The sequence below is a fragment of the Streptococcus parasanguinis genome, from assembly GCF_031582885.1.
GTDB lineage: Bacteria > Bacillota > Bacilli > Lactobacillales > Streptococcaceae > Streptococcus > Streptococcus parasanguinis_M.
In genome coordinates, this window is record NZ_CP133988.1 from 951,887 (window position 1) to 1,009,557 (window position 57,671).

Below are 57,671 nucleotides of genomic sequence, written 5' to 3' on the forward strand. Positions count from 1 at the left end.
GCTGACGTATTGAAATCTGATATCCAAGACGTTCTTGATTCGGGTGAAGTTATTCCTGAAACACTTCCTAGCCAAATGACAGCAGTTCAAAAAGCTGAAGCAACCTTTAAAGGGGTAACTGATGAAGTGCATTCCGTTGCAGATGGTGAAGTGATCAACATCGAAGATGTGAAAGATCCTGTATTCTCACAAAAAATGATGGGTGACGGATTTGCAGTTGAGCCTGAAAATGGCCACATCGTTTCACCAGTTGCTGGTAAAGTTACTAGCGTCTTCCCAACCAAACATGCCCTTGGTTTGGTAACAGATAATGGTTTGGAAGTCTTGGTTCACATCGGTCTAGATACTGTTAGTCTTGAAGGAAAACCATTTGAGGTTAAAGTTTCTGAAGGTCAAACAGTGGCTGCTGGAGACCTCTTGGTAGAAGCAGACCTTGATGCAATCCGTGCAGCTGGTCGTGAAACTTCAACAATTGTTGTCTTCACAAATGCAGATGCGATTAAATCCGTTAAGGTCGAACATACTGGTAAATTGGCAGCAAATGCACCAGTTGCAACAGTAGAATTATAAGAGATGTCGGCAAAGAAAACGAGGTTGGGGCAGTGTACCCGGCCTCTTGCCGTTTCTTGATTTGAAAAGAAGGAGAAATCAGGGGATGAAATTTTTAACATTAAATTCCCATAGTTGGATGGAAGAGAATGCCCAGCAAAAATTTGAGACCCTCAAGGAGCAAATTTTAGAAGCACAATATGATGTGATCTGTTTCCAAGAGGTCAATCAAGAAATGGCCTCAGAAGTAGTCAAAACGGATGAGTATTATCAAGCTTTGCCATCAGCTGTAGCCATTCACAAGGATCACTTTGTTCGCGTATTGGTTGAGGAGTTGGCTGCTCAAGGTCTTCACTATTACTGGACTTGGGCTTACAACCATATTGGCTATGATCACCTCAATGAGGGGGTAGCCGTTCTTTCGCGTCAACCTTTGAAGGCGGATGAGATTTTGGTCTCCAATATGGATGATCCAACGGACTACCATACGCGTCGGGTGGCCGTTGCCCATACCAGTGTCGATGGAAAAGAGATTGCTGTTGCCAGCGTCCATCTTTCTTGGTGGGACAAAGGTTTCCAATTTGAGTGGCCACGCATTGAGAAGTACTTCAGCCAAGTAGGCAAACCTTTTATTCTAGCTGGTGATTTCAATAATCCTGCTGGTCAAGAAGGGTATGAAACGATTCTATCCAGTTCGCTAAAACTTCAAGATAGTTTTATCGAAGCCAAAGAAACAAAGGGGACTTATACTGTAGGACCTGGAATCGATGGCTGGACGGATAATCAAGTTCCATTGCGAATCGATTACGTCTTTGCAAGTCCAGAATGGGACATCCAGCGTCTACATGTCATTTTTGATGATCAAAACAAACCCCATGTCAGTGATCACTATGGCTTAGAAGCTGAATTATCACTTTAATATAAATGGAGAGTCGAAAGGAAAACGATTTTATTCAATCGTCCTTCGACTCTTTTTTATGGATCAATGAGGAGCAAGCATAGGGGATTCTCCTGTTCTTCTGCTTTCTTTACGATTCAATTTATGGTAAAATGAAGTGTTAAAACAGTTTAAGGAGGTAGCAAATGCGTTGTCCAAAATGTGGTGGAAGTAAGTCTAGTGTGGTGGATAGTCGACAAGCTGAAGATGGGAACACCATCCGTCGTCGCAGGGAATGCGAAGAATGCCATTATCGCTTTACTACCTACGAACGAGTGGAAGAGCGGACCCTAGTGGTTGTCAAAAAGGATGGGACACGCGAGCAATTTTCTCGTGATAAAATCTTTAATGGTATTATCCGCTCAGCTCAAAAACGGCCTGTTTCTAGTGACGAAATCGAAGAAATTGTAAACCGGATCGAGCAAAAGGTTCGCAGCCAAAGTGATAATGAAATCAACAGTGAATATATTGGTTCGTTGGTCATGGATGAGTTAGCAGATCTAGATGAGATCACCTATGTCCGTTTTGCTAGTGTTTACCGGAGTTTCAAGGATGTCGGTGAGTTAGAAACCCTCTTGAAACAAATTACGAAGGGAACCAAGAAGAAAAAGGAAAAATAGATGAAGCCCAATACGCCTTTCGCATTTTTAAAAAATAATCTTCTTCCACCGGCAGGGGCTGCATTGGAGCAGTATTACCTGCCTATTTTGGAGGTGGAAACGGTAACGGTTTATCGTTATCTGCTGGCCTCTTATGATCAGGGTGAAAAACAATATTTACTGGCTCAAATCCTCAATCATTTGAATATAGGATTTCCACAGTTGCTACTGGCTTTTGACCGGTTAATTGCCATGGGGTTGATCGATCTCTATGAGGAAGAAGTTGGGATCACCATTCAGTTACATGCTCCTCTTGAGGCAGGAGAATTTTTTTCGAATGCTGTTTTCAAACGCTTGCTTGAAAAAAAGATTGGGGAAAAGGCCGTGGAAGATCTGCTCCCAGTACGCTCTTTAGGGACTAGACGGCAAGTTTCCTTCTCGCAAGTCTTTGGAATAGATGCTGGGGAGACGACCGTTCTTCCAAGTAAGAAACAGCAGTTTGATATGGAGATGTTTAAGCGAATGATGGGGCGTGATGGACTTCGTTTTGCGGATGAAGGAGAAGCAACCCTAGCTCTCTTTGCCATCGCAGAAGAGCAACAATGGACCTGGTATGAAACCTATCTCCTAGCAAAAGAAACGGCTGTAGACCGGATTGTCTCTCCAAAGAGAATGAAGCAAAAGTTGGCTCAGGCCAACCAAGAGCAACCCCGCATGTCCTATAGCCGTCAGGAAGAAACCATTCTGAGAGAAGCTAAGGCAAAATCCAGCCTACAATTTCTAGCGGAGATTAAGAAGGCACGCAATGCGACCATTACGCAGAGCGAACGCAAGACTTTATCCAAGTTAGCTGATCTAGGCTTACTAGATGAGGTGATCAATATTATCTTATTGTTGACCTTTAACAAGACCCAGTCTGCTAATCTCAATGAAAAGTATGCTTTGAAGGTAGGAAATGATTTTTCTTATCAAGGGGTCAACAGTGCAGAACTAGCGATTTTAAAAGTTCGAGAACGCCAGGAACAAGCTAAGTCTCAAGGAAACAAGGGGACGAGTCCTGCATCAGCCAAGAGCAAGCACAGTAATGTTCCCAAGTGGAGCCAACCAAACTATCAAAATCAAACCAGTCAAGCAGAAAAGGTGGATCTTGCTAAAGAGAAACAACGTCTGTTAGAAAAACTGAATCAAGGAGGTGAGTAGATGGAAAGTGTAGGTCAAACCATGTCTCACATGAACCGTGCGCGTCAATTTAACTATGAGGATTTGGTCGCACAGATCTTGGCAGACCAAGAAGTGGCTGCCTTTATCAAGGACCAGTCTTTGTCTGAACAAGAAATTCGACGTAGTATTTCAAAATTTAATCAATACATTAGTGAACGCAACCGTTTCTTATTGGGAGATCCAGATTATATTGCCAAAGGTTATAAGCCCATCCTCACCATGAATGAAGGCTATGCGGATGTCGCTTATGAGGAAACGCCAGAGTTAATCGAAGCCCAAAAACGAGCTGCGATCAACCAACGTCTCAACTTGATCAATCTCCCTTCAACCTTGAAAGAAGCGAGTCTAGCCAAGGTAGAACTCGATGATAAGGGGCGATTTGAGGCCTTTGAGGAATTAGCCAATTTTGTGGCCAACTATCCAGAATATCAAAAGGGGATCTACCTCTATGGTGATTTTGGAGTAGGAAAGAGCTACATGATGGCAGCCTTGGCTCATGATTTATCCGAAAAACGCCAGGCCTCTACTACCCTACTTCATTTTCCAAGTTTTGCGATCGATGTTAAAAATGCCATCAGTTCAGGCTTGGTCAAAGAAACCGTCGATCAGGTGAAAAAAGCCGAAATTTTAATTCTCGATGATATCGGTGCGGAACAGATGTCAGCCTGGGTGCGAGATGAAATCTTACAAGTGATTTTGCAGCACCGAATGCAGGAAAATCTCCCAACCTTCTTTACTTCTAACTTTAATTTTGAAGAGTTGGAACGTCATTTTGCAGCTTCGCGTAATGGAGATGAAACCTGGCAGGCCAAACGGGTCATGGAGCGCGTGAAATTTTTAGCCAAGGAAATCCATCTGGAAGGAGTCAATCGCCGATGAATGAAACCATCCGTTTAATGAAATCTCATTTTTCTGTTCGCCGTTTTAAGGAAGAAGCCATCAAAGAAGCTGACCTCAAGGAAATTTTATCAGCTGGGCAGATGGCATCAAGTTGGAAAAACTTTCAGTCTTATTCTGTGATTGTGGTCAAAAGCAAGGAAAAGAAAGAAGCTCTATACGACTTGCTTCCTCAAGAAGCAATTCGCCAATCAGCCGTCTTTCTCCTCTTTGTTGGGGATTTAAACCGTGCTGAAAAAGCTGTCAAACTTCATGAGCAGGATTTCCATCCTGAAGGGGTGGACAACTTACTGATCACCTCAGTGGATGCGGCTCTAGCAGCTCAAAATACGCTATTGGCAGCTGAAAGTCTCGGCTATGGTGGAGTGATGATCGGCATGTTGCGCTACTGTTCAGAAGAAGTCGCAGAACTCTTCCGTCTGCCAGACTATACCTATCCTGTTTTTGGGATTGCTCTCGGAGTACCCAACCAGCAACATGCAGTGAAACCACGCTTGCCATTGGAGCAGGTTGCTTTTGAAGAAGAATACCAAGAACAAGACCTATCAGTTGTGACTGCCTATGACAAGGTTCAGGCAGATTATGCTGGAGCGCGTGCAACCGACAGCTGGAGCGAGCGTCTTGCAGCTCAATTTGGTCAACCTGAACAAGAAGAGACCAAAAAACTACTAGAAAAACACAAACTATTATGAAATGAAGAGAGGCGTTCTTGAACCGAGGTCTCGCCTTTCATTAGAAAAGAGGAAATCATGGCCCTACCAACTATTGCGATTGTAGGCCGTCCCAATGTCGGAAAATCGACGCTCTTTAACCGGATTGCCGGTGAGCGGATTTCCATCGTTGAGGATGTAGAAGGAGTCACTCGTGACCGCATTTATGCAACAGCTGAGTGGTTGAATCGAAAATTTAGTATCATCGATACGGGGGGAATTGATGACGTAGATGCCCCATTTATGGAGCAAATCAAGCATCAGGCAGAAATTGCCATGGACGAAGCAGATGTGATCGTCTTTGTTGTTTCTGGAAAAGAAGGGATCACGGATGCGGATGAATATGTCACTCGTATCTTGTATAAGACCCATAAACCGGTGATTCTTGCAGTCAACAAGGTGGATAACCCAGAGATGCGCAATGATATCTATGACTTTTATGCCTTAGGACTGGGTGAGCCACTACCGGTATCCTCTGTCCACGGGATCGGAACTGGGGATGTGCTTGATGCCATTATTGAAAATCTTCCGAATGAAACAGAAGAAGAAAATCCAGATATCATTAAATTTAGCTTGATTGGTCGTCCAAATGTTGGAAAATCTAGCTTGATCAATGCGATCCTTGGAGAAGACCGGGTCATCGCAAGCCCTGTTGCCGGAACTACACGTGATGCCATCGATACCCATTTTACCGATGCAGATGGCCAAGAATTTACCATGATCGATACAGCCGGTATGCGCAAATCTGGTAAAATCTATGAAAACACTGAGAAATATTCTGTCATGCGTGCCATGCGTGCCATCGACCGTTCAGATGTGGTTTTGATGGTTATTAATGCCGAAGAAGGAATTCGGGAGTATGACAAGCGGATCGCTGGCTTTGCTCATGAAGCTGGTAAAGGTATGATCATTGTTGTCAATAAATGGGATACTATTGAAAAAGACAACCATACCATGAAGCAGTGGGAAGATGACATTCGCGATCAATTCCAATACCTTTCTTATGCGCCGATTGTTTTTGTCTCTGCCTTAACCAAACAACGCTTGCACAAGTTGCCAGAGATGATCAAACAGATCAGTGAGAGTCAAAATACACGGATTCCTTCAGCTGTCTTGAACGATGTGATTATGGATGCCATTGCCATTAATCCAACGCCGACCGATAAAGGAAAACGCCTCAAGATCTTCTATGCGACACAAGTGGCAACCAAGCCGCCAACTTTTGTGGTCTTTGTTAACGAAGAAGAACTGATGCACTTCTCATACCTCCGTTTCTTGGAGAACCAAATTCGCAAGGCCTTTGTTTTTGAAGGAACTCCAATCCATTTGATTGCGCGAAAACGGAAGTAGGGAATACGAGACAAATGGATCAAAGTGGAGAAGTATATTTCAAATGATAAAATGCTCATTCTTCCAACTATGAAAACAACTAAAAGTAGCGCATAAGCGTTGCTTTTTTTAATAAGCTGGTAAAATGAAGTGGAGGATAGTCAGATGCGTAGTATCATAGTCCGGATATGCTTTATTCCTTAGCTTTTTTTAAGGTTGAGAAGAGTAAACTCATGAAGATCATGAGAGCTTTAGGTTCGTGTACTTATTATTTAAAATCTATCTGTATCTCTTGTTTCTCGGTTCGATCGTAAGCTTGGAGCTCTTGATCCTATTGCTGGGGATTTTATTAAACAATAGGTCGTGTTTTTTGTCTTTTTCTGTGGGCTATCGGGATCTTTCTCCTCTCTATTTACCTATTCTGTCTAATGTTCGCTCAAACAGTTAAAAGAGAAAAATCATGGATAGCTGATTGAGGTAACTCTGTTACGAAATCAGGTGAAAAGCTGGGACAAGACTGTCTCAGTTTTTTTCTAAAAGTAAGTTAAAATCCTTTTAATAGTAAAATTATCTTTTCTAATTTTATCTTAAATATGGTATAATAAAGGGATTAATCTAAGGTGGTAAACATGGCAAAATTAATTCCTGGGAAGGTTCGTTCACAAGGGAGCCTTCTCTATGAAGCTGGGAAAGTTTCCCTTCAGGAAGTAAAAGAAAAATACCTGTATTTTCGGGTGGAAGAAGAAAGCTTGCGGTACAGTTTAGACGACGATGCCGTTTTTTGTAGCTGTGCTTTCTTTCAAAAGAAAAAATTCTGTACGCATCTGGCAGCTGTAGAAGCTTTCTTGAAGAATGATGACAGTGGGAAAGCAGCTCTTGCAAGTCTTGAAGAAGACGCCACGGCGACTGAAGAAACGCAGGAGAAGGTTTCTTTTGGAAGTTTGTTTTTAGACCAGGTCCTTCCAAAAATCGAAAAAAAAGAAACACGCTATGTCTTATCGGCAGTTGGGCAGGAGGATGAATACTCTGGTCAATTCTTGTGGACCCTTCGCATTCGTCGCTTGCCAGACGAGCGTTCTTATGTGATCAGAGATGTGCTAGCTTTTTTGCAGACCCTTCAGAAAGAAGGCCATTTTGCAATTGGCAAAAGTTACTATGAACCTATTTCTTACTTAGAATTTGATGGACCTAGTCAGGATGTGATCAATTTCCTACAAGGCTTGGTCACAGATAGTGGATCAAAAGAGCAAGATTTCTTTCCCAATGCTGGGCGCCATCTTTATTTTCCACCGACTCTATTTGAAGAAGCTGTAGAATTACTGATGAATTTGGATTCCTTCCTCTTGCAATATAGCTTGTATGATTTTTCTGAAGTCTATTTTCAGGATGTCCATGGGGAGGAAGATCTCTTTCATTTTCAGGTGGAAGACCATGGTGATTTTTACGAATTGATCATTACGGAGCCACAAGTGAAGGTTGTCGAGTCTGCTGTTTACCTGTTTCGAAATGGTGTCTTCTATCACCTGACGCCCCAACAGCGGACCTTATGGAAGGCGATCCAAGATCTTCCAATGGATCAGGATCGCAAAAAACGCCTGCATTTTGATCCAACGGATCAGACCAAACTTTCCTATAGTTTAAAAGAGTTCAAAAAACTGGGACAAATAACAGCCCCGACCAGCTTTTTAATCCACGATTTCACTCCGGAATTTCATTTTGATCTAGCACAGGATCAGACTGTATTACTGGATGTTGTCTTTCAATACCAGGATCGTGTGGTGACCACGCGTGAGGAACTTCTCAATCTTCCTTATTCTAGTGATTTCGATAAGGAGCAAGAAGTCTTTTCAACCATGCTAGCAGCAGGTTTTACGGATGATTTTTCTTCCCAAAGAAGTCCTTTATCAAGTGAGCAAATCTATCCATTCTTTCACCAACAGATCCCGACTTTTGAAGCCTTAGGAGAGGTTACCCTCTCTGATAGCCTTTTAGATCTTTATCAAGTGGAGCGTCCAAAAATTGATGTTAAAACCAATGGCAGTCTACTGGAGATCGGTTTTGACTTTGAAAGTGTGGATCCAGCCGAAGTGGACCAGGTCCTCAAAGCTCTAGTAGGGCAAAAAGACTATTTTGTCAGCCATACAGGGAAAGTTCTTGTCTTTGATGAAGAAACCAAGAAGATCAGTCGAGCCTTAGCAGATCTGCGGGCGAAAATGAGCAAGGGTGGGAAACTACAAGCCCGCCGGATTGCCGCTTATCAGCTATCTGATTTGTTGGCAGATCAAGACAATGTTCATTTTTCAGAAGACTTTCGAAATTTAGCTCATGATTTGACTCATCCAGAAGACTTCCAACTCCCTCAGATGACAATCCAAGCGACCCTAAGGGATTACCAAGAAACAGGGGTCAAATGGTTCTCCATGTTAAATCATTATGGTTTTGGTGGTATTTTAGCGGATGATATGGGGCTTGGGAAAACCCTGCAGACTATTTCCTTCTTGACCAGTGTCGCAAAAAAAGAAACTAAAATCTTGATTCTAGCTCCATCTAGTCTCATCTACAATTGGAAACAAGAATTTTCAAAATTCGCTCCTCAGATGGAAGTGGCAGTCGTCTATGGTCTCAAGCAGCACCGAGATGAACTCATCGCAACCAATCCACAGGTAGTTATCACTAGTTACGCGTCTTTCCGTCAAGATGTGGAGGAATACCAGAAGAATCAGTATGAGTACTTGATTCTAGATGAAGCCCAGGTTATGAAAAATGCCCAAACCAAGATTGCCCAACACTTACGTGGCTTTGAGGTTCCGCATGTGTTTGCCTTATCTGGGACACCGATTGAAAATCATGTGGGTGAACTCTGGTCTATTTTCCAAATTGTTCTTCCAGGGCTCTTCCCAGCTAAAAGAGAATTTCAAAAATTGAGTCCTGAGACCATTGCACGATTTGTCAAACCTTTTGTCATGAGACGGAAAAAAGATGAAGTGCTCCAAGAATTACCGGACTTGATTGAAACAACCTACCACAATGAGTTGGATGAAAGCCAAAAAACGATCTATTTGGCTCAATTAAAACAAATTCAAGATCGGGTTCGAAGCTCTAGCGAGGAAGAACTAAATCGGAGTAAGGTGGAAATTCTCTCGGGTCTCATGCGCCTTCGCCAAATCTGTGATACCCCCGCCCTCTTTATGGAAGACTATCAGGGAGATAGTGGGAAATTGGAGAGCCTTCGAGATCTTTTGGGTCAAATCAAGGATGGCGAACACCGGGTTTTGATCTTCTCTCAATTTAGAGGCATGCTGGATATCCTAGAGCAGGAAATTGACCAGCTTGGCATGACCTCCTTTAAAATCACAGGTTCTACTCCCGCTAAAGATCGACAAGAAATGACCAATGCTTTTAATGCAGGTGAGCGCCATGCTTTTCTCATTTCTCTGAAGGCTGGAGGGGTTGGATTGAACCTCACTGGTGCCGATACGGTCATCTTAGTCGATTTGTGGTGGAATCCTGCAGTGGAAGACCAAGCTATTGGACGTGCCCATCGAATGGGACAGGAACAAAATGTTGAAGTTTATCGCATGATTACTCGTGGTACGATTGAAGAAAAAATCCAAGAACTGCAAGCTTCCAAAAGACACTTGGTCTCAACGATTTTAGATGGAACGGAAACACGATCTAGTTTATCGGTTGAGGAAATTCGTGAGATTCTTGGAATTCAGTCAGAATAGCTTGAAAAATTCTGTGAATAGTTTATAATTAATGGAGTGTCGAAAGGAAGAAAGCATGACAGAAAAATATTTTCCTCAAGTAGGGGATAATGAGTTGATGTTAACAGAGATGCCTCACATGAACCTGTATGATGAAACAGATTTGATTAGTAACATTACAGGCGACTATGTGGATAAAAATTATTTGGAATGGCAACCGATTGCTGAAAATACCAAACCTAAGCATCCTTACCACCAACCACTAGAAGAGCCCCTACCGAAAAGACGGCCAGTAAGAAAACCTGATTTTAAAGAGCCGATTGATAAAAAAAGCCCTGCCAATCGTTATGCAGAGGAAGCTAGAGAGCGTGCGCGTGAAGATCTGAAAAAGAAACGTACAGCCCCCTATCTGACAACGGATCCAACAGCTACTACAAGTAAGCGGAAAAAACCATTTATTTCAGAACGAAAACCTGGCCAGCCAACGGCTCCCTTCCAAAAGGAAAACCCAGGCGAGTTATTGAAATATAGCAAACGATTGCGGCAAGATCAGTTGATCCTTGCAGAGTTCGAATCTGCAGGAGAACCAGAAGTGGCAGAACCGACTGAAAAGAAAAACAATTATGATTTCTTAAAGACTAGCCAAATATACAATAAAGATCAGCACAAGTTGAAACCACAGCCAATTAAACAGGAATTGGATTTAACCCATCTAGATCAAGAATAAGGAGAAAACATGTCTAATACATACCATTTTATTGGAATTAAAGGAGCAGGGATGAGTGCTTTAGCCCTCATGCTTCACCAAATGGGACATACGGTTCAAGGGTCAGATGTTGAGAAGTATTACTTTACGCAACGTGGCTTGGAACAAGCAGGAATTCAAATTTATCCATTTGATGTGAAAAATTTGGAAGGCGACAAGATCCTCATTGCTGGGAATGCTTTCCGTCCAGATAACAATGTGGAAATTGCTTATGCAGATGAGCATGGCCTAACCTATAAACGCTACCATGAATTCCTTGGTGAATTTATGCGTGACTTCGTCAGCATGGGGGTTGCCGGAGCACACGGAAAAACCTCAACAACAGGGATGCTTTCTCACGTCTTATCAAATATCACTGATACCAGTTATTTGATTGGTGACGGGACAGGTCGTGGCTCTGCAGCAGCCAAATACTTTGTCTTTGAATCAGATGAGTATGAACGCCACTTTATGCCTTACCATCCTGAATACAGCATCATCACCAATATTGACTTTGACCATCCAGACTATTTCACGAGCTTGGAAGATGTCTTTAATGCCTTTAACGATTATGCCAAACAAATCAGCAAAGGCCTCTTCATCTACGGAGAAGACAAAGAATTGCGTCGGATTACCTCATCAGCACCAATTTATTACTATGGTTTTGATAAGGAGACGAACGATTTTGTGGCAAGCAACTTGCTTCGTTCAACGACTGGTTCAACCTTCAACGTTCATTTCCGTGGAGAAGATTTGGGGCAATTCCATATCCCAACTTTTGGTCGCCACAATATCATGAATGCTACAGCAGTCATTGGTTTGCTTTACATTGCAGGATTTGATTTAGATTTAGTCCGCGAGCAATTGAAGACCTTTGCTGGCGTGAAACGTCGCTTTACTGAAAAAGTAGTCAATGGAACAGTGATCATCGATGACTTTGCGCACCATCCAACGGAAATTATTGCAACCTTGGATGCTGCCCGTCAAAAATACCCAAGTAAAGAGATTGTGGCTATTTTCCAACCACATACCTTTACACGGACCATTGCCTTGTTGGATGAATTTGCTGAAGCCTTGAATCAAGCAGATGCTGTTTACTTGGCACAGATCTATGGTTCTGCACGGGAAGTCGATCACGGCGATGTGAAAGTTGAAGATTTGGAAGCAAAAATTGTCAAACGTTCAGCGATTATTACAGCTGAGAATGTTTCTCCTCTTCTTGACCATGAAAATGCGGTCTATGTCTTTATGGGAGCAGGAGATATTCAAACCTATGAATACTCATTTGAGCGTTTATTATCTAGTTTGACACATAGTGTACAATAAGAGATGATTGAGTCTGGAATCGATTGGTTCCAGACTTAAATTTATCTGTCCACTGAAGGAGTATGAGATGAGGAAAGCAGGATGATGATTCGATCAATCACCCCAGCTGATCAAGAACAGTTGCTGTTGCTAGAAGAAGAACTTCATGACAATGAAGAAAAGAAGCACAAGGCCACTCTTGAGGAAGCGCTAGGTTCGAAGGAAGCCATTTCTTTGCTTGCAGAGCAGGCGGGGGATGCTGTGGCTTACTTGTTGGCGACAGAAGACCAGCCTTTAAAAGGAGACCTAATTGTATTGCGACTAGCAGTGAGACCAGCCTTTCAAGGTCAAGGCTATGGTTCTATTTTGATCGCTGCTTTAAAGGATCTAGCTGTTCAAAAGGAAAAGGAAGCCATTTGGATCGATTGCCCAGAAGACTTACTATCTTATTTTTCCCAGCAAGGATTTCGAGATGAAGCTGAGTCTGATCGAGGTGTCCATATGGTTTGGGAACGATAGAAGGGGTAAATGATGAAAGAAAAGATTCACATTAGACAGGCAGAGCTGGAGGATTTGGATGCCATCGAGCGCATTGAGCTTGAAAATTTCTCAGAAGAAGAAGCGATTGCGCGTGAGATTTTAAAAGATCACATCGAAAAGATTCAAACGACATTTCTTGTAGCAGAGTGCCAAGGTCAGATATTAGGCTATTTAGAAGGACCTGTTAGACCGGAGCGCTATTTGATCGATTCCTCTTTTTCAGAGGTTGAAGATCTAAGCCAGTTAGAAAAAGGCTTTATTTCCATTACGAGTCTATCCATTGCTAAAGAAGCCCAAGGGCTAGGGGTTGGAACCCTCTTGCTTGAGGCAATGAAAGAAATTGCGATTAAGGATGGCCGTCAAGGGATCAATTTGACCTGTCATGATTATTTGATCCCTTATTACGAAAAGCAAGGATTTACCAATGAAGGTCTTTCAGAATCCCAATATGCGGGTGAAGTTTGGTACAATCTGGTCTGGGAAAATGAAAACCTTGATTAAATAGGTATTTTGAAGAAGAAGGGCGATTTGTATTGCTTTTCTAAATCTTTTAAGATATAATATTAAGGATTATGATGAGGGAGGTCAATTATTTGACTGATAAATCACAAGACAGTGAGAAGTTATTAAGCTTCAAAGAGCAGATCCTCAGAGACTTAGAAGAGGCCAATGAGCAACTTCTAAAGATCGAAAAAGAGTATGATCTACCTGATCGAAGCATTGAAACCCCTTCTTCACTGAAAGAGGAGGAAGAAGCAACACCACCTCCAAAAGTAGAAGAATCTGCGTCGGCTCCCAAAGAAGAACCAGTGGAGCCGGTAAAGGCGACTCCTGCTGTGGAAGAAAAGAGTGAGCTTACAAAGCCTGCTAAAAAAGAACCAAGTCAGGAACCGGTAGAGGAAAGCTTATCGCGCTCTTCTCGTAACCAGCGCCAACAAAAACAAAAGAAACAAAATAAAATCGCTAAACGAATTGTGCGGACAGTGGTCAGCCTTTTGCTGATTGTGATCGTGGCTACAGGGATCTTTGCTGTGACCTATATCCATTCAGCTGTCAAGCCGATGGATAAAAATGCAACAGAATTCGTAACGGTTGAGATTCCAGCAGGTTCAAGTAATCGTGAGATTGGCGCGATCCTTGAGAAAAAAGGACTCGTGAAAAATGGCCAGTTCTTTAACTACTATACCAAGTTCAAGAACTATAGCAATTTCAAATCCGGTTATTTCAACCTGCAAAAGAGCATGGATCTAGAAACCATCATCCAAAAACTGCAAGAAGAGGGAACCAAAACTCCTCAGGCTCCAGTTCTTGGAAAGGTCACGATTCCAGAAGGTTATACGATCGATCAGATTGCGACGGCTATCACCACCGATGTCTCCACTAAGAAGGCAGGCAAGACTCCATTTAAGAAAGAAGATTTCTTGAAGGCTGTCCAAGACGATGCCTTTATTGAGAAGATGGTGGCCAAATATCCTAAGCTCTTGGCGAATCTGCCAAGTAAGGATTCTGGTGTTCGTTACCGTTTAGAAGGTTATCTCTTCCCAGCAACTTATAACTATGGGAAAGATACCACAGTGAAAGAAATGATCGATCAGATGCTTGCGGCAATGGATCAAAACTTAAGCCCATACTATGAAACACTTGAGAGCAAGAACATCAATGTAAACGAAGTATTGACTCTTGCTTCCTTGGTTGAAAAAGAAGGGGCGACGGATCAGGACCGCAAAGATATCGCGAGTGTCTTCTATAACCGTTTGAACCAAGACATGCCTTTGCAAAGTAATATTGCAATTCTTTATGCCGAAGGGAAACTTGGTCAAAAGACGACCTTAAAAGAAGATGCAACGATCGATACAGAGCTGGATTCACCTTATAATATTTATAAGAATACCGGCTTGATGCCTGGCCCAGTGGATAACCCTGGAGTATCAGCGATCGAAGCGGCGGTGAACCCAAGTAAGACCGATTACTTGTATTTTGTCGCAAATGTCGAAAATGGTGAAGTTTTCTTCGCTAAGACATACGAAGAACACAATAAAAATGTAGAAGAACACGTCAATAGTAAATTGACACAAGCAAGTTCAAACTAGAAAAAGCATGTGGCGCGTCCACAGCTTTTTCATTCAAATAATAGAAAGAGAAGAATAATGGCAGAAAAAACATACCCAATGACCCTAGCAGAAAAAGAAAAATTGGAACAAGAATTAGAAGAATTGAAATTGGTCCGTCGACCTGAAGTGGTGGAACGGATTAAGATCGCTCGTTCATATGGTGACCTCTCAGAAAACTCTGAGTATGAAGCGGCAAAAGATGAACAAGCTTTTGTTGAAGGTCAAATCTCTAGCTTGGAAACAAAAATCCGTTATGCAGAAATCGTCGATAGTGACGCTGTTGCAGTAGACGAAGTAGCGATCGGAAAAACCGTTACAGTTCAAGAAGTTGGCGAAACAGATGAAGAAGTATACAGCATCGTTGGTTCAGCAGGGGCAGATGCCTTTGCAGGAAAGATCTCTAACGAAAGCCCAATCGGTCACGCTTTGATTGGTAAGAAGACAGGTGACGTTGTCACGGTTGAGACACCAGCTGGAAGCTACCAAGTGAAAATTTTGAACGTAGAAAAAACAGCGTAACTATAAAACGCAAGCCCTCCAAGAGGGCTTGTTTTTTTGTGCTCTTAATCTTTTTGTGAGAGTGAAAATTTTTCGTTGACTGACTGAATGGTATCAAAAAAGCACTTGAACCTTGGGTTCAAGTGCTACTGTATACCGCTAGAATTAGTAGTTTGTACTACTTTCTATTGCGTTGTTTTCCTGCATTGCGGTTGTTTTTTGGTTTGTGTTGGATTTGTGTCGTTGCAGTAGGTGTGACATCTTTTTTCACGCGGTGACTAGTCGCTTTTGGAGGATTGTTTTTGTATTCCTCAGCGACGCGCTTGCGAAGATTTGGACGAATCAAGTAGTTGATGACAAATTGTTGGATAATTTGGATCACCCCACCGACTACCCAGTAAAGAGTCACTCCGGCTGAAGAGATCAATGAGAAGACACCGATCATAATCGGACTCATCAGTGATGCTTTGCGCATGCTTTCCTTTTGGGTTTCATCTTCAATTCCATGAAGAGAGAGCATACTTTGGATATAGTAAAGAACTGCTACGATTGCTGTCAAGAGCAAGCTTGGTTTACCAAGAGCAATGCCAAGGAAGCTACTATCTGCTACCCCTTTGGTGTGCTGAGCTGCAAAGAAGAGAGCAGAGAAGAATGGCATTTGGATCAAGAGTGGCAAACACCCAACTCCACCAAACATGCTAACTCCATTTTCACGTTGAGCAGCCATTAATTCTTGTTGCGCCAATAGCTTTTCTTCTTGTGTGCTAGCGTTCTTCATGCGCTCTTGGATTGGCCCAAGGATAGGTTTTAAGTAGTTCATCTTTTCAGATTGGTAGGTTGCCTTCCATGATTGGTACAAACCAAGTGGCAAGATGATTAACCGCACGATCAAGGTGACGATAATAATCCCGATCCCAAAGCCCAAGCCAAGGTTGTTGGCAAAGAATTTGATGGCTTCGCCCATTGGACGGCCAAGAAGATTCCAGATCAATCCAGTCGGATTTCCAGTTTTCCGATCGACACTCACGCATCCTGATAAGAAGACAAGCGAAGCTAGTCCCATCGATGCAAGTAATGCAAGTTTATTTTTTTTCACAAATAGTTCCTTCTTTTTTAAAATGTTACCTTTCTATTCTACTGTTTTTTTTAAAAATACACAATAGTTCTCTAGTCTTAATTTGCAATTTTAAAGTCTGTATAGTTTTCAAAGTTTGCGAGCGTAACATCTAAATAAGTTACAAGTGCAAAAGGTGTAGGACCTTTGCGAATTTCTTGAATGAATTTGGCCATTTGGCTACTAGACTCTGCCTGGGCCAGAATGCCAACCGTTCCGTCGTCATTATTCCAGACACGGCCAGTAATCCCACCGATCTCTAAAGCAAGACTGTACACTCCCCAGCGAAAGCCAACCCCTTGAACCCGTCCTTGGGCAATCATTTTTACCTTTTGCATGTGCGACCTCCTTGACTCGAAGAAATCTATCTGAGGCATGATTTCTTCTTTTTCTTTGTGCTATAATAGTTCTATGAATATTATAACGTCTAAATCCAATAATGTAATCAAAAATGCTAAAAAATTACATCAAAAAAAATACCGGACAGATTCTTATCTCATTGAAGGCTGGCATCTGTTTGAAGAGGCAGTAGAAAATCAAGCGAAGATTCAACAGGTCTTTGTTTTAGAAGCCTATTTAGACCGGGTAGAGAACATCCAAAAAGTCACCGTCGTGACCCCGGAGATCTTAAGTCTCTTGGCAGATTCGAAGACTCCGCAAGGGATTGTCGCAGAGATCGCTCTGGAGCAACCAGTCCTTCCAGATCAGTTACAAGGTCGCTACCTTTATTTGGAGGATGTACAGGATCCCGGCAATGTAGGGACTATGATTCGAACAGCAGATGCAGCAGGTTTTGATGGCGTCATGCTTTCGAAAGCCTCCGCAGATCTATACAGTCTCAAGACCCTTCGATCCATGCAGGGCAGTCATTTCCATATCCCTATCTGGAAACTGGATCGAGAAGAACTGTTGGAGCGAGCTACGCAATCACATCTAGCAGTTCTCGCAACGACGCTTTCAGAAGCTTCCATTGACTACCGTCAGCTTCCTCAGACCGATCGGTTTATCCTGGTTATGGGCAATGAAGGAAATGGCATCAGCCAGGAAATGGCGACACAAGCGGACCAGCTGGTTCATATTCCCATGCCAGGTCGGGCCGAGAGTTTGAATGTTGCAGTGGCAGCAGGAATTTTGATGTTTTCTTTAAGGAAATTTTGAGAAAAAGAAGTATACTTAACCTGTAAGAAGAAGTTGATGGAGATCTTATTGGGAGAGCTTATCAACGAAAGGTGGTTATCTTATGCAATATCATCGTGACAAAGAATACATGACCTATGTAGGCCATCTGATCCAGCATCCTAAGGTTCAAAAATTAGCCGACATTCCCCACCATATTCATTCCAATCGTTTGGAGCATTCCATTCATGTTAGCTATACCAGTTATAAACTGGCTAAAAAATTTGGTTGGGATGCCAAAAGTACGGCTCGGGGTGGCCTCTTGCATGACCTCTTTTACTATGATTGGCGCGAGACCAAGTTTACCAAGAGTCACGCCTGGATCCATCCCCGCATTGCCGTGAGAAATGCACGAAAGATCACAGATCTCAATGCCAAGGAAGAAGACATCATTATTAAACACATGTGGGGAGCTACCCTTGCTCCGCCTCGCTACAAAGAATCCTTCGTAGTGACCATGGTGGATAAATACTGGGCTGTTAAAGAAGCTTCAGAACCATGGCGTAAAAAGATGGCTAAAAGGAGATTTTTTCATCGAAAAATGTTAAAATCGTAGTAAACAAATTTGAAAGGAACTTGTTTATATGTATAATGATTCAGTAATCCAAGAACAAAGTGGATTGAATGCTTTTTATAACAAAATCTACTCATTAGTTGGAATCGGTGTTGGGATTTCAGCCCTTGTCTCTGGTCTCATGATGACGGTCTTTCAAGATTTCTTCGTTCAAATCTTGACAACAGCACCAATGGTTTACTATGCAGCAGTGGTTGTAGAATTGATCTTGGTCTTTGTTGCAAGTGGGAAGGCTGTTAAAAATAGCCCGTCTGCTCTTCCGATCTTCTTGATCTACTCAGCTTTGAATGGCTTTACCTTGAGCTTTATCATTGCTCGCTACATGCAAGCGACGGTCTATAAGGCTTTCTTGGTCAGTGCCTTGATGTTTATTGTCATGGGAGCTATCGGACGCGTCGTGAAAAAAGACCTTTCTGGTATGGGACGTGCCTTGATGGGAGTCTTGATCGGTGTGATCATCGCTTCTGTTGTGAACATGTTCTTGAGAAGTTCTGGAATGGACTATATCTTGAGTATTATCTCTGTCTTCCTCTTTGCAGGATTGACAGCTTGGGATAACCAAAAGATTCGCTATGTCTATGATCAAACAAATGGTCAACCTGCTACAGGTTGGGCAGTAGCGATGGCTTTGGAACTTTATCTTGACTTTATCAACCTCTTTATCAGCCTTCTTCGTATCTTCGGAAGAAACGACTAATCAAAGAGAGATTGAGCTGGGGCAGTTGCCTCGGCTTTTTTTGTCTTTCGACTTGTGCTATACTAATAGTGACTAAAGAATAGAAATGAGCGCTTATGAAAACACCTTTTGTAACCCGTGAACAATTAGAAAGTCTGACCCAAGAATTTCCGACCCCTTTCCATCTCTATGATGAAGCAGGAATTCGTGAAACGGCTCGTGCCCTCCATCAAGCTTTTGCTTGGAATGAAGGATTTAAGGAATACTTTGCCATCAAGGCGACTCCTAACCCATCGATCCTAAAAATTTTGCAAGAAGAGGGCTGTGGAGTCGACACGGCCAGCTACGTGGAATTGTTAATGGCGGATAAACTGGGCTTTAGTGGGAAAGAAATCATGTTTTCTTCTAACAACACGCCAGCTGATGAATTTGTCTATGCGAGAGAATTAGGGGCAACTATCAATCTGGACGCCTATGAAGACATTGCTTTCTTGAAGTCTGTGACCAGCATCCCCAAGGTTATTTCTTGCCGCTATAATCCTGGTGGAGTTTTTGAACTGGGAACCGATATTATGGACAATCCTGAAGAAGCCAAGTTTGGAATGACCAAGGAGCAATTGATCCAAGCCTTTATCGAGTTGAAAGAACTAGGTGTGGAAGAGTTTGGCATTCATGCTTTATTAGCTTCTAATACAGTATCCAACGACTACTATCCAGAGCTAGCGCGTCAACTTTTTGAATTGGCAGTAGAAGTCGTCGAGAAAACAGGTGTCCACTTGGGCTTCATCAACCTCTCTGGTGGAGTTGGGGTCAATTACAAGCCGGAGCAAGAACCAAATGATATTGCCATTATTGGGGAAGGTGTGCATCGCGTTTTTGATGAGATTCTCAAACCGGCAGGACTTGGTCATGTGAAAATCTATACCGAGCTTGGTCGCTTTATGCTGGCTTCACACGGCCTCCTGGTAACCAGAGTCACTCATAAAAAGAAAACCTACCGGACCTATGTGGGCGTCGATGCTTCAGCTGTGAATCTTCTCAGACCGGCTATGTACGGTGCTTATCACCATATTACCAATATGGATCGTCCAGATGGACCAACTGAAGTGGTTGATGTCGTGGGAAGTCTCTGTGAAAATAACGATAAATTTGCCAAACAACGAGAACTACCCGTGACGGAGATTGGAGATTTACTTGTGATCCATGACACCGGAGCTCATGGATTTTCAATGGGCTATCAGTACAATGCTAAGTTGCGTTCTGCAGAAGTTTTGCTTCAAGAAGATGGGCAGGCCCGTTTGATTCGTCGAGCAGAAAAACCAGAAGATTATCTTGCGACACTCTACGGCTTTGACATTGAAAAATAAGCGATTGTCTGATATAATGATAGTTATGTAAAAATAATGGATCGGAGAAAATTGTATGAATCTCTTTTTAGGAATTTTGTTGATTATTTTAGCTTTCTTTGGTGGGATGATTGCAGGAATGTTCTTGCTTCGTCGTCAATTTGAAAAAGAATTTGCATCAAACCCACGTTTGAATGTTGAAGCAGTTCGTACGCTTTTAGGAGCGAGCGGCCAACGTCCAAGCGAAGCAAAAGTTCAACAAGTCTATCGCCAAATTGTGAGCCAACAAAAATCAGCAATGGCGAAAAACAAGAAAAAATAAGAGTGGGGCAATCTCACGATAATAAATGAGAGGGGCTTGGAGGAATTTCTTAGTCCCTCCTTTTGGAAGGAAGAGATATGGATAACCGACCGATTGGTTTTTTAGATTCTGGAGTAGGGGGCCTGACTGTTGTCCGCGAATTGCTCCGTCAGCTTCCTCACGAAGATGTCGTCTATATTGGAGATTCAGCGCGTGCACCTTATGGTCCTAGACCAGCAGACCAAATTCGCGAGTATACTTGGCAGATGGTGAACTTCCTTCTGACCAAAAATGTCAAGATGATTGTCTTAGCCTGTAATACAGCGACGGCAGTTGTTTGGGAAGAAGTCAAGGAGAAACTTGATATTCCCGTTTTGGGAGTGATCTTGCCCGGAGCTTCTGCAGCCATTAAATCGACGACCCATCAAAAAATTGGGGTCATTGGGACACCAATGACAGTTTCTTCTGGAATTTATAAGGAGAAGATTCAAAGTCTGGCACCAGACATGGAAGTCAGCAGTTTAGCTTGTCCCAAGTTTGTTCCTTTAGTAGAATCAAACGAGTTGGCATCCAGTGTGACCAAAAAGGTGGTTTACGAAACCCTAAAACCACTAGTTGGAAAGGTTGATACCTTAGTCTTGGGATGTACCCATTATCCCCTTTTAAAACCGATCATTCAAAATGTGATGGGACCGGATGTCAAATTGATTGATAGTGGGGCAGAGTGTGTTCGGGATATTTCCGTTTTATTAAACTATTTTGAGCTCAATAAGAGTCGCGAACTCTTAGAGCAGACCCACCGCTTTTATACCACTGCAAATGCCAATAGCTTTGCAGCGATTGCCGAAAAATGGCTAGAACGTTCAGTGAATGTGGAGCATGTAAATTTATGAGTGACAAACTATTTGAATACAAAGATCCCCAAGATTGGTATATTGCCCAATGGGGAGAAGATGCAGACTACAACCAATTTAGTCAAGTGCCTGCGGAAGCTTCCACTCTGTTAGATCAGCTGGAACTTCTCTTTGCCAAGGATCCTGAAGGATTCCCTCTCAATCTATCGGTGATGCGCTATGGTTCAGCCTTTCGTTTTCTGACCTTTTTGACCGAAATCTTGAATGAAGTCAAGGGAAGAGCTTTTGAGATCGTACAGCGTCAAGGAGCCTTGCTCTTGGTTGAAAAAGGGAAACTGCTTTACTTGCATTTGCCAAGTGATGGGGTGGATGTGGAAGCCTTCTTGGGTCAAGACAAGGTCAAAGATACGATTCTTATTGCGACTCGAAATGAGGGAAAAACAAAAGAATTCCGTAATATGTTTGAAAAGCTGGGCTTTGAAGTGGAAAATCTCAATCAATACCCAGAGCTTCCAGAAGTCGAAGAAACAGGGATGACCTTTGAAGAGAATGCCCGCCTAAAAGCTGAAACGATTGCAGAGCTAACTGGGAAAACAGTCTTAGCGGATGATTCAGGTTTGAAGGTGGATATCTTGGGAGGCTTACCAGGAGTTTGGTCAGCTCGCTTTGCGGGAGTTGGTGCGACAGATGCGGAAAACAATGCGAAATTGTTGCACGAATTGGCCATGGTCTTTGACTTGAAAGATCGCTCAGCTCAGTTCCATACGACCTTGGTGGTTGCAAGACCAGGCAAGGAAAGCTTAGTGGTGGAAGCTGATTGGCCAGGGTATATTAATTTTGAGCCAAAAGGGGAACACGGCTTTGGCTATGACCCTCTCTTCTTAGTTGGGGAAACGGGCCGTTCTGCTGCTGAATTAACGCTTGAAGAAAAAAATACACAATCACATCGTGCTTTAGCTGTTAAAAAGTTATTGGAGGTATTTCCATCATGGCAAAGCAAACAATCATAGTTATGAGTGACTCGCATGGAGACCGCTCCATTGTTGAAGCTATTAAAGAAAAATACCTAGGCCAGGTCGATGGGATCTTTCACAATGGGGATTCTGAACTAAAAAGTGATGATCCTGTCTGGGAAGGGATCCACGTTGTCCAAGGAAATATGGATTTTTATGATGGCTATCCGGAACGCTTGGTGACCCAACTAGGGCCAACACGGATCATCCAGACCCATGGGCATCTCTTCCAGATCAATTTTAGTTTTCAAAAATTGGATCTGTGGGCCCAAGAGGAGGAAGCAGATATCTGTCTATACGGCCACCTTCATATCCCAGATGCTTGGAAGGAAGGAAGAACCCTCTTTGTGAATCCTGGATCCGTTAGTCAACCACGTGGTCTGATTCGCGAATGTTTGTATGCCAAGATAGAGATTACCGATTCGAACTTCAAGGTAGAGTATTATACGCGAGATCATGAATTGTACCCTGAATTGACAAAGGAGTTTAGCAGATGATAGCAAAGGAATTTGAACGTTTCTTGTTGGCGCAGGAAGAGACGTTCTTAACTCCTGCCAAAAATTTAGCGGTCTTGATTGATACCCACAATGTAGACCATGCAGTCTTGCTGTTGAGCCAGATTAGCTATAGTCGCATCCCGGTAGTGACGGATGAACGCAAGTTTGTGGGAACGATCTCCCTAACGGATATTCTATCTTATCAATTGAAACACGAGATTCCTGAGGAGACTTTTGCTTCGATGGATATCGTAGACGTTGCAAAGAAGGAGGTCGGGGTCATCGGCTTAGACTTCAATTTGACAGAAGTCCTTCACAAGTTGGTGGATGACTCCTTCTTATCAGTGGTGGATGAAGAAGGTTATTTCCAAGGGATTATTACGCGGAAATCGATCCTCAAAGCCATCAATTCGCTAATGCATAATTTTTCAAATGAATACGAGATGATTCCAAAATGAAAGAATTTATTGCAAGTTTTATTGATCAAAAAGAACTAAGTGAAAATTCTCAGTCAGCCTATTTCTATGATTTGGACCAATTTATTGAATCAATTCATGGAAAAGTGACACCGACAAATTTGAGAATTTACCAAGCTTCGATTAAAGATTTTAAACCGGCGGTTCAAAAACGAAAATTATCCGCTGTTAACCAATTTTTATATTATTTGTATCAAGAACGCTTTATTTCTGAATACCATCGTTTGGTCTTGCCTAAAATTCAACCGGCCAAAACCCATGATCGTGAATTGTTGGATCTGACCCATTTTTGGGAAGAATCAACCAATCCACAGGGACGCTTGATGGCCTTGTTGATTCTGGAGATGGGCTTATTGCCAAGTGAGATCCTCCAAGTCAAAGTCGAAGATATTCAGCTGGACTTTCATGTCATTCGAGTGGGCAAAGATGGCCAAAAACGGGTTTTAAAAGTTCCAGAGCCTTTACTGGATGAGTTGCAACTCTTCCTCGATGGTGTCTATCTCTTTGATAATAAGGGAAAATCTTACTCCCGTCAGTGGGGATTCCGACAATTAGAAGCCTTCTTGATCGAAAAAGGCAACCAAGACCTTTCGGCGCAATCGATTCGTGAGCAGTATATTTTGAAACAACGTGAACTCGGTGTGGATCTCTTTAGTATTGCGCGTGAATTGGGCCTAAAAACCATGGTGACATTAGAAAAATATAAATAATGGATATTAAAATTAAAGATTATGAAGGGCCTCTGGACCTCTTGCTCCACTTGGTCTTTAAATACCAGATGGATATCTATGAGGTCCCCTTGATTGAGGTGATCGAACAGTATCTGGCTTATCTGGCGACTCTCCAGGCTATGAAACTAGAGGTAGCAGGGGAATACATGCTGATGGCTAGTCAATTAACCCTGATCAAGAGTCGTAGACTTCTTCCTAAGGTCGCAGAGAAGATGGATGAAGCAGAGGATCTAGAGCAGGACCTCCTTTCTCAATTGGAAGAGTACCGTACTTACAAGCAATTAGGAGAGTTGATGGCCTCGCAGCACGAGGAGCGCGCCCTCTATTATTCGAAACCAAAGATGGAATTGGTTTATGACGATACCGAATTACTTCATGATCGCACCACGGTGGATCTCTTCTTGGCTTTCTCAAAACTATTGACCAAGAAAAAAGAAGAATTCCGCCAGAACCATACAACCATTGTAAAGGATGAATACAAGATTGAGGATCTGATGGACCAGCTGCGTCACCGATTCCACGATCGTTCACAAGTTCTCTTGCAGGACTTGTTTCTAGAAGCAGCGGATCTCCAAGAGGTCATTACCCTATTTCTTGCAACCCTTGAATTAATCAAGATTCAAGAGGTCACAGTGGTACAGGATAGGGCTTTTGGAGAAATTTACTTAAATAGGATTGAACATGAGCAAATTAGCTGAAATTGAAGCACTCTTATTTGTAGCGGGTGAAGAAGGAATTACTGCCAGACAAATCGCAGATCTTCTCTCTTTACCCCCAACAGGTGTGGTGCAAAGTTTAGAAAAATTGGCCCAAAAATACCAGGAGGATACAGATACGAGTCTGTGTTTGATGGAGACAGCTTCCCGTTATAAATTGGTGACAAAGGCAGACTACGCTTCGGTTTTACGAGACTATTCTAGAACGCCTATGAACCAAAGTTTGTCTCGGGCTGCCCTTGAAACCTTGTCAATCATTGCTTATAAGCAACCGATCACCCGCGTGGAGGTCGATGACATTCGAGGCGTCAATTCCAGTGGTGCTATTACCAAACTACTGTCATTTGATCTGATCCGTGAAGATGGAAAAAAAGAAGTCATCGGGCGTCCTAATTTGTATGTTACGACGGAGTATTTTTTGGATTACATGGGGATCAATCATTTGGAGGAATTGCCAAAGGTTGAGGAAGTGGACATCGATCCAGAAGAAGGTCAATTATTTTCAGAGAGAACAGAGGAACTAGATGAGAATTAATAAATATATTGCCCATGCAGGTGTGGCTAGTCGTCGCAAGGCCGAAGAACTGATCAAGCAAGGCTTGGTGACGGTCAATGGCCAAGTTGTGCGTGAATTAGCGACCATCATTAAAACCGGTGATCAGGTTGAAGTAGAGGGGACTCCAATCTATAACGAAGAAAAGGTCTACTATCTTTTAAATAAGCCACGTGGCGTCATCTCTAGTGTATCGGATGATAAAGGGCGGACAACAGTCGTTGACCTTTTATCTCAAGTACCAGAGCGCATCTACCCAGTGGGACGTTTGGACTGGGATACATCTGGTGTCTTGATTTTGACCAATGATGGTGATTTTACAGATGAGATGATTCACCCGCGAAATGAAATTGATAAAGTCTATGTGGCGCGTGTCAAAGGGATTGCCAATAAGGAAAACTTGCGTCCCTTGACGCGAGGGGTGACCATTGATGGAAAGAAAACCAAGCCAGCGACTTACGAGATCTTAAAAGTGGATGTCGAAAAGAACCGTTCAGTGGTTCAGTTGACCATTCATGAAGGGCGTAACCACCAGGTTAAAAAGATGTTTGAAGCGGTGGGACTTTTAGTGGATAAACTCTCCCGGACCCAGTTTGGAAATTTGGACGTCTCAGGACTACGTCCGGGTGAATACCGTCGCTTGAACAAAAAAGAAATCAGCCAGTTGCACAATCTAGCAGTGACTAAATCTAAAAAAGCATGAAAACAATCCTGATTGCGCTGGTCAGAGGCTATCAAAAATGGATCTCTCCCCTATTTCCGCCTTCTTGTCGCTTTCAACCGACCTGTTCCACTTATATGATCCAAGCGATTGAGCGTTTTGGTGTGAAAGGTGTCTTGATGGGGATTGCAAGGATTCTACGTTGCCATCCTGGAAGCCAGGCGGGACCAGACCCCTTGCCAGACCATTTTAGTCTGAAGCGAAATGAAGAATCAAAATAGGACGATCGCAAATAAACAGAAACACCCTTAGAAATTATTTTTCTAAGGGTGTTGATTTTGTAAAAGAGTTGTCTATCAGCGTTTAGACCATGTTTTAGGGAGGAAGAGTAGAATCATTGGATAGATTTCAAGCCGTCCGGCAATCATGGCTAAGGAAAGTAACAGTTTTGAAATCGGACTAAAGATGGAGAAGGTTTGACCTGTTCCAATCATAGGTCCAATGTTGTTGAAACAACTAAAGACAGCGCTGACAACCGTCATGAAGTTATTATTGTCTAGACTGACTACAAAGAGTAGGCCGATCGTGATAAAACTGTATATTGTAAAGTACTTGAGGATCTGATGCTGTGTATCCTTATCCAATACCGTATCATTGACATGCAAGGTCAGAACGCGATTCGGAGACAAGGTCGAAAGAACCTGATTTTTTGCGATTCGCCATAAGGTCAAGCACCGAATGACTTTTAGCCCCCCGGCGGTCGATCCAGCAGAACCACCTACAACCATCAGCATCAAGAGGATGAACTGAGAAAAGAGAGGCCATTTTTCCGTCGTTCCATAACCAAAACCGGTAGTGGTGATGATATTGGAAACTTGGAAGAAGGAAATCTCAAAACTCTTAGCGACATTGGCATAGAGATGAAGGACATTGTACGCGATCAAGACACTGGACACGAGGACGATGGTGATATAGGTCCGCAATTCCTCATCTTTAAAGAAGGCCTTGAATTTTCGGATCATGAGGAAGTAGTAGAGGTTAAAGTTAACCCCGAAGACTAAAACCCCGATACTGACCAAATAGGTGATTAAACTACTATTGTAGTGGGCAATTCCGTCGTTAAAAACGGTAAAGCCCCCGGTTCCAGCCGTTCCCATGGCGATGACAAAACTATCATAAAGGGGCATATCAGCAAGGAAATAAAGAACCACAAAGAGGAAGAACAAGCCCAAGTACAAGAAGTAGAGGATTTGAGCTGTGTTTTTTAATTTGGAAACGACCTTCCCAAAAACTGGACCAGGAACTTCTGCCTTCATGACTTCAAGGTGGCTGTTCTTGTTATTGTCCATAATTGCAAGGGCGAAGACCAATACTCCCATCCCCCCAATCAAGTGGGTGAAACTGCGCCAAAAGAGGAGAGAATGGGTGAGGACACCCACATCATCTAATATCGTTGCCCCTGTTGTTGTAAAGCCAGAGCTGACTTCAAAGAAGGCATCGATAATGTTGGGAATTTGTCCCGAAAAGACAAAGGGAAGGGCGCCAAAGAAGGACCAGAGGATCCAACAGAGGGCTACAATCAGGACTCCTTCTTTAGCATAAATGTGAAAGTCCTTTGGTTTGTGAAAACTACCAAGTAGCCCCAGCCCAAGTAAGATGGCCATGGTTGCCCCAATAGAGACAAAGACCTTGGCAGGTTCCTGATAGATCGTAGCGACGACTAAGGGAACGATCAGGAGAGCTGCCTCGATTAAGAGGAGCTTGGACAAGAGGTAACGAATCATGCTTCTATTCATCAGGCTTACCTCTCAAGTAGATCATAGATTTTTGTGACATTTTGAATCAAGGTGGTTACGATAATCCGATCTCCTACCATCAAACGGTCATCTCCATTTGGGAAAATAGCCTTGCCGTCTCGAATAATGGCAGCGATCAAGACGCCTTTTTTCAATTTCAATTCAGAGAGGGGATATTGGGTTAGTTTATTGTCTTCCTTAATTTGGAACTGCAAGGTTTCAATCCGGCCGTTTGCGACATGGTGCAAGGCTTCTAGGTTTGAGAACTGTGCATTGTAGCGTCCACGAATAAAGTGCATAATGGTATCTACAGCGATGCGTTTTGGCGTAACGATACTGGTCATATCTTGATCGCCAATGATCTCTAGCAGACTAGTTCGGTTGACCTTGGTAATGTTCTTTTTGACTCCGACAGAATTCAAGAACATGGAAGTGATGATGTTTTCTTCATCGACCCCTGTCAAAGTAGCCACAGCATCGAAGTTATTGGCACTCTCTTCTAAAAGAATGTCTTTAGCAGTTCCGTCTCCATGGACGACATAGAGATCAGGAAATTCCTGACTAAAGAATTCCGCCCGTTCGCGATTGACCTCTAAGACCTTGAGATCGATCTTGCGGCGCACATCTTGAAGAATGTTGAGTAGGTAATAGGCAATTTTCCCAGCACCAATGATCATCATGCTCTTAATGACCTGAGGGCGAACATTGTTGTGGAAGAGAACGACCTCGATCCGATTACCTGTTACGAAAATCTTGTCTTGAGGTTGCAAGACAAAGTCTCCGTTTGGAATGGTGAGTTCGTTGCCACGCTCGATTGCACAAACAATGACATTTCCGTATTTCTTCCGGAATTGGGATAGACTCATATTGCAGAGATTGCTATCTGGCTTGATTTTAAATTCCATCAAGGCAACTCGGCCATTGGCAAAATGCTCCACAGAAAGGGCATTTGGGAAGTCAATGATATTGGCAATATAGCGAGCTGTCAGCAATTCCGGATTGACAACTAGGGAGAAGCCCAAGATATTTTTTTCCTTGAAGTAGGAATTGGAATATTCCGGATTCCGCACCCGAACGATAGTCTCTTTGGCTCCCATTTTTTTAGCCAAAACAGCAGAGACCATATTCACTTCATCGTACTCGGTCATGGAAATGAAGATGTCGCAGTCTTCAACATCTGCTTGCTCCAAGATCTTGAAGTTTGCCCCATTTCCTAAAATTCCAATGATATCAAACCGTTTGGTAATATGGTTAAGAACGGATTCGTCTTTTTCGATCAAAATAACATCGTGGTTTTCAGCAACGAGAGAACGACAAAGGGCCGTTCCGACCTTTCCTCCACCAACAACAATAATTTTCATAGAATACCTCCAGAGTATGCTTCTATCATACTCTATTTTCAAGAAAAATTCATCTTTTTTAAGGATTTTCTGGTGGAATTTTGAGAAGCTAAGAACAAGTAGGAGAAATCGTCAAAAGAGTAGAGCTAGGAGGGATTGAAAACTTTGATAAAGTTTCTTAAAAAAATCTAAAAAAACTATTGACAGGAGCTTCAAAAGTGTTATACTTAGAAAGTACCTTCGTTGATTTACCTCAAACCTGTTGTGAGTTAAGTTAATGAAGCTGTAACCACGCTGTTTGCTGAGCTTGACTCCGGGCAGTGTGGCTATTTTTTTATCAGAAAGAGATCGAGTATGAATATTGAAGAACTGGACTACCAAGAGTCAGCTGCTCAAAACCACATCGTCTTGTTCCAACCTCAGATTCCACAAAATACGGGAAATATTGCACGGACTTGTGCGGCGACCAATTCCCCCTTACATATCATTCGCCCCATGGCTTTTCCGATCGATGATCGCAAAATGAAGCGAGCAGGACTTGATTATTGGGACAAGCTGGATGTCCGCTTTTATGATAGCCTGGAAGAGTTTATGGAAGCGGCGCGCGACGGTCAGGTACACCTAGTGTCCAAGTTTGCAAATCAGACCTATTCGGATGTTTCTTATCAGGATGGGAAGTCCCATTATTTCTTGTTTGGACGCGAGGATAAAGGTTTGCCGGAAGATTTTATGCGCCAGCACGAGGAGAAGGCCATTCGCATTCCGATGAATGATGAGCATGTCCGTAGTTTAAATGTCTCCAATACTGTCTGCATGATTGTCTATGAGGCACTCCGCCAGCAAGGTTTTAAGGGGCTGGAGTTGAGTCATCGTTATGAGCATGACAAGCTCAAATAAAAACGAAAAATTAAAACCCGAACCATGTAATCCATGACGTTACAAAAACTTGCCTAGGCAAGTTTTTTTTGTTATCATAAAAGGGTCTTCAGGGCAGGGTGTAATTCCCGACCGGCGGTGACTTTTATTAGGAAATGTTCTTTTCCGTACTCTAAAAGAAGTCCGCGAGCGCAAGCTGATGTGGTGTGACTCCACAACCGACAGTATAGTCTGGATGGGAGAAGACGAGAGACGAATAGACTGACAGCTATTCTGATCTGTTTAGAGCTGATGCATGGAAATGGAACGTTAGGGTCTAAGACTGACTAACGGCATGTTTCGATGGAGACCAGCTAAAGTAACTAGAATAGTTTCTAGTTTAAGCTTTGTTTAAATAGTTTAGAGTAGAATGATGGAGTAGACGTCTTTCCAGCTTCTCTAATTTTTAAAAAATTGGAGGAACCTGTTATGACAAATACACGTAAACTGACCCTAGTGGCTGTTTTATCCGCTTTATCTTTTATTTTGATGTTCTATCAATTTTCTTTCTTGATAGATTTCTTCAAAATTGATTTGAGTATCATCGCCATTTTGTTGGCCTTGGTCCTGTTGGATTTTAAAAGTGCCGTTTGGGTGACCTTGATCCGATCTGTCCTTAAGTTAGCCCTTAATAATAAGGGGCTTGAAACCTTGATCGGATTACCAATCAATATCATTGGAGTTCTTGTTTTTGTTCTTGCTTTTGCATGGATTTGGAACAAGGAACGGACCCATGGTCGATTTGTCTTGGCAACGATTGTTGGAACGATCAGCTTGAGTATCACGATGGTATTGGTGAACTATGTCTATGCAATCCCTTTGTATGCTCGTTTTATGAACTATGATATTTCGAAAACACTAGGGCTTGTCCACTATTTAGCCGCAATGGTTGCACCGTTTAACCTGATCGAAGGGGTGATTTGGGCCATCGCATTTGGGTTGATCTATACCTTATTGCAACCGATTTTAAAAAAATATGAAAAATAAACAACAACATTGGGCGAAGGCAAGCTTCGCCCTTCTCATTTTTGTCATTCTTGGGTATGTGATTCGCTTTTACCCGCAACAATTAACAGGCTTTGATAGCACGATTCAGTCTGCTATTCGAGGCGATCTGCCTGCAGCACTGACGGCCTTCTTTACCAAGGTGACCCATGTCATGGATACCAAGATCATTGTCATCTGGGTGGGTCTTTTGCTGGCGGTCTTTGCCTATAAGAAGTGGTACAGCGAAGCTCATTTTCTAGGGAGCAATCTGGTATTGACTGGTCTTTTGGTTCTTCTTCTAAAGAATATCTACCAGAGACCGAGACCAAGTATTCTTCATCTAGTAGAGGAAAAAGGCTTTTCTTTCCCGAGTGGTCATTCACTGGCATCTAGCCTTGTTTTGGGAAGTTTGATCATCATCATCAGCCAACATGTAAAACATAAAACAGCCCGCTTTTGCCTTCAAGGCTTGCTGGTTCTGGGAATTGTGACCATTGTGGTTTCCCGCGTTTATGTCGGGGTCCACTATCCATCAGACGTTCTTGGCAGTATGATTTTGGGTCTCGCTGTTTTACAGTTTGAGTATCCCTTGTATGATCGCTTGCGATTTCAATGGCGCTTTACAGGTAAGCAAAAATAAGCATCTAACAACTAGGAGTTGAACTCGCGTTTTGAGTTCGACTCTTTTTTTGCTATAATGAAGGGTATGAAATCCTACAATACTTTGAATGATTATTATCGAACCTTATTTGGAGAAAAGACCTTTAAAGTCCCTATTGATGCGGGCTTTGATTGTCCCAATCGAGACGGAACAGTCGCCCACGGTGGCTGTACTTTTTGTACGGTCTCGGGTTCAGGAGATGCCATTGTGGCCCCAGAAGCTCCAATTCGAGAACAGTTTTACAAAGAGATTGATTTTATGCATCGGAAATGGCCAGATGTGGAGAAGTACCTGGTCTATTTTCAAAATTTTACCAATACCCACGATAAAGTGGAAGTCATTCGAGAGCGGTATGAACAGGCCATCAATGAACCAGGAGTGGTAGGAATCAACATTGGTACGCGTCCGGACTGTTTACCAGATGAGACCTTGGCCTACCTAGCAGAGCTGACAGAGCGCATGCATGTGACGATTGAGTTGGGGCTTCAGACGACTTATGAAGCGACTTCTGAATTGATCAATCGGGCCCATAGTTATGATCTCTATGTTGAAACAGTCAAGCGGATTCGCAAACAGGTGCCGAAGGCTGAGATTGTCTCCCATTTGATCAATGGCCTTCCTGGGGAGACGCATGAGATGATGGTGGAAAATGTTCGCCGTTGTGTGACCGATAATGAAATTGATGGCATCAAGTTACACCTCTTGCATTTGATGACCAATACACGGATGCAACGGGACTATCATGAAGGACGACTTCAACTCATGAGCCAGGAGGAGTATGTCAAGGTCATCTGTGACCAGTTGGAGATCATCCCCAAACACATTGTCATCCACCGGATTACAGGGGACGCGCCACGGGATATGTTGATTGGCCCTATGTGGAGCCTCAACAAATGGGAAGTCCTAAACGCCATTGAAACTGAAATGCGTCGGCGTGGAAGTACCCAAGGATGTAAGCTAGAAGAAAAGGAGACTGCTGATGCTTCGACCACTTGAAATGGCCCATCAATTTTTAGCAGAAGTGATCACCAAAGAAGATGTGGTGGTGGATGCGACTATGGGAAATGGGCATGATACGGTTTTTTTAGCCAAATTAGCAGGTCAGGTCTATGCCTTTGATATTCAAGAGCAGGCACTTGCAAACACTCAAGAAAAATTGGACAAGTTGGGGCTTCAACATGTCCAGTTGATCTTGGATGGGCACCAGCATGTGGACCAATATGTAGAGACTCTCAAAGCAGCTATTTTCAATCTGGGTTATCTACCATCTGCGGATAAATCAGTCATCACCCTTCCAGCGACCACTATTGAAGCGATGGAGAAAATTTGTGCTCGCCTACAAAAAGGTGGGCGAATGGCTATAATGATCTATTATGGTCATGAAGGGGGAGACATCGAGCGCGATGCAGTGCTGGACTTTGTCAGCCAGCTCCCACAAAAAGAATATACAGCGACCATCTACCGGACACTGAATCAAGTGAATCAGCCACCGTTTTTGGTGATGATCGAAAAATTAGAAAGCTACCGTCATGGATAAAGAATATTTAAAGAACAAAATTGAAGGGATGAGACATCATTTTGTCGAATCAACCATCCACGAGCGAGAAACAGGTTTTTTTGACGAAGCCCATATGACCAAAAAGATGCTCAAAATAAAAAAGAAATTGGTTTCGCTTGAGATGGAACGCTGTCAAAAGAAGATTGAGCACAAGGATGTAACCAAGACTGACCAAAAGATTGCGGAGTTGAAACAGCAATTTGAGACCTGTTGCCAAGAACGCTAGGGAGGAGTGCTATGGAATTACTCCTTTATGCAGTGATCTTTTCGATGATTTTGATCGCTTCAAATGCTACCAACAAGCTTGTGCCGAGTCTTCCTCTGCCCTTGCTCCAAATCTTACTGGGGATTGGTTGGGCCCTCTTTATCCCAGAAGAAAATTTTCATCTGGATACCGAGCTCTTTCTGGCTTTGGTCATTGGTCCTCTTTTATTTCGGGAGGCAGAAGAAGCAGATATCACTTCCGTCTTAAAGCACTGGCGTATCATTCTCTATTTGATCTTCCCAGTGATTTTTATCTCAACCATTAGTTTGGGTTGGGCTGCCCATTCCTTGTGGCTAAGTCTTCCTTTAGCAGCCTGTATGGCAGTGGGTGCGGCCCTCGGACCTACAGATTTAGTAGCCTTTGCTTCTCTGTCTGAGCGCTTTACCTTTCCAAAGCGGGTTTCGAATATCTTAAAAGGGGAAGGCTTACTAAATGACGCCTCTGGCTTGGTTGCCTTTCGAGTAGCCTTGACGGCCCTTGCAACCGGAAGTTTCTCCCTAGGAGAAGCAGGCGTTTCCTTAGGGATCTCCATTATTGGAGGATTTGCGGTAGGAATCTTGACGGCCTTTGTGAATCGATGGTTGCAAAAGTTACTTTTGAGTGTTCGTGCCAGTGATATTGCCAGTGAATTGATATTAGAACTCAGTCTTCCTCTGTTGACTTTTTTCTTAGCGGAGGAACTTCATGTATCTGGGATTATCGCCGTGGTTGTCTCTGGGATCCTCAAAGCCAGTCGGTTTAAGCATATTACCCTTTTGGAAGCACGGGTAGATACCGTCAGTCATACTGTTTGGAATACGGTCAACTTTATCTTAAATGGATCGGTCTTTGTGATCTTGGGAATGGAATTGGAAATGATTGCTAAGCCGATTCTAAGTAGCTCGATTTATAATAATCTTCTCTTGCTTCTTTCGGTCTTTGTGTTGACAGCTTTGCTATTTTTGATTCGCTTTGTCATGGTTTATCTCTTTTACTGGTTTCGAACCCTTCGTCTCAAAAAGTCGGTTCGAAATTATCTAAAAGATGCCTTACTGCTGACCTTCTCCGGTGTGAAGGGAACGGTTTCGATTGCGACGATTCTTTTGATCCCAACTAAGATCGAAAAAGAATATCCTATCCTGCTCTTTTTAGTGGCAGGAGTTACCCTTGTTAGCTTTATTACAGGATTGATGGTGCTCCCAAAATTGTCAGAAGACAAGGAAGAAACCAATGATTACCTAATGCAGATCGCGATTTTGAATGATGTTGTCATGGAATTAGAAGCAGAGCTAAAGAATAGTAAGCATAAGGGCCCCTTGTATGCAGCGATTGATAACTACCATGGTCGGATTGAAAATTTGATTTTAAGTCAGGAAAACAAGCTCATCCAAAAGGACTGGGAGCAGTTGAAGCTCTTGATTTTGAGTATTGAAAGTGATGGCTTGGAACAGGCTTATGAAGAAGGGATGATTCGAGAGCGTGGCTACCGTGTCTACCAACGCTATCTTCACAATATGGAACAACGTGTCAATCGCAATCTCTCCTCTCGTCTAACCTATTACCTTTTGGTTTCCTTCCGCCTCTTGCGTTTGCTGGTCCATGAGATCTTAACTTTTGGGTCTGGCTTGCGAAACTGGTGGACCCGAGAAGACAGCAAGTTAGAGGCCATTGATTATGACCAGATTGCTGCCCTTTATTTGGCCAATACAGAAATCATTATCGAAAGTTTGGAAGACCTCAAGGGGATTTATCGGAGCAGTTTGATCTCTTTCCTACAAGAATCTCGTCTGAGAGAAACTGCTATTATTACCAGTGGGGCCTTTGTGGAGCGGGTTATTAATCGCGTGAAACCAAATAATATCGATGAAATGTTGAGAGGCTATTATTTGGAGCGTAAGATTATTTTTGAATATGAAGCGCAACACCTGATTACCGCCAAGCAAGCGCGCCGTATGCGGCAAAATGTCAATGAATTAGAAAGCTATTCCCTAAGAGAAAGTGCCAATACGCTTCCATACGATTTGATCGAGTATGCACGGAATCGTTGAGATAAGAGTAAAAGAGGCTGGGACAAAAGTCCTAGCCTCTCAATTATTTTTGGATTGTCGATCAAGACGCAGTGGTTGAGTGGACTCTACTACGCTGATTTCATCAGCTTTTACAGCCCTACTCAACTGTGCGGAGGTGGGACGACGAAATCGAATTCTGACGAATTACCGATTTCTGTCCCACTCTCTTTTTGCTTTATTCATTTTCTTTTCAGTGTGCGATTTCTGGTTTGACAAAGAGTCGCTCATCACCAAGATCAATAAGGGATACTGGTGCTTCATAAAATTGGCTAAGGACATGAGGAGTTAGGATCTTTTCCTTTGGTCCTTGCTCGACCACTTGGCCATGTTTGAGTAAGAGGACATGGGTCATGTCTGTTGTAATTTCCTCGGCATGGTGGGTGACGTAGATCATGGTAGGCGCGTGATCCAGTTGTTTGATATGATGGATCTGACGGAGGAGTTTTTCTCTGGCAAAGAGATCCAATCCACTAGAAGCTTCGTCAAAAATGATCAGATCTGGCTGGTCCATGAGGCTTCGTGCAATGAGGACTGTCTGCTTTTCTCCCTGGGAGAGCTCCCGGTATTTGCGACCGATCAAAGCGCCAGCACCAATTGAAGTTAGCATATCCCGTGCCCAGTTCAGTTCTTCTTCCCCGTATGCAGCATATAAGATACTACTCTTGTATTGACCAGTTAGGACAATTTGCTCTGTCAAAAGATGTTCTGGCAGTCTTTCTGAAATGAAGGAGCTAACGATACCAATACGCTTACGTAACTCAGGAATACCCCCTTCTCCAAAGCGGGTTCCAAGGACCGTTACCTGGCCAGAACTAGCCCAGTATTCAGACATGAGCAGTTTGAGGAGGGTCGATTTTCCTGCTCCATTTAAGCCTAAAATCGCCCAACATTCATTTTCTTTTACTTGCCAGTTAATCTCTTTTAAAAGGGCTTTTCCATTGCGGATCAAATTGACGTCTTGTAGTTCAATCAAATTATTCATAACTTCATCCTTTTGATTAAAATCTCCTTTATTCTATCATAAAATATGGTAGAATAGAAAACAGGAGGTAAGGAATGTTTCGAAATAGTAAATTGTTATTCTGGACATGTGAGATCTTATTATTGACGGTGATTTTCTATATTTGGAAATCAATGGGGACTTTAATTTCTCCATTTGTATCTGTTCTGAATACCATCCTCTTACCATTTTTAATTGCAGGTTTTTTATATTACATTACCAATCCGATTGTTGAATTGTTGGAAAAACATTTAAAAATCAAGCGTGTGTTTGGGATTTTGATCACCTTAGTACTCTTGTTTGGGATCATTGGCTTAGGGATCTTTTATCTGCTCCCTATCTTAATTAATCAGTTAACCAGCTTGATCAATTCAACTCAAGGACTTTACTGGGAAGTTCAAAGTTTGGTTCGAAAACTCTCGACCAATCCTTTGTTCCAGAATGTGAATATCCAGTCGACGATTCAGCAGTTGAATCTCTCTTATATGGATATCCTACAAAATCTCTTGAATAGTGTGACCAACAGTTTAGGAAGTGTGGTTAACACCATTGTCAATACGGTCTTTATCTTGATCATGACCCCTGTCTTCTTGGTTTATTTCTTGGTCGATGGGAAGAAGTTATTGCCGATGTTGGAGCGGACCATTTTACGCAATGACAAACTCCACATTTCAAGCCTCTTGATTAGTTTGAATGAAACGGTCTCTCGCTATATTAGTGGGATTTCGATCGATGCCTTTATCATTGGAACCCTAGCCTACATTGGCTATAGTTTTATTGGATTGAAGTACGCTTTGGTCTTTGCCATCTTTTCTGGGCTGGCCAACCTCATTCCATATGTAGGACCAACCATCGGCTTGATTCCGATGATCATCACCTATGCCTTCACAGATATGGATATGATGATCAAAGCAGTCATTTACATGTTGATTATCCAGCAGATCGATGGGAATATTCTTTATCCGCGTATCGTTGGAGGCGTGATGAAGGTTCACCCGATTACCATTATGGTTCTCTTATTGCTCTCAAGTAATATCTACGGCATTATCGGGATGGTCGTTGCGATTCCAGTCTATTCGATTGGAAAAGAAATTGTAAAATTCTTGGTGAATCTTTATGATAACCACCGTGCTGCTAAGGAGCAGAAGAAAAAAGAAGAATTTGGTATCATTAATAAATCATAGACTCTAGCGCCTATATGGGCCTTGGAGTCTTTTTTGTACATTTATTTGAAAAAATGCTGGAAAATAGTCAACAAGTGCTATGAAATGTGTTAAAATATAAGTGATTTTGAAAGAAAATATGAAAAGGTAGGAAAAGATGAGACTGCTCTTATCGAAAAAACAGAGACGCCAATTGCAATTATTGGAAATCTTGATTAAGGAAAAAAGATGGTTCCACTTAAAAGAGTTGGCCAAGCGTTTGGATTGTACAGAACGTTCGTTAAAAGAAGATTTGTCTAATCTTCGTAGTACATTTGATGACTTTTTAATTGAATCCTCTACCAATGGGATCAAAATCAGTTATGAGGATTCGGTTGGGCTAGAAGTGATCTATCATCACTTTTTAAAAGAATCACAAGCCTTCGCCTTGATTGAATATCTTTTCTTCAACAAGGATGTTTCCAATGAATATATTTGCAGAAAGTTTGATCTGAGTTACCAATCTTTCTACCGCTTGATTCGGACGATTAATCAGAAGCTTCAAACCAAATACAATGTAAAGATTGATTTGAAACCCTTGAATCTTGTCGGGGATGAGATTGACGTTCGTTTCTTTTATGCCCAATATTTTGCGGAACGTTATTACTACATGGAGTGGCCTTTCCCAGAATTTAAGGAAGAGGCGGTGACCGATTTGATCACCTTCTTCTTCAAGCTCTATGGCTATCCATTGACCTTCTCTGTACTCAGGTCTTATAAAGTTCTCTTGACAGTCTACTTGTCACGGATTAAGCAAGGTTACTTCATCGACATGCCAACGAACTATGATGTGTATAAGGACCAGTATCAAGGGGTGACCAATGTCGAGGAGATGTTGCGCTACTTTAGCTTGCAGTTGGGTGTCGAGTTGAATGAAAAAGTGCTGGAGCAGTTCTTTATTATCTTTATTCAAGAGAATTTCTATTTCAGTCCAGAAAGCTTGATCGAAGCTGCAGAAACAGATCCTTATGCCAAAGAATCAACGACGCTCATCAGAGATATGTTCAAGGATCTATGCTATACCTATGATTTAGACATTGAAAATCTTGATGAGATGTTGATGCACGTTCACAATACGGCTCACTTAGGTCGGAAGGAATTGTTCTCGGAGTTCCTCTTATTTGATACCAAGACCAATACCAACGAAGATTTCATGAGCATCTTCCCAGCCTTCTATGATGATTTGAAGGAGCATATCATCACTTATATGAAGACCATGAAGCATGATCTGAACGAAGAGATCATCAAGCACATGATCTACACGGTCTACACTCACTGGGAACGTCTCTTACCGCAGTTGTTGCGCCGTCGGAAGTCTATTAAGGTCTTGATTATCAGTCGTTTTGACGATCACCATGCCAAATCCATGATCGATTTTCTAGATTTCTACTGTACGGATAACTTTGAATTTACGCAGATGATCAAGTACAATCTAACAGTGGATGATATTGAAGCTTCGGATGCCGACGTAGTGGTGGCCAACTTTATGATGCCTGAATTAAAGAAAAAACCATTTATTTGTACAAGTAGTCTCTCATCGCTTGAGCTGGTTGAAAAACTCAATGCCTTCTTTTATGATTTTACCAGTGCAGAACACTAAAATCAGGACCTGGTCCTGATTTTTTGATGGTAAAAAAAGAAAATTTTATAGAAGAATGCAGGCTCTCCTATTTTGTGGTATAATATACGATATTATATACTGGAGGAATTTATCCATGGAAGACCCTGGCAGTCAGGAAATTTTACTGGAATTTATTTTATTGATTGTTTTGACATTATTGAACGCCTTTTTCTCGGCGACTGAAATGTCAATGGTATCGTTGAATCGCTCTCGTGTAGAGCAAAAGGCTGAAGAAGGAGATAAAAAATACATTCGTCTTCTTAGCGTATTGGAGCAACCGAACCATTTCTTATCCACTATTCAGGTGGGGATCACCTTGATTACCATCTTATCTGGGGCGAGTCTTGCGGATAGCCTTGGACATGTCATTGCTGGATGGATGGGCAATACTAAAACGGCTCTTGCAACTGGAAGCTTTTTATCTCTAGCATTTTTGACTTATATTTCGATCGTGTTTGGCGAACTCTATCCGAAACGAATCGCTATGAACTTGAAAGATGAGTTGGCTGTTCGAACAGCTCCGATTGTGATTCTATTAGGAAAAATTGTCAGCCCCTTTGTTTGGTTGCTTTCAGCATCGACCAACCTTTTGAGCCGTATCACGCCAATGGAATTCGATGATCCGGATGAAAAGATGACGCGGGATGAAATCGAGTATATGCTGACCAATAGTGAAGCAACACTAGATGCGGACGAGATTGAGATGCTCCAAGGGATCTTTTCATTAGATGAAATGGTAGCGCGTGAAGTCATGGTTCCACGGACAGATGCCTTCATGGTTGATATCAATGATGATACCAAAGAAATTATTGAAAGTATCCTTAAGCAAAACTTTTCACGGATTCCTGTCTATGATGATGACAAGGACAATGTCATCGGCCTCATCCATACCAAACGTCTCTTGAACGAAGGATTTATCAATGGCTTTGATAATATTGTCTTAAGAAAGATTTTACAAGAACCTTTGTTTGTTCCAGAAACCATTTTTGTGGATGATCTTTTGAAGGAATTGCGCAATACGCAAAATCAAATGGCCATTCTACTCGATGAATATGGCGGGATGTCTGGTTTGGTTACTCTTGAAGACCTCTTGGAAGAAATCGTCGGTGAAATTGACGATGAGACTGACAAAGCTGAAATTGATGTTTTTGAAATTGGGGATAATACTTATGTCGTGCAAGGAGCTATGTCACTAAACGACTTTAATGAATACTTTGGCGTTGAGTTGGAAAGTGATGATGTGGATACTATTGCAGGGTATTATTTGACTGAAGTTGGGCGGATTCCATCCTTGAAAGAACGCCTCAGCTGTGAAGTCGATAGTCAAAAGAAACACTTGATCTTGACTAATGACAAGGTGAAAAACGGTCGTGTGACCAAGGTGAAAGTTGAAATTTCTGAAATCGTCGAGGAAGATGAAGAAACAAAATCAAAAGAAGATTAAAAAATAGAGGCTTGGATGTGTTCCAGCCTCTGTTTTTTTCTTGTCAAGACCAGTTGAATTTTCAAAAAATTTCAAAAATTTCTGAAATAGTCTTGACAGCCAAAAAAAATTAAGGTAAGATAATACCCATAAAAAAAGAAAGCAGAAAATAAACATGAAGCAACAAGCCATTTCAACTCAAAAATTTTACTTTAGCTACTTTAGATAGTGTTTGTAGACATGATCTCATGGATGCAAACAACCCAAGCAATTTGTTTGTATCTATGTGGCTAAGATTTTTGTGATGGTCCATAGAGCTAGTATCTAAATGGACCGAGGTTTTGTAACTTGTTGGAGAATTTCAAGCATCCGTTTAGAGAATCATCTAAGCGGATTTTTTGTTTATTTGCAGAAAAGGAGTCAAAAAATGAAAGTAGTGAAAAAATTGCTAGCACCTGTCCTGGTTGTAGGACTTCTGTTAACATCATTGGTGACCTTACACCACCTAAAGGATACTAAAAAAGACAATGTCTTTCGAATTGGGATTTCCCAGTACATCACCCATAAGTCGCTCGATGCGACACGAAAAGGCTTTATCGAGGAGTTGAAAAAAGAAGGCTATGTAGATGGGAAAAACATTCAGATCGATTTCCAAAATGCTCAAGGGGAGCAACGAAATCTGAAAAATATTTCTAAACAATTGGCAGAAGAAAGTGATCTAGTCTTTGCGATTGCAACCCCTTCTGCACAAAGTTTGGCTAATACCACTAAATCAACACCTATTGTCTTCTCAGCTGTGACCGACCCATTGGCAGCGAAATTGGTGAAAAACTTGAAAGAACCAGGTGGCAATATCACAGGGACAAGTGACCAGTCAGAAGATGCGATCGCTACACAGGTAGACATGATTAAGCAAGTGCTTCCAACGGCGAAAACAGTTGGGATTCTCTATACGCAAAGTGAGCCTAACTCCGTCGTCCAAAAAGACAATGCGAAGAAGATCCTAGAAGCTAAAGGCTATCAAGTGGTTGAAAAAACAATTCTCGATAGTAACAATGTGAAAGCTGCAGCAGACAGCATCATGTCAGAGGCAGATATCGTCTTTGTTCCGACGGACAATATTATCTCTTCTACAATGGACACTGTCAAACAGGTTTCTATCAGCCATAAGGTGCCCGTTTTTGGTGGATCTGCTGAGATGGTGGCCACTGGTGGTTTGTACAACTTTGGTACCGATTATGAGGAATTGGGGAGACAAGCTGCTCGGATGGCTATTCGCATCATGAAGGGTGAGAAACCTGGAAAAGTCGCAGTTGAAACACCTGAAAAATTAGAATTGCATACCAATAAAGAGATGGCTAAAGAGCTTGGAATTGATATTAGCTCGTTGAAGGTAGAAAAATAGGAGGTTTGAGATGAATTTCGTTTTATCAAGTTTATCAGAAGGTTTATTGTGGTCGATCATGGCGATCGGTGTTTACTTAACATTTCGAATTTTAGATATTGCCGATATGACGGCAGAAGGAGCCTTTCCACTTGGGGCAGCAGTTGTAGCCTCACAAATTCAAGCGGGAAGAAACCCTTGGATTGCAACCTTGTTGGGCTTTTTTGCAGGGATGATTGCAGGCTTGGTCTCTGGGATTCTCCATACAAAAATGAAAATTCCAGCCCTCTTGACAGGGATTGTCACTTTGACGGGTCTCTACTCTATCAATATCAAAATCATGGGGGGAGTTCCCAATCTCTCTATTGGCGATGCCAGTACCATTTTTAAGAGTGTCATGAAATTTGGACTTTCTAATGAAGAAGCTGTCTTTTTGATTAGTATTTCCTGCTTGATCATCGTCTGTATCTTGTTGACCCTCTTAATGAAGACGCAACTTGGCTTGGTTTTGCGCTCGACAGGTGATAACATCCCAATGAGTGAGGCTAATGGGGTCAATGTAGATAACATGAAGATGTTGGGCTACATGATTTCCAATGGATTGATTGCTCTGTGTGGCGCTATGTTTGCTCAAAATGATGGTTTCTCAGATGTGACTTCTGGGACAGGGACGATCGTGGTTGGCTTGAGTGCGGTGATTATCGCTGAGGTTTTGATTCACGAATTGACTATTGGTTGGCGCTTGCTTTCCATCGGGGTTGGAGCCATTGTTTACCGTTTGATTATCTTAAATATTTACGAGATCCCAAATCTTGATCAAAATATGGTTCGTCTCTTCAATGCGATCTTGCTCGCAATTGTCTTGTTCGCTCCTGAGGCGCAAAAACATCTTCGCGTTCGCGGATTGAAGTTAGGAAATAAGTAGGAGAAAAGTATGGCAACATTATTATCAATTGAAGGCATTCATAAGACATTTGAAGCAGGAACAGTCAATGAAAACCATGTCCTCAAAGGCTTGGACCTCCAAGTAGAAGAAGGGGACTTCATTTCGGTTATCGGTGGAAATGGAGCTGGGAAATCAACCTTGATGAACATCTTGGCAGGAAATCTAGTCGTGGATGAAGGGGATATCTTGCTAGAAGGTAACTCCATCAAAAATACCAGTGTTCGTAAGCGTGCGAAAGATATTGCGCGTGTCTTCCAAGATCCTAAGATGGGGACAGCTTCCCGTTTGACCATTGAAGAAAATATGGCCATTGCCCAGCGTCGGGGGAAATCTCGTGGTTTGAGCTGGGGAGTTCGGGAGAAAGATCGCGAATTGTTCCGTGAAGCCTTGAAGGAACTGAATATCGGTTTAGAGAACCGTCTTAAGGTGGATACCCAATATTTGTCTGGTGGGCAACGTCAAGCTTTGACCTTGGTCATGGCAGCCTTGGTCAAGCCCAAACTCTTGCTGCTGGACGAACATACCGCAGCGCTGGATCCCAAGACCAGTGAAATGGTCATGGAATTGACACAAAAGATCGTGGAAAGCCATGATTTGACAACCTTGATGATTACGCATGATATGAACCATGCCATTGAATACGGCAACCGCTTGATCATGCTCTACCAAGGCAAGATCGTTGTCGACGTCAAAGGAGAAGAAAAGAAAAACCTAACGGTTGAAGATTTGATGCGCCTCTTCCAACAAAACAGTGGTGAAACCCTGGTTAGTGATGAATTGGTATTAGGATAAAATAAAAGAGAGTGGGACAGAAATCGGTAATTCGTTAGAATTCGATTTCGTCATCTCACCTCCGCACAGTTGAGTAGGGCTATAAAAGTTGATGAAATCAGCGTAGTAGAGCCCACTCAACCACTGCGTCTTGCTCGACAATCCAAAAACAATTGAGAGGCTAGGACTTTTGTCCCAGCCTCCTTTATTTCCTCCGCTCTGCATAGTCGACAAAATGAAACTTGTCTAATTTGTGTCGGCTTTCGGTGAATTGGAATTGCCGTCCGTCTGCTAAGTGAACTTGGGAACGGACCGTTACCACGTGTTGGTCTTTTCCAAGATCCAGTAAGATTTTGTCGCGATTATCGATTGGTGAAATCAAAATTTCTTTTTTAGCATAGCCAATCTGCAATTTCAAGTCTTCTTCTATTGGAGATACGGGGAAATATTACCTTTACCTCTTTGACGTGACGCAGGCAGACCTCAATTGGCGCAATCCCAATGTCCGCAAGGAGTTGTTCAAGGTGGTCAACTTCTGGCGGGACAAGGGCGTCAAAGGCTTTCGTTTCGATGTAATCAATTTGATTGGGAAAGATGAGGTCTTGGTGGATTGCCCTGAAAATGAAGGGAAGCCAGCTTATACGGATAAACCCATTGTGCATGACTATCTTCGTATGATGAATGAAGCGACCTTTGGTTCTGATGATAGCTTTATGACCGTTGGAGAGATGTCTTCGACAACCATTGACAACTGTGTTCTCTATTCAGCACCGGAGCGCCACGAGTTGTCTATGGCTATTAACTTCCATCATCTGAAAGTCGACTATGAAGATGGTCAAAAATGGACCATTGCTCCCTTTGATTTTGAAGAGCTCAAGCGTCTCTATCATACTTGGGGCAAGGAAATGAGTGAACGAGATGGTTGGAGTGCCCTCTTCTGGAATAACCATGACCAACCTCGTGCCTTGAATCGCTTTGTAGATATCAAGAACTTCCGCAATGAAGGAGCGACCATGCTCGCAGCTAGCCTTCACTTGTCACGTGGTACCCCTTATATCTACATGGGAGAAGAAATCGGCATGATAGATCCAGACTATGATTCGATGGCAGATTACGTGGATGTGGAGTCCATCAATGCTTACCAAATGCTCTTGGACCAAGGCAAGTCACCTGAGCAAGCCTTCAAGATTATCCAAGCTAAGTCACGTGATAATTCACGTACGCCCATGCAATGGGATGCTTCTCTAAATGCCGGTTTTTCAACAGGGACGCCATGGTTGAAAGTTGGGAAGTCCTATAAAGACTTCAACGTTGAAAAGGAAATGGATGGCCCAATTTTTACCTTCTATAAAGAATTGATTCGCTTGCGAAAAGAAATGCCCATCATTTCAGAAGGCAGCTACCTGCCAGCACTGGAAGATAGTCAAGAAGTCTACGCTTTTGAACGCCACTTAGACGGTCAAAAACTCTTGGTACTCAATCATTTCTATGGAAGTGAAGTCGAAGTAGCGATTCCAAAAGACTACCAAGCAGGGCGCGTGCTCTTGTCCAACTATGAGAAGGTAGAGCTTTCTGAAAAAGTAATTCTGAAACCATATCAGACACTGGCGATTTTAGTTTAAGTATTTCACACTTCGATCTTTTTGGGTCGAAGTGTTTTTCTTTTTGAAAAATATTTTTGAAAGCGCTTGAAAATGCAAAGTTCTTCCCTTATAATAAAAGAGGAAAACTTTTTAGGGATGGAGAAACGCATGAGAAAAAACGGTAAAAAGATTCGCCTACTGGGAGTAGCCACCTTATTGGCTAGTCAGTTGGGGGTCTTTAGCAGTGCCCTCACGGTAGTTGCAGACGAGACCACAGCTTCGACTTCAGAGCCAGCGCTTGTGACGAACACTAGCAGCGAGGAAAGCTCGACAAATAGTTCGACTTCTGCTACAACAACAACTACAGACGCTACGACGAGAGCTTCGAGTGATAAAGAAGAGACATCTAGCAGTTCCTCAGACGCTACTGAGGAGAAAACGGTTAAGATCGGGGACATTCAAGGGGAATCGCAACGCTCTCCACTGGAAGGTCAAAAGTTAGCCATCAAAAATGCGGTGGTGACCAAAACAGACCGCTATGGTTTTTATGCCCAAGATATTGAATCGGATGGCAATAGTCGGACTTCAGATGGGATTTATGTTGTTTCCAAATACAAGGTGAAAGTCGGCGATAAGGTTAAAATCACCGGTACCGTCAAGGAAGGTTATATGGAAGAGGTTACCTTGGGAGCTGGGAAGACCTTTAAGGAACCGACGAATAGTTTAACGGTGACCATGCTAGTCGATGCTTGGATCACAAAAGATGGGACAGCCCCTCTTCCAGAAGCTGTGAATATCACTGCGGGCATGCCAGCAGAGGTGAAGCCTAATCCGACTGCTTATGCTCCAGAAACCGATGCCCTCGATTATTGGGAAAGCCTGGAAGGAATGCTCACAGTAGTGAAGAAACCGCATGTCCTTGGTCCCCAGTACAAAGGAGATATCTATGTCTTGGGAGAAGATTTTACAGGCCTTCCTTTAAACAATATTGGAGGTCTGAATCTACGGCCACATGCGCAAAATACAGCGACGATCCCGATTTATATTGGCAATCAGTTTGTCGCAAAAGCTAAGGATTACTTTGCAGAAGATGTGACAGGAGTGGTAACGTATCGGAATAGCTTTTATAAGTTAGAGACCACTCAACAGTTGACAGTCCAAGACGGTGGCTTGCAGCGTCAAGCAGCTCTAACCCAACCAAGTGAGGATAAGCTGACCATCGCTTCCTACAATATTGAAAATTTCTCGGCCAACAATGCCAAAAATGAAACCCCAGAGGATAAGGTGACGCTGATTGCCAATTCCTTTATCCATGAAATTCACAATCCTGACATCATCACTTTGATTGAAGTGCAGGACAATAATGGTAGTGTGGATGACGGAACGACCAGTGGTGTTGAAAGTGGACGCAAACTAGCCAATCGGATCAAGGAATTGGGTGGCAAGAGCTATGAGTATACGGAGGTTGCTCCAGTAGATGGCGCTGACGGAGGAAAGCCTGGTTCCAATATTCGTTTGGGAATCCTCTACAATCCAGAACGCGTGAGCTTAGCCAAAAAAGAGGCAGCAACGAGCAACGAGGCAGCACAATTTGACAAGGGACACCTGGTTAAAAATCCAGCTCGGATTGCCCCTAATGACCCATCGTTTGATCATACTCGCAAGTCTTTGGCTGTTGAGTTTGAATTCAAAGGTCAACCAGTTGTGGTGATTGCCAATCACTTGAAATCAAAAATCGGAGATGATGCTATTTATGGTGCAAGTCAACCAGCAGTGGAACATACCTTGCCAACTCGTGAAGCACAAGCCAGTGTCATCCATCAATTCGTTCAAGAAGGCTTGAAGCAAAATCCTAAGACCACCTTTGTTTTGACGGGTGATTTTAATGACTACGATTTCTCAACTACGGCACAGATCCTTGCGGGCAACGAACTAACCAACTTAATGGCCCAACATGATGCAGGCGATCGCTATTCTTATTTCTACCGTGGAAGCAATCAAGTTTTGGATAACATTTTTATCTCAAACAACATGGCAGCTAAAGCAAGGTTTGAACCAGTCCATATCAATGCTTCCTTTATGAAGGAACACGGTCGTGCATCAGACCATGATCCTGTCTTGGTCCAAATCGACTTTAGTGGAGCACAAACTCCAGGAACGCCGACAGATGATCAACAAGGAAATACAGGACAAGCAACGGATCAAACCAGCCCTTCTTCATCGAATACAGGATCTCAACTAGTCCCTCATCAAGCTCAAGCCAATGAACAAAAGAGTTCAACATCTGAAAGCAAAGAGAAGGGCAAGAACGAAGATGAGAAGCAAGATGAGAAGCAAGATGACAAGGAAGAGGCAGCAACAGAAACCAAGACACCAGGTAAACGGAAAATCCTTCCATCTACCGGACAAGAAACAAGCTATCTAGCTCTTTTTGGAGTGACAGTAGCTACGATGAGTCTTGTCTGGTACAAGAAGAAAAAGACGACTCACTAACGTGTTTCATAAGAAAGATCTAAAAAAGGAGTCGCTGGCTCCTTTTTTTCTCCTAAAATACAGGACAGATAGTCCCATATTGGAAACTGTACTAGGACAATGAAAACTACTGAAAAGAACAGTTTCTTTTCAAAAAGAAGCTTAAACTCTTTAAAATAGATGGAATCGTGTTATAATAAAATCATAAAACGTTTTCAAGAGAAGAGGTTCCTCAATGGAAAATGAAACAGTTGATTATGGAAAAGTAACAGGAATGGTACACTCAACAGAAAGTTTTGGGGCAGTAGACGGGCCTGGGATCCGCTTTATTGTCTTCCTTCAAGGGTGTCAAATGCGGTGTCAATACTGCCACAATCCAGATACTTGGGCAATGGAAACCAACAAGTCCCGTGAACGGACAGTGGATGATGTCCTAGAAGAAGCCCTCCGTTATCGTGGATTTTGGGGCCAAAAAGGGGGAATCACTGTCAGTGGAGGAGAAGCCCTCTTGCAGATTGACTTCTTGATCGCCCTCTTCACCAAGGCTCAAGAGTTGGGCATTCATTGTACCTTGGATACCTGTGCCCTTCCTTTCCGGAATACACCTCGTTATTTGGAAAAATTCGACCGCTTGATGGCGGTGACAGACTTGGTGCTTCTGGATATCAAGGAAATCAATGATGAACGACACAAAATTGTGACCAGCCATACCAATAAAACAATTTTAGCTTGTGCCAAGTACTTATCTGATATTGGAAAACCAGTCTGGATTCGTCACGTTTTGGTCCCAGGTTTGACAGACCGAGATGACGACCTGATCGAACTTGGAAAATTTGTTAAAACCCTTAAAAATGTTGATAAATTTGAGATCCTTCCTTACCATACTATGGGGGAATTCAAATGGCGTGAATTGGGCATTCCGTACAAGTTGGAAGGTGTGAAACCACCGACAAAAGAACGGGTCCAAAATGCAAAAGATTTGATGGAAACAGAAAGTTACCAAGATTACCTGAAACGGGTCAAAGGATAAAAAGTATAGACAGATGGGCCTTCCAGCTGTCTTTTCTATTGAAATGCACAACTATTCCCTTTCTTTAAATAGCAAAACGTGCTAAAATAGAGTGAATCTATAAATGAAATAAAGAGGTAGAAACATGTCAAAAATTCTCGTTTTTGGTCACCAAAATCCTGACTCAGATGCTATCGGTTCATCTGTAGCCTTTGCTTATCTTGCAAAAGAAGCTTACGGTTTGGATACAGAAGCAGTGGCTCTTGGAACTCCAAATGAAGAAACAGCTTTCGTATTGGATTATTTTGGTGTGGAAGCACCACGCGTTATCACATCTGCTAAAGCAGAAGGTGCAGAGCAAGTCATCTTGACAGACCACAACGAATTCCAACAATCTGTTTCAGATATCGCTGAAGTAGAAGTTTACGGTGTAGTGGATCACCACCGTGTGGCTAACTTTGAAACTGCAAGCCCACTTTACATGCGTTTGGAACCGGTTGGATCCGCATCATCTATCGTTTACCGCATGTTCAAAGAACATGGTGTAGCTGTTCCAAAAGAAATCGCAGGTTTGATGCTATCAGGTTTGATTTCAGATACTCTTCTTTTGAAATCTCCAACCACTCACCCATCAGATAAAGTCATTGCTCCTGAATTGGCTGAATTGGCTGGTGTCAACTTGGAAGAATACGGTCTTGCCATGCTCAAGGCTGGTACAAACTTGGCAAGCAAATCTGCTGAAGAATTGATTGATATCGATGCCAAGACATTTGAACTCAACGGAAACAATGTTCGTGTGGCTCAAGTGAACACAGTTGATATTGCTGAAGTCTTGGACCGCCAAGCTGAAATCGAAGCAGCCATCCAAGCCGCAAATGCCGCTAACGGCTACTCTGACTTTGTCTTGATGATTACAGACATCGTCAACTCAAACTCAGAAATTTTGGCTCTTGGTGCTAATATGGACAAGGTAGAGGCAGCTTTTAACTTCAAACTTGAAAACAACCACGCTTTCCTTCCAGGTGCTGTTTCACGTAAGAAACAAGTGGTACCACAATTGACTGAAAGCTTTAATGCATAATCATAGATGGGGAAGCCCATTGTTACAAAGGAGTTTCGGCTCCTTTTTTGCTAGGAGAGAAGTATGTTAGAAAATGGTGATTTGATTTTTGTGAAAGATGATTCGGATATAGGACAGGCCATCCAGGAATCTACTGGTCACTATAGCCATGTGGCCATCTTTTTGGACGGACAGGTCTATCATGCCACGGTAGAAGGTGGTGTCCTTGCTCAGTCTCCTGAGGAATTCTTTGAAGCTGGAAAAGTCTATGACCTTTATCACTATGAGCAGATTGATGGTGCAGAGGTCAAAAAGCGAGCAGAGAGTCTCTTAGGGGCACCCTACAATGCGTCCTTTTACCCAGATGGAGATGGTTTCTATTGTTCCCAGTTCATCGCTGAACTACTCCCTGTTTTTGAGACCATTCCCATGAAGTTTGGAGATGAGGAAGAGGAGATTAGTCCGTTCTGGCTGGACTACTACAAGGAACTTGGCTTAGCCGTTCCTCTAGATCAGCCCGGAACCAACCCGAGTCAGTTAGCCCAGTCTCCCCGTCTACAGTTTAAAGAAAGGTATTTGGATGATTCAGATCATTAATCCCACACGTTTGACACGTCAGCCATTTTTCAAGGACTTGATCAACTATCTGGACCAGCAGGATGATGTGATCCTGCGGCAAATCAAGGCCCAATTTCCAGATCAACCAGTGGATAAGCTGATGGAGGAGTATATCAAAGAGGGCTTCATCCTTCGAGAAAATAAACGCTACACTCTCAATTTGCCTTTCTTAGAGTCAGCTGATCGAGTTGAACTGGATCAAGAGGTCTTTGTTCGAGAGGACAGTGCAGTTTATCAAGAATTAAAAGCCAAGGTCTTCCAAACAGAACTTCGCAACACGACTAATGCAGCAATTCTCATAGAGGAGACTGACTTCGAACGACATGCACAGACTCTTTCCAATTACTTCTACAAGGTGAAACACCAATATCCTTTGACGGAGGAGCAAGAGAAACTCTATGCTATTTTGGGCGATGTGAATCCCGAGTATGCTCTCAAGTATATGACCAGCTTTTTGCTCAAGTTCCTCAAAAAAGAAGAAGTCCAGCAAAAGCGCAGAGACATCTTTGTTGATAGTTTAGAAGTCTTAGGCTATATCCGCAAAAATGCTGAAGGCAAATATGAATTAGCAGTGGACTTGGACAAGGAAAGACTGATGTTTATCAAATAATAAACAAGGCTAGGAAAACTTCCTAGCCTTCTTTCGTTTGATTATAAATAACGTTCAGCGATGGCGGCATCGCCTGGATATTCTTCTTTTACGCCATTGACGATTTGGTAGCAGTCAGCTCCTTTTCCGGCGATAATGACGGCATCTTCAGGCTTGCTAGTCATTGCCATAGCCACTTGAATGGCTTGTTCGCGATCTGCGATTTTTTCGACAGGTCGCGTGATATAACTACTAATCTCTTCAGCGATAGCCAAAGGATCTTCATAGTTGGGATCATCCGCTGTGAGGAAGACTTGGATCTCAGGATGGTCTTCTAAGAGTAAGCCAAAGTCTTTGCGGCGGCTTTCTCCCTTATTACCGGTTGATCCAAGGACCAGTGAAATGGTCCCCGTTTGATGGGTTTCAACTACTGAGAGCAGTTTTTTCAAGCTATCTCCATTATGGGCATAGTCGATGAAAACCTTAGCGCCATTTTTCTGAGTCAAGACTTCCATTCGGCCAGGAACGCGCGTCTTAGCAATCCCTTTTTGGATATCCTCGAGGCTCGCACCTAGACGAAGACAGGCAAGACCCGCTGCTACAGCATTTTCTTGGTTGAAATGTCCAATCAGTTGGATATCATAGTTTCCAGCTAATTTACCAGTGGCTGAGAAGCTGAAAGCTTTGGAGGTTTCAATTTGATTCTCAGACTGGCTTCCATAAAAATCGTGGTCTTGGTTTGCGACTTGGTCCGCTAAAACTTGGAAATGATCCATATCACTATTGATGACAACGGCTTGGCTGTTCTTCATGAGGAGACGTTTGTGGTAGAAATAATCCTCAAAAGTTGGGTGTTCAATCGGTCCAATATGGTCTGGACTGATGTTGAGAAAAACACCAACGTCAAAGGTCAGACCGTAAACCCGTTTCACTAGATAAGCTTGACTGGAAACTTCCATAATGAGGTGGGTCCGATCATTGGCTACTGCCTCAGCCATCATGGAAAAAAGATCCAAGCTCTCTGGCGTTGTCAGGGTCGATTTAAAGAAGTTCTTACCATCCAGTGTCGTATTCATGGTAGACAGCATAGCTGGTCGGTGACTTTGTTCCAAAATATGGTAAGCAAAGTAGGCCGCTGTTGTCTTTCCCTTAGTCCCTGTGAAGGCCAATAGTTTTAATTGTTTCTCAGGGTGTCCATAAAACTCCATGGCGATTAAGCTCATGGCCTGTTTGATATCATTGACGAGGATGGCAGGAATACCAACTTCATAATCTTTTTCAGAGACATAAAAGCCGAGTCCATTAGAAATAGCCTGTTCCAGGTATTCTTTTTTGAAGTTGGCCCCTTTGACAAAAAAGAGGGTGCTAGCAGAAACCTTACGGCTATCATAGCTAATAGCATCAAAACTTGTTCCTTCTAGATGGTAGTAGTATTCACCATTTACTAGAACTTCTCGGAAATTTTGGTCATGTTTTAAAATGTTGAGGGTTTGTTCAATTGTAATCATAAAACTATTGTAAACCTAAAGTCCCTATTTTACAAGTGTCATGGAAAAGTTTATAATGAAGAGAAGAAGAAACGAAAGAGGACACCAATGAGTCACGAACAAAATGACCAGCAAGCCCAGATGCTACGCGGGACTGCCTGGATGACAGCCAGCAACTTTATCAGCCGTTTGCTAGGAGCCGCTTATATTATTCCTTGGTATATTTGGATGGGGAAATATGGGCCACAAGCCAATGGTCTTTTTACAATGGGCTACAATATCTATGCTTGGTTTCTTTTGATTTCGACAGCCGGAGTACCCGTAGCTGTTGCTAAGCAAGTAGCCAAATACAATACCCGGGACCAAGCCGATCATAGCTTTGCTTTGATTCGGGGCTTCTTGAAATTTATGGGAATTCTAGGCCTTGGATTTGCCATTCTCATGTATCTTTTGTCTCCTGTCTTTGCGAGTCTTTCAGGTGGGGGAAAAGAGTTGATTCCGATCATGCAGAGCCTTTCTTGGGCTGTCTTGATCTTTCCTTCGATGAGTGTCATTCGGGGATTTTTCCAAGGTTTTAACAACATGAAGCCTTACGCCATTAGCCAGATCGCTGAACAAGTCATCCGGGTCATCTGGATGTTGCTCACGACCTTCTTCATTATGAAGATTGGCTCAGGTGATTACGTGCAGGCTGTGACGCAGTCGACCTTTGCGGCCTTTATCGGTATGGGAGCGAGCCTTCTGGTGCTCTTTTATTACCTTGCAAAGACAGGCTTGCTCTCTTCTATTTTTAAAAAGCAAGAGGGAAGTGAAGGGATTGATACTCGGGCTCTCTTGATCGATACGATTCGTGAGGCTATTCCTTTTATCATCACAGGTTCCGCGATTCAGCTCTTCCAAATTGTTGACCAGATGACCTTTATCAATGTCATGTCTTGGTTCACAGATTATAGTCAAAAGCAGCTCTTGGTCATGTTTAGTTATTTCTCTGCTAATCCAAACAAAATCACCATGATCTTGATTGCGGTAGCGACTTCGATTGGGGGAGTCGGGATTCCTCTTTTGACAGAGAATTATGTGAAGGGGGACCTAAAAGCGGCTGGGAAGCTCGTACAGGATAACTTGACCATGTTGCTAGCTTTCTTACTTCCAGCCACCTTTGGTGCAGTAGCAGTCGCAAAACCACTTTATACGGTTTTCTATGGGCAACCAGATGGCTTGGCCTTAGGACTCTTCATCGTAGCGATGTTGCAGACCGTAATTCTCGGTCTTTACACGGTCTTATCGCCAATGATTCAAGCTCTCTTTCAAAATCGCAAGGCCATTCGCTACTTCCTTTATGGTGTAGTGGTGAAATTGGTCCTACAAATTCCATTTATTTTGGTCTTTCGTTCTTATGGACCACTTTTGTCAACGACCATTGCCTTAATGGTGCCAATCGTTCTCATGTATCGAGAGATCCAAACCATCACTCAGTTTAATCGCACCATCGTCTTCAAGCGGACCTTGCTTGGTTCTATCCTGACTATGGTGATGCTACTTGGAGTCTTGATCGCTGGCTTGATTTTGGGCTGGATTTTCCCACCAAATGGCCGTGTATCGAGCATGATTTATATCATCGTCATTGGCGGATTAGGAGTTGTTATCTATGGAGCCTTAGGATTATGGCTACGGTATTTTGACCGCTTTATCGGAGGTCAAGCTGCACGTCTCAGACAAAAATTCCGGATTAAATAAACCTGAGAGGCTGGGATAGAAGTCCTAGCCTCTCAATTATTTTTGGATTGTCGAGCAAGACGCAGTGGTTGAGTGGGCTCTACTACGCTGATTTCATCAGCTTTTACAGCCCTACTCAACTGTGCGGAGGTGGGACGACGAAATCGAATTCTAACGAATTAACGATTTCTGTCCCACTCTCTTTTCTTATAGTTTGAAACTATAGCTAGGTCTTGAAAATGGGAAAACCGCTCTCCTCATAATAGTGATAAAATAGTAATCAGTTAGATTGAATGTTTATCGGAGGGCAATATGAGTAAAAAACGCAATATCAATACTATCTTGGCACAGGCAGGAATCAAGTCGGATAAAGCAACGGGAGCTTTAACGACTCCTTTGCATTTCTCTACGACTTACCAACACTCAGAATTTGGTCAGTCTACAGGTTTTGACTATACCCGTACGAAAAATCCAACACGCGCAACAGCTGAGAAGACTTTGGCAGCTATCGAAAGTGCAGACTATGCTTTGGCGACAAGCTCTGGAATGTCAGCCATCGTGCTTGCTTTTAGCATTTTCCCAGTTGGTTCAAAAGTCTTAGCCGTTCGTGACCTTTATGGAGGTTCTTTCCGTTGGTTTAACCAACAAGAGCAAGAGGGTCGTTTCTCTTTCACCTATGCCAATACAGAAGAAGAACTGATCCACCATCTAGATAATGATCCGGTGGATGTCCTCTATATTGAAACACCAACAAATCCATTGATGTTGGAATTTGATATTGCTCATTTAGCTAAATTGGCCCATGCAAAAGGTGCCAAAGTCGTGGTGGACAATACTTTCTATAGCCCTATCTATCAACGCCCAATTGAAGAGGGAGCGGATATTGTTCTTCATTCAGCAACCAAGTACCTAGCTGGTCACAACGATGTCTTGGCTGGTGTTGTCGTGACAAATGAGGCAGACTTGTATGACAAACTCTTTTACAACTTGAACACGACAGGTGCTGTTCTTTCCCCATTTGACAGCTATCTGCTGATCCGTGGTCTCAAGACGCTCTCTATCCGGATGGAGCGCTCTACAGAGAATGCTCGCAAGGTGGTCGAGTTTTTGAAAACCTCCCCTCAGGTCAAAGAAGTCCTCTACACTGGAAAAGGTGGAATGGTCTCCTTTAAAATTCAAGATGAGAAAAAAATTCCTAACTTGTTGAATTCCCTTCAAGTCTTTACCTTTGCAGAAAGCCTTGGCGGAGTTGAAAGTTTGATCACTTATCCTACCACTCAAACTCATGCGGACATTCCTGCAGAAGTTCGCCATTCATATGGTTTGACAGATGATCTTCTTCGGTTGTCCATCGGAATCGAAGATGCGGATGATTTGATTGAAGATTTGAAACAAGCATTGGAGGCTTAAGATGACCAAATATGATTTCACGACTTTACCGAATCGCTTGACCCACCATACCTACAAGTGGAAAGAAACAGAGACAGATCCAGAAATCATTCCTGCTTGGATCGCGGACATGGATTTTAATGTCATTCCAGAAGTACGAGAAGCTGTGATCGGCTATGCAGACCAAATGGTCTACGGCTACACCTATGCCTCAGATAGCCTCTACCAGTCTATCCTTGATTGGGAAAAAGAAGAGCACGGCTATTCCTTTGACAAAGAAGCGATCGTCTTTATCGAAGGTGTTGTTCCAGCCATTTCAACAGCTATTCAAGCCTTTACTAAGGAAGGGGATGCTGTCTTAATCAATACGCCGGTCTATCCTCCATTTGCACGAAGTGTCAAACTCAATCGTCGAAAATTGATCGAAAATTCATTAGTTGAAAAGGATGGTCTTTTCCAAATTGATTTTGATCAGCTGGAAAAAGATATTGTGGAGCAAGAGGTGAAACTCTATGTTTTGTGTAACCCGCACAATCCTGGAGGCCGTGTATGGGATCGTGAAGTCTTGGAAAAAATCGGCCACCTCTGTCAAAAACATGGTGTCCTTCTCGTTTCAGATGAGATCCACCAAGATTTGGCCTTGTTTGGCCACCGTCATATCAGCTTTAACACGGTTGATCCAAGCTTTAAAGATTTCGGCTTGATCTTAACCAGTGCAACCAAGACTTTTAATATTGCAGGAACAAAAAATTCCTATGTGGTCATTGAAAATCCAAAGCTTCGTACGGCTTTTAAACAACGGCAATTGGCCAATAATCAACATGAAATTTCAGGCTTGGGCTATATTGCAACAGAAGCGGCTTATCGCCATGGTAAACCTTGGTTGACAGAACTCAAGCAAGTCTTTGAAAAACACATTGACTATGTGGTTGATGAATTGCATGAAAAGACCAAAATTCGTGTCATGAAACCCCAAGGCACCTATCTTCTTTGGTTGGACTTTTCAGCCTATCCTTATAGCGATGATGAGCTGCATGCTAAAATTCATGACCAAGCCAAATTGATTTTGAACCGTGGAACAGATTTTGGAAAAGAAGGAAACTTGCATGCCCGCCTCAATGTGGCAGCTCCATTCACCCTCATTGAAGAAATCACCAAACGCTTGGTGGAAACTTTTCACAAATAAGTGTTGACTTTCTGTAAGTGAAGGAGTACAATAAACTCGAAATACGGTAGGTGAGGCTACCACAAGGATACGGATGACTACCGCAAAGCAGTGGAGACACTACTCGTTGGTCAACAGTCCTGATCGCAAAGGTCAAGACTAAGCTCATTTCATTGCCTTGCGGAGCTAAAGCTTGGACGGTCAGTTTTTTGAGAGTTTTGATTGAAAAATAAATGACGAGTTTCATGAGTCCTACCGATCGAGGGTAGGACTCTTTTTTATGACTTACCAAGAAAAGAGAAAGGAGAGAGCTATGATACAAATCGATGATCATCCCGAACCGCACCGAACCAGCCAATCGCTGATTTGTGTCGTAGGGACTCTAAAAGTGATTGGCTCCTGATTGAAAAAGGAGATACCAATGCAAACAAATAAAGAAAGACTCATTGCTGCTCTTCAAGAACCACTTGAAAGCACCTTTGCCACCTACAAAACCAGTGCCCTTGGTTTAGTTGACGATCAAGTAGAAGAAAACCGCGATATTTATGGCGAAAATGTCATCACAAAAGGTCAAGAAGATTCTATGATCAAAAAGATCTATGAATCGATCATCAATCCTTTTACAGTGATTTTGTTGGTCATTGCGCTGGTTTCCTTCATCACTAATGTCTGGCTAGCAAAACCAGGTGAACAGGATCCAACGACCTCCATCATCATTGTGACCTTGGTCCTGATCTCTGGTGGTATCCGCTTCATTCAAGAATTGCGGAGCGACAAAGCAGCTAGCAACTTATCACGTATGATTGTCAATACAGCGACCGTTCTGCGTG

The 57,671-nt window shown here is 42.7% G+C and carries 56 protein-coding genes, 2 pseudogenes and 2 riboswitches (2 of these 60 running past the window's edge); of the genes and pseudogenes, 51 read left to right on the forward strand and 7 right to left on the reverse strand.

The window, feature by feature from the left end; genetic code table 11:
- The 14 genes from RDV49_RS04480 to greA all read left to right on the forward strand — a co-directional run.
- A protein-coding gene (locus RDV49_RS04480; RefSeq protein ID WP_037608409.1) for a PTS transporter subunit IIBC crosses the window boundary here: on the forward strand, positions 1-570 show its 3' end. 1,623 nt of this gene lie to the left of the window's left edge; 570 of the gene's 2,193 nt are visible here — the last part of the coding sequence; the start codon falls outside the window, past its left edge; it ends in the stop codon at positions 568-570.
- Positions 571-655: 85 nt separating this feature from the next.
- Positions 656-1,468 (forward strand): endonuclease/exonuclease/phosphatase family protein, encoded by an 813-nt coding sequence (locus tag RDV49_RS04485; RefSeq protein WP_003008412.1) that lies wholly within the window; start codon positions 656-658, stop codon positions 1,466-1,468.
- A gap of 164 nt (positions 1,469-1,632) precedes the next feature.
- The gene (gene nrdR / locus RDV49_RS04490) at positions 1,633-2,106 is read left to right on the forward strand and encodes a transcriptional regulator NrdR (RefSeq protein WP_003005476.1); all 474 of its coding nucleotides are present in this window, start codon (positions 1,633-1,635) and stop codon (positions 2,104-2,106) included.
- Positions 2,107-3,285 carry a replication initiation and membrane attachment family protein gene (locus tag RDV49_RS04495; RefSeq protein WP_003008409.1) on the forward strand — a complete coding sequence of 393 codons (1,179 nt, stop codon included), beginning with the start codon at positions 2,107-2,109 and terminating at the stop codon, positions 3,283-3,285.
- Positions 3,286-4,185 (forward strand): primosomal protein DnaI, encoded by a 900-nt coding sequence (dnaI, locus tag RDV49_RS04500; RefSeq protein WP_003008404.1) that lies wholly within the window; start codon positions 3,286-3,288, stop codon positions 4,183-4,185. It abuts the gene before it with no gap.
- Complete coding sequence (locus RDV49_RS04505) at positions 4,182-4,895, forward strand: nitroreductase family protein (RefSeq protein ID WP_003008401.1); 714 nt, start codon at positions 4,182-4,184, stop codon at positions 4,893-4,895. The genes dnaI and RDV49_RS04505 overlap by 4 nt, the downstream gene beginning before the upstream one ends.
- Before the next feature lie 57 nt (positions 4,896-4,952).
- Positions 4,953-6,263 (forward strand): ribosome biogenesis GTPase Der, encoded by a 1,311-nt coding sequence (gene der / locus RDV49_RS04510; protein WP_003005632.1) that lies wholly within the window; start codon positions 4,953-4,955, stop codon positions 6,261-6,263.
- A gap of 608 nt (positions 6,264-6,871) precedes the next feature.
- The gene (locus RDV49_RS04515; protein ID WP_223345054.1) at positions 6,872-9,970 is read left to right on the forward strand and encodes a pilus expression-regulating Snf2 family helicase; all 3,099 of its coding nucleotides are present in this window, start codon (positions 6,872-6,874) and stop codon (positions 9,968-9,970) included.
- A 55-nt stretch (positions 9,971-10,025) separates the two neighbouring features.
- Positions 10,026-10,676, forward strand: coding sequence for a divisome accessory protein ZapJ (gene zapJ / locus RDV49_RS04520; protein WP_037608045.1), 651 nt, complete (start codon positions 10,026-10,028; stop codon positions 10,674-10,676).
- Positions 10,677-10,685: 9 nt separating this feature from the next.
- Positions 10,686-12,020, forward strand: coding sequence for a UDP-N-acetylmuramate--L-alanine ligase (gene murC, locus RDV49_RS04525; protein WP_003008389.1), 1,335 nt, complete (start codon positions 10,686-10,688; stop codon positions 12,018-12,020).
- Between the two features lie 81 nt (positions 12,021-12,101).
- Positions 12,102-12,518: a GNAT family N-acetyltransferase gene (locus tag RDV49_RS04530; protein WP_003008386.1), complete on the forward strand. Its 417-nt coding sequence runs from the start codon at positions 12,102-12,104 to the stop codon at positions 12,516-12,518.
- A 12-nt stretch (positions 12,519-12,530) separates the two neighbouring features.
- Positions 12,531-13,040, forward strand: coding sequence for a GNAT family N-acetyltransferase (locus RDV49_RS04535; RefSeq protein WP_196218547.1), 510 nt, complete (start codon positions 12,531-12,533; stop codon positions 13,038-13,040).
- Positions 13,041-13,099: 59 nt separating this feature from the next.
- Positions 13,100-14,629 (forward strand): endolytic transglycosylase MltG, encoded by a 1,530-nt coding sequence (mltG, locus tag RDV49_RS04540; protein WP_445684102.1) that lies wholly within the window; start codon positions 13,100-13,102, stop codon positions 14,627-14,629.
- Positions 14,630-14,686: 57 nt separating this feature from the next.
- Positions 14,687-15,169, forward strand: a complete 483-nt coding sequence (gene greA, locus RDV49_RS04545; protein WP_003005389.1) for a transcription elongation factor GreA — start codon at positions 14,687-14,689, stop codon at positions 15,167-15,169.
- Positions 15,170-15,326: 157 nt separating this feature from the next.
- Here the strand turns inward: greA and yidC are convergent, their stop codons facing one another.
- On the reverse strand, positions 15,327-16,244 hold the full coding sequence (yidC, locus tag RDV49_RS04550; protein WP_003008377.1) for a membrane protein insertase YidC: 918 nt from the start codon (positions 16,242-16,244) through the stop codon (positions 15,327-15,329).
- A 77-nt stretch (positions 16,245-16,321) separates the two neighbouring features.
- On the reverse strand, positions 16,322-16,600 hold the full coding sequence (locus RDV49_RS04555; protein WP_037608039.1) for an acylphosphatase: 279 nt from the start codon (positions 16,598-16,600) through the stop codon (positions 16,322-16,324).
- A gap of 73 nt (positions 16,601-16,673) precedes the next feature.
- On the opposite strand from RDV49_RS04555, the gene RDV49_RS04560 reads away from it, so the two are divergent.
- The 14 genes from RDV49_RS04560 to yidD all read left to right on the forward strand — a co-directional run bounded on the left by RDV49_RS04560 (position 16,674) and on the right by yidD (position 26,117).
- The gene (locus RDV49_RS04560) at positions 16,674-17,420 is read left to right on the forward strand and encodes a TrmH family RNA methyltransferase (protein ID WP_070665702.1); all 747 of its coding nucleotides are present in this window, start codon (positions 16,674-16,676) and stop codon (positions 17,418-17,420) included.
- Positions 17,421-17,502: 82 nt separating this feature from the next.
- Positions 17,503-17,994: an HDIG domain-containing metalloprotein gene (locus tag RDV49_RS04565; RefSeq protein ID WP_003005617.1), complete on the forward strand. Its 492-nt coding sequence runs from the start codon at positions 17,503-17,505 to the stop codon at positions 17,992-17,994.
- 28 nt (positions 17,995-18,022) lie between these two features.
- Positions 18,023-18,709: a Bax inhibitor-1/YccA family protein gene (locus RDV49_RS04570; protein WP_003008369.1), complete on the forward strand. Its 687-nt coding sequence runs from the start codon at positions 18,023-18,025 to the stop codon at positions 18,707-18,709.
- Between the two features lie 95 nt (positions 18,710-18,804).
- A complete protein-coding gene (locus tag RDV49_RS04575; protein ID WP_003008367.1) occupies positions 18,805-20,055 on the forward strand; it encodes a diaminopimelate decarboxylase in 1,251 nt (416 codons plus the stop codon).
- A 55-nt stretch (positions 20,056-20,110) separates the two neighbouring features.
- A complete protein-coding gene (locus tag RDV49_RS04580) occupies positions 20,111-20,356 on the forward strand; it encodes a YneF family protein (RefSeq protein WP_003008364.1) in 246 nt (81 codons plus the stop codon).
- 77 nt (positions 20,357-20,433) lie between these two features.
- Entirely contained in the window at positions 20,434-21,228 is a 795-nt protein-coding gene (gene racE, locus RDV49_RS04585) for a glutamate racemase (protein WP_003008361.1), read from the forward strand.
- Entirely contained in the window at positions 21,225-22,199 is a 975-nt protein-coding gene (locus RDV49_RS04590; RefSeq protein ID WP_003008359.1) for a nucleoside-triphosphate diphosphatase, read from the forward strand. The genes racE and RDV49_RS04590 overlap by 4 nt, the downstream gene beginning before the upstream one ends.
- Positions 22,178-22,699 (forward strand): metallophosphoesterase, encoded by a 522-nt coding sequence (locus RDV49_RS04595; protein WP_003008356.1) that lies wholly within the window; start codon positions 22,178-22,180, stop codon positions 22,697-22,699. The genes RDV49_RS04590 and RDV49_RS04595 overlap by 22 nt, the downstream gene beginning before the upstream one ends.
- Positions 22,696-23,157 carry a cyclic-di-AMP-binding protein CbpB gene (gene cbpB, locus RDV49_RS04600; protein WP_003008353.1) on the forward strand — a complete coding sequence of 154 codons (462 nt, stop codon included), beginning with the start codon at positions 22,696-22,698 and terminating at the stop codon, positions 23,155-23,157. Before RDV49_RS04595 ends, cbpB begins: the two co-directional genes overlap by 4 nt.
- Positions 23,154-23,885 carry a site-specific tyrosine recombinase XerD gene (gene xerD, locus RDV49_RS04605; protein ID WP_003005319.1) on the forward strand — a complete coding sequence of 244 codons (732 nt, stop codon included), beginning with the start codon at positions 23,154-23,156 and terminating at the stop codon, positions 23,883-23,885. Before cbpB ends, xerD begins: the two co-directional genes overlap by 4 nt.
- Positions 23,885-24,604: a segregation/condensation protein A gene (locus RDV49_RS04610; RefSeq protein ID WP_003008350.1), complete on the forward strand. Its 720-nt coding sequence runs from the start codon at positions 23,885-23,887 to the stop codon at positions 24,602-24,604. The genes xerD and RDV49_RS04610 overlap by 1 nt, the downstream gene beginning before the upstream one ends.
- Positions 24,588-25,157, forward strand: a complete 570-nt coding sequence (gene scpB, locus RDV49_RS04615) for an SMC-Scp complex subunit ScpB (RefSeq protein ID WP_003008347.1) — start codon at positions 24,588-24,590, stop codon at positions 25,155-25,157. Before RDV49_RS04610 ends, scpB begins: the two co-directional genes overlap by 17 nt.
- Positions 25,147-25,878 carry a pseudouridine synthase gene (locus tag RDV49_RS04620; protein WP_003005375.1) on the forward strand — a complete coding sequence of 244 codons (732 nt, stop codon included), beginning with the start codon at positions 25,147-25,149 and terminating at the stop codon, positions 25,876-25,878. The genes scpB and RDV49_RS04620 overlap by 11 nt, the downstream gene beginning before the upstream one ends.
- Positions 25,875-26,117 (forward strand): membrane protein insertion efficiency factor YidD, encoded by a 243-nt coding sequence (yidD, locus tag RDV49_RS04625; RefSeq protein ID WP_003008344.1) that lies wholly within the window; start codon positions 25,875-25,877, stop codon positions 26,115-26,117. Before RDV49_RS04620 ends, yidD begins: the two co-directional genes overlap by 4 nt.
- Before the next feature lie 75 nt (positions 26,118-26,192).
- Here yidD and RDV49_RS04630 read toward each other — a convergent pair whose 3' ends face one another.
- Both RDV49_RS04630 and trkA read right to left on the reverse strand, forming a co-directional pair.
- A complete protein-coding gene (locus tag RDV49_RS04630; RefSeq protein ID WP_003008342.1) occupies positions 26,193-27,632 on the reverse strand; it encodes a TrkH family potassium uptake protein in 1,440 nt (479 codons plus the stop codon).
- 5 nt (positions 27,633-27,637) lie between these two features.
- A complete protein-coding gene (gene trkA / locus RDV49_RS04635) occupies positions 27,638-28,993 on the reverse strand; it encodes a Trk system potassium transporter TrkA (protein WP_003008340.1) in 1,356 nt (451 codons plus the stop codon).
- Positions 28,994-29,326: 333 nt separating this feature from the next.
- Here trkA and trmL point away from each other — a divergent pair, with 333 nt between their 5' ends.
- The 7 genes from trmL to RDV49_RS04670 all read left to right on the forward strand — a co-directional run bounded on the left by trmL (position 29,327) and on the right by RDV49_RS04670 (position 35,385).
- Positions 29,327-29,869 carry a tRNA (uridine(34)/cytosine(34)/5-carboxymethylaminomethyluridine(34)-2'-O)-methyltransferase TrmL gene (gene trmL, locus RDV49_RS04640; protein ID WP_003008338.1) on the forward strand — a complete coding sequence of 181 codons (543 nt, stop codon included), beginning with the start codon at positions 29,327-29,329 and terminating at the stop codon, positions 29,867-29,869.
- Between the two features lie 80 nt (positions 29,870-29,949).
- Positions 29,950-30,099: riboswitch (FMN riboswitch) on the forward strand.
- Between the two features lie 202 nt (positions 30,100-30,301).
- Complete coding sequence (locus tag RDV49_RS04645) at positions 30,302-30,874, forward strand: ECF transporter S component (RefSeq protein ID WP_324252899.1); 573 nt, start codon at positions 30,302-30,304, stop codon at positions 30,872-30,874.
- Positions 30,864-31,514, forward strand: a complete 651-nt coding sequence (locus RDV49_RS04650; RefSeq protein WP_003008336.1) for a phosphatase PAP2 family protein — start codon at positions 30,864-30,866, stop codon at positions 31,512-31,514. Before RDV49_RS04645 ends, RDV49_RS04650 begins: the two co-directional genes overlap by 11 nt.
- 57 nt (positions 31,515-31,571) lie before the next feature.
- Positions 31,572-32,531, forward strand: coding sequence for a tRNA modification radical SAM protein MnmL/YtqA (mnmL, locus tag RDV49_RS04655; protein ID WP_003008334.1), 960 nt, complete (start codon positions 31,572-31,574; stop codon positions 32,529-32,531).
- Complete coding sequence (mnmM, locus tag RDV49_RS04660) at positions 32,515-33,072, forward strand: tRNA 5-(aminomethyl)-2-thiouridylate-methyltransferase MnmM (RefSeq protein ID WP_003008332.1); 558 nt, start codon at positions 32,515-32,517, stop codon at positions 33,070-33,072. The genes mnmL and mnmM overlap by 17 nt, the downstream gene beginning before the upstream one ends.
- Positions 33,065-33,319: a hypothetical protein gene (locus RDV49_RS04665; protein WP_003008329.1), complete on the forward strand. Its 255-nt coding sequence runs from the start codon at positions 33,065-33,067 to the stop codon at positions 33,317-33,319. The genes mnmM and RDV49_RS04665 overlap by 8 nt, the downstream gene beginning before the upstream one ends.
- A gap of 11 nt (positions 33,320-33,330) precedes the next feature.
- The gene (locus RDV49_RS04670; protein WP_003008327.1) at positions 33,331-35,385 is read left to right on the forward strand and encodes a cation:proton antiporter; all 2,055 of its coding nucleotides are present in this window, start codon (positions 33,331-33,333) and stop codon (positions 35,383-35,385) included.
- Between the two features lie 211 nt (positions 35,386-35,596).
- On the opposite strand, the gene RDV49_RS04675 is transcribed toward RDV49_RS04670, so the two are convergent.
- Entirely contained in the window at positions 35,597-36,388 is a 792-nt protein-coding gene (locus tag RDV49_RS04675) for an ABC transporter ATP-binding protein (protein ID WP_003008324.1), read from the reverse strand.
- A gap of 74 nt (positions 36,389-36,462) precedes the next feature.
- Here RDV49_RS04675 and RDV49_RS04680 point away from each other — a divergent pair, with 74 nt between their 5' ends.
- The 6 genes from RDV49_RS04680 to RDV49_RS04705 all read left to right on the forward strand — a co-directional run bounded on the left by RDV49_RS04680 (position 36,463) and on the right by RDV49_RS04705 (position 43,774).
- Positions 36,463-37,590 carry an AI-2E family transporter gene (locus RDV49_RS04680; protein ID WP_003008322.1) on the forward strand — a complete coding sequence of 376 codons (1,128 nt, stop codon included), beginning with the start codon at positions 36,463-36,465 and terminating at the stop codon, positions 37,588-37,590.
- A gap of 136 nt (positions 37,591-37,726) precedes the next feature.
- The gene (locus RDV49_RS04685; RefSeq protein ID WP_003008320.1) at positions 37,727-39,208 is read left to right on the forward strand and encodes an AcpB/EbpR/MafR family transcriptional regulator; all 1,482 of its coding nucleotides are present in this window, start codon (positions 37,727-37,729) and stop codon (positions 39,206-39,208) included.
- A 115-nt stretch (positions 39,209-39,323) separates the two neighbouring features.
- Positions 39,324-40,673, forward strand: a complete 1,350-nt coding sequence (locus RDV49_RS04690) for a hemolysin family protein (protein WP_037608034.1) — start codon at positions 39,324-39,326, stop codon at positions 40,671-40,673.
- 406 nt (positions 40,674-41,079) lie between these two features.
- Positions 41,080-42,057 (forward strand): ABC transporter substrate-binding protein, encoded by a 978-nt coding sequence (locus RDV49_RS04695; protein ID WP_037608032.1) that lies wholly within the window; start codon positions 41,080-41,082, stop codon positions 42,055-42,057.
- Positions 42,058-42,067: 10 nt separating this feature from the next.
- A complete protein-coding gene (locus RDV49_RS04700; protein ID WP_003008314.1) occupies positions 42,068-42,961 on the forward strand; it encodes an ABC transporter permease in 894 nt (297 codons plus the stop codon).
- A gap of 9 nt (positions 42,962-42,970) precedes the next feature.
- Positions 42,971-43,774 carry an ABC transporter ATP-binding protein gene (locus RDV49_RS04705; RefSeq protein WP_003005034.1) on the forward strand — a complete coding sequence of 268 codons (804 nt, stop codon included), beginning with the start codon at positions 42,971-42,973 and terminating at the stop codon, positions 43,772-43,774.
- A 184-nt stretch (positions 43,775-43,958) separates the two neighbouring features.
- Here RDV49_RS04705 and RDV49_RS04710 read toward each other — a convergent pair.
- Positions 43,959-44,189: pseudogene (locus RDV49_RS04710) on the reverse strand (UTRA domain-containing protein); the annotation flags it as partial.
- Here RDV49_RS04710 and RDV49_RS04715 point away from each other — a divergent pair.
- The 6 genes and pseudogenes from RDV49_RS04715 to RDV49_RS04740 form a co-directional block, all read left to right on the forward strand.
- A pseudogene (locus RDV49_RS04715) lies at positions 44,185-45,375 on the forward strand (alpha-amylase family glycosyl hydrolase); the annotation flags it as partial. The pseudogenes RDV49_RS04710 and RDV49_RS04715 sit on opposite strands and share 5 nt — an antisense overlap.
- Positions 45,376-45,504: 129 nt before the next feature.
- Entirely contained in the window at positions 45,505-47,829 is a 2,325-nt protein-coding gene (locus RDV49_RS04720; RefSeq protein ID WP_037608030.1) for a DUF8508 domain-containing protein, read from the forward strand.
- 214 nt (positions 47,830-48,043) lie between these two features.
- Positions 48,044-48,838 (forward strand): pyruvate formate-lyase-activating protein, encoded by a 795-nt coding sequence (gene pflA / locus RDV49_RS04725; RefSeq protein WP_003008306.1) that lies wholly within the window; start codon positions 48,044-48,046, stop codon positions 48,836-48,838.
- Between the two features lie 124 nt (positions 48,839-48,962).
- A complete protein-coding gene (locus tag RDV49_RS04730) occupies positions 48,963-49,898 on the forward strand; it encodes a manganese-dependent inorganic pyrophosphatase (RefSeq protein ID WP_003008304.1) in 936 nt (311 codons plus the stop codon).
- A gap of 63 nt (positions 49,899-49,961) precedes the next feature.
- Complete coding sequence (locus RDV49_RS04735; protein ID WP_003008302.1) at positions 49,962-50,474, forward strand: YiiX/YebB-like N1pC/P60 family cysteine hydrolase; 513 nt, start codon at positions 49,962-49,964, stop codon at positions 50,472-50,474.
- The gene (locus RDV49_RS04740) at positions 50,458-51,105 is read left to right on the forward strand and encodes a DUF1803 domain-containing protein (protein WP_003008300.1); all 648 of its coding nucleotides are present in this window, start codon (positions 50,458-50,460) and stop codon (positions 51,103-51,105) included. Before RDV49_RS04735 ends, RDV49_RS04740 begins: the two co-directional genes overlap by 17 nt.
- A gap of 41 nt (positions 51,106-51,146) precedes the next feature.
- Here the strand turns inward: RDV49_RS04740 and RDV49_RS04745 are convergent, their stop codons facing one another.
- Positions 51,147-52,592 (reverse strand): UDP-N-acetylmuramoyl-L-alanyl-D-glutamate--L-lysine ligase, encoded by a 1,446-nt coding sequence (locus tag RDV49_RS04745; protein ID WP_003008297.1) that lies wholly within the window; start codon positions 52,590-52,592, stop codon positions 51,147-51,149.
- Positions 52,593-52,679: 87 nt separating this feature from the next.
- On the opposite strand from RDV49_RS04745, the gene RDV49_RS04750 reads away from it, so the two are divergent.
- The 4 genes from RDV49_RS04750 to mgtA all read left to right on the forward strand — a co-directional run.
- Positions 52,680-54,308, forward strand: a complete 1,629-nt coding sequence (locus tag RDV49_RS04750) for a putative polysaccharide biosynthesis protein (RefSeq protein ID WP_037608027.1) — start codon at positions 52,680-52,682, stop codon at positions 54,306-54,308.
- A gap of 291 nt (positions 54,309-54,599) precedes the next feature.
- Positions 54,600-55,697 carry a cystathionine gamma-synthase gene (locus RDV49_RS04755; protein ID WP_003008293.1) on the forward strand — a complete coding sequence of 366 codons (1,098 nt, stop codon included), beginning with the start codon at positions 54,600-54,602 and terminating at the stop codon, positions 55,695-55,697.
- Position 55,698: 1 nt separating this feature from the next.
- Positions 55,699-56,862, forward strand: a complete 1,164-nt coding sequence (locus RDV49_RS04760) for a MalY/PatB family protein (RefSeq protein WP_003008291.1) — start codon at positions 55,699-55,701, stop codon at positions 56,860-56,862.
- Between the two features lie 35 nt (positions 56,863-56,897).
- Positions 56,898-57,055: riboswitch (M-box (ykoK) riboswitch) on the forward strand.
- A gap of 207 nt (positions 57,056-57,262) precedes the next feature.
- Positions 57,263-57,671: the start of a magnesium-translocating P-type ATPase gene (mgtA, locus tag RDV49_RS04765; RefSeq protein WP_003008289.1), read on the forward strand. It continues 2,252 nt past the right edge of the window; the window shows 409 of its 2,661 coding nt (coding positions 1-409); the start codon lies at positions 57,263-57,265; its stop codon lies beyond the right edge, outside the window.

Bases quoted from the DNA above. Each gene is read 5' to 3' on its own strand.
- dnaI (WP_003008404.1), top strand. From the start codon at position 3,286: ATGGAAAGTGTAGGTCAAACCATGTCTCACATGAACCGTGCGCGTCAA.
- RDV49_RS04630 (WP_003008342.1), bottom strand. From the start codon at position 27,632: ATGAATAGAAGCATGATTCGTTACCTCTTGTCCAAGCTCCTCTTAATC.
- RDV49_RS04555 (WP_037608039.1), bottom strand. From the start codon at position 16,600: ATGCAAAAGGTAAAAATGATTGCCCAAGGACGGGTTCAAGGGGTTGGC.
- racE (WP_003008361.1), top strand. From the start codon at position 20,434: ATGGATAACCGACCGATTGGTTTTTTAGATTCTGGAGTAGGGGGCCTG.
- RDV49_RS04530 (WP_003008386.1), top strand. From the start codon at position 12,102: ATGATGATTCGATCAATCACCCCAGCTGATCAAGAACAGTTGCTGTTG.
- RDV49_RS04760 (WP_003008291.1), top strand. From the start codon at position 55,699: ATGACCAAATATGATTTCACGACTTTACCGAATCGCTTGACCCACCAT.
- RDV49_RS04515 (WP_223345054.1), top strand. From the start codon at position 6,872: ATGGCAAAATTAATTCCTGGGAAGGTTCGTTCACAAGGGAGCCTTCTC.
- RDV49_RS04670 (WP_003008327.1), top strand. From the start codon at position 33,331: ATGGAATTACTCCTTTATGCAGTGATCTTTTCGATGATTTTGATCGCT.
- RDV49_RS04620 (WP_003005375.1), top strand. From the start codon at position 25,147: ATGAGAATTAATAAATATATTGCCCATGCAGGTGTGGCTAGTCGTCGC.
- trmL (WP_003008338.1), top strand. From the start codon at position 29,327: ATGAATATTGAAGAACTGGACTACCAAGAGTCAGCTGCTCAAAACCAC.
- RDV49_RS04595 (WP_003008356.1), top strand. From the start codon at position 22,178: ATGGCAAAGCAAACAATCATAGTTATGAGTGACTCGCATGGAGACCGC.
- mnmL (WP_003008334.1), top strand. From the start codon at position 31,572: ATGAAGGGTATGAAATCCTACAATACTTTGAATGATTATTATCGAACC.
- RDV49_RS04590 (WP_003008359.1), top strand. From the start codon at position 21,225: ATGAGTGACAAACTATTTGAATACAAAGATCCCCAAGATTGGTATATT.
- RDV49_RS04575 (WP_003008367.1), top strand. From the start codon at position 18,805: ATGAAAACACCTTTTGTAACCCGTGAACAATTAGAAAGTCTGACCCAA.
- zapJ (WP_037608045.1), top strand. From the start codon at position 10,026: ATGACAGAAAAATATTTTCCTCAAGTAGGGGATAATGAGTTGATGTTA.
- RDV49_RS04495 (WP_003008409.1), top strand. From the start codon at position 2,107: ATGAAGCCCAATACGCCTTTCGCATTTTTAAAAAATAATCTTCTTCCA.
- RDV49_RS04675 (WP_003008324.1), bottom strand. From the start codon at position 36,388: ATGAATAATTTGATTGAACTACAAGACGTCAATTTGATCCGCAATGGA.
- RDV49_RS04570 (WP_003008369.1), top strand. From the start codon at position 18,023: ATGTATAATGATTCAGTAATCCAAGAACAAAGTGGATTGAATGCTTTT.
- RDV49_RS04565 (WP_003005617.1), top strand. From the start codon at position 17,503: ATGCAATATCATCGTGACAAAGAATACATGACCTATGTAGGCCATCTG.
- RDV49_RS04535 (WP_196218547.1), top strand. From the start codon at position 12,531: ATGAAAGAAAAGATTCACATTAGACAGGCAGAGCTGGAGGATTTGGAT.
- RDV49_RS04745 (WP_003008297.1), bottom strand. From the start codon at position 52,592: ATGATTACAATTGAACAAACCCTCAACATTTTAAAACATGACCAAAAT.
- pflA (WP_003008306.1), top strand. From the start codon at position 48,044: ATGGAAAATGAAACAGTTGATTATGGAAAAGTAACAGGAATGGTACAC.
- RDV49_RS04665 (WP_003008329.1), top strand. From the start codon at position 33,065: ATGGATAAAGAATATTTAAAGAACAAAATTGAAGGGATGAGACATCAT.
- xerD (WP_003005319.1), top strand. From the start codon at position 23,154: ATGAAAGAATTTATTGCAAGTTTTATTGATCAAAAAGAACTAAGTGAA.
- RDV49_RS04505 (WP_003008401.1), top strand. From the start codon at position 4,182: ATGAATGAAACCATCCGTTTAATGAAATCTCATTTTTCTGTTCGCCGT.
- RDV49_RS04610 (WP_003008350.1), top strand. From the start codon at position 23,885: ATGGATATTAAAATTAAAGATTATGAAGGGCCTCTGGACCTCTTGCTC.
- RDV49_RS04740 (WP_003008300.1), top strand. From the start codon at position 50,458: ATGATTCAGATCATTAATCCCACACGTTTGACACGTCAGCCATTTTTC.
- RDV49_RS04755 (WP_003008293.1), top strand. From the start codon at position 54,600: ATGAGTAAAAAACGCAATATCAATACTATCTTGGCACAGGCAGGAATC.
- der (WP_003005632.1), top strand. From the start codon at position 4,953: ATGGCCCTACCAACTATTGCGATTGTAGGCCGTCCCAATGTCGGAAAA.
- nrdR (WP_003005476.1), top strand. From the start codon at position 1,633: ATGCGTTGTCCAAAATGTGGTGGAAGTAAGTCTAGTGTGGTGGATAGT.
- murC (WP_003008389.1), top strand. From the start codon at position 10,686: ATGTCTAATACATACCATTTTATTGGAATTAAAGGAGCAGGGATGAGT.
- RDV49_RS04750 (WP_037608027.1), top strand. From the start codon at position 52,680: ATGAGTCACGAACAAAATGACCAGCAAGCCCAGATGCTACGCGGGACT.
- trkA (WP_003008340.1), bottom strand. From the start codon at position 28,993: ATGAAAATTATTGTTGTTGGTGGAGGAAAGGTCGGAACGGCCCTTTGT.
- RDV49_RS04560 (WP_070665702.1), top strand. From the start codon at position 16,674: ATGAATATTATAACGTCTAAATCCAATAATGTAATCAAAAATGCTAAA.
- RDV49_RS04690 (WP_037608034.1), top strand. From the start codon at position 39,324: ATGGAAGACCCTGGCAGTCAGGAAATTTTACTGGAATTTATTTTATTG.
- RDV49_RS04705 (WP_003005034.1), top strand. From the start codon at position 42,971: ATGGCAACATTATTATCAATTGAAGGCATTCATAAGACATTTGAAGCA.
- RDV49_RS04700 (WP_003008314.1), top strand. From the start codon at position 42,068: ATGAATTTCGTTTTATCAAGTTTATCAGAAGGTTTATTGTGGTCGATC.
- yidD (WP_003008344.1), top strand. From the start codon at position 25,875: ATGAAAACAATCCTGATTGCGCTGGTCAGAGGCTATCAAAAATGGATC.
- RDV49_RS04735 (WP_003008302.1), top strand. From the start codon at position 49,962: ATGTTAGAAAATGGTGATTTGATTTTTGTGAAAGATGATTCGGATATA.
- scpB (WP_003008347.1), top strand. From the start codon at position 24,588: ATGAGCAAATTAGCTGAAATTGAAGCACTCTTATTTGTAGCGGGTGAA.
- mnmM (WP_003008332.1), top strand. From the start codon at position 32,515: ATGCTTCGACCACTTGAAATGGCCCATCAATTTTTAGCAGAAGTGATC.
- RDV49_RS04485 (WP_003008412.1), top strand. From the start codon at position 656: ATGAAATTTTTAACATTAAATTCCCATAGTTGGATGGAAGAGAATGCC.
- RDV49_RS04680 (WP_003008322.1), top strand. From the start codon at position 36,463: ATGTTTCGAAATAGTAAATTGTTATTCTGGACATGTGAGATCTTATTA.
- RDV49_RS04580 (WP_003008364.1), top strand. From the start codon at position 20,111: ATGAATCTCTTTTTAGGAATTTTGTTGATTATTTTAGCTTTCTTTGGT.
- RDV49_RS04695 (WP_037608032.1), top strand. From the start codon at position 41,080: ATGAAAGTAGTGAAAAAATTGCTAGCACCTGTCCTGGTTGTAGGACTT.
- RDV49_RS04650 (WP_003008336.1), top strand. From the start codon at position 30,864: ATGAAAAATAAACAACAACATTGGGCGAAGGCAAGCTTCGCCCTTCTC.
- RDV49_RS04720 (WP_037608030.1), top strand. From the start codon at position 45,505: ATGAGAAAAAACGGTAAAAAGATTCGCCTACTGGGAGTAGCCACCTTA.
- cbpB (WP_003008353.1), top strand. From the start codon at position 22,696: ATGATAGCAAAGGAATTTGAACGTTTCTTGTTGGCGCAGGAAGAGACG.
- greA (WP_003005389.1), top strand. From the start codon at position 14,687: ATGGCAGAAAAAACATACCCAATGACCCTAGCAGAAAAAGAAAAATTG.
- RDV49_RS04685 (WP_003008320.1), top strand. From the start codon at position 37,727: ATGAGACTGCTCTTATCGAAAAAACAGAGACGCCAATTGCAATTATTG.
- RDV49_RS04730 (WP_003008304.1), top strand. From the start codon at position 48,963: ATGTCAAAAATTCTCGTTTTTGGTCACCAAAATCCTGACTCAGATGCT.